Consider the following 56724-nt stretch of genomic DNA (forward strand, 5'->3'; position numbering starts at 1 on the left):
GGTGGTGCGGACGGCGCCGGCAGGCTGCGGGCGCGGGACCGCGGCCGGACGCTGCCGGCGGCGACCCCCGCGATGATCAGAGCGGCGCCGGCGAGCCGGACCGCGTCCACGTGCTCGCCCAGCAGCAGGGCCGCCGAGACGAGCCCGAACGGCGGGACGAGCAGCGAGTACATGGCGACCGTGCCGGCCTCGTACCGGCGGATCAGCCAGGCCCATCCGCCGAAGCAGAACAGCGTCGCGACGTAGGCGATGAACGCCAGCGAGCCCACCCCGGCGACCGAGAGGTCGCGCGCCGCCTCCGGCACGGCCCCGGGCCCTTCGAAGACCAGCGACAGGGCGAGCAGGGGGAGCGGCGGCACCAGCGACATCCACACCATGAACGCGAACGGGTCGACCGGCTTCTCGGTGGACTGGTTCATCCGCCGCATGGCGACGTTCGCCAGCCCCCAGCCGGCCGCGCCGCCGAGGCAGACCAGGAACGCCCCCAGCGGGCTCCCGCCCTCGCCCTGCGCGACGCCGAGCACGGTGATCCCGGCGAACGCCACGACCATCCCCGCGACCTGGCGGCCCCCGACGCGCTCGCCCAGCAGCAGGCCCGCGAACAGGGCGGTGAAGACGGCCTGCACCTGGAGCACGACCGACGCCAGGCCGGCCGGCATGCCCATGCTCATGCCGATGAACAGAAGGCCGAACTGCCCCACGCCGAGCGGGACGCCGACCAGGACGAACCAGCGCGCGGCGACCGGCGGGCGGCGGACGAGGAAGACCGCGGGCACCGCCGCGGCCGTGAACCGCAGGGCGGCCATCAGCAGGGGCGGGAAGTCGTCCAGGGCCACCTTGATGGGCACGAAGTTGAAGCCCCACAGCGCGGCGATCAGCGTGGCCAGCAGGACGTGGCGCGATCTCATCCCTCGATCGTGAGGAAACACTTGATTTAGGACAAGCGAGAACTTCTTGACACCTCGTTTTAGTATTGCTTCATGCTTGATCTGGAACGGCTGCGCGCCCTGCACTCGGTCGCGACGTACGGGTCGGTCAGCGCCGCCGCGGACGTCCTGCACGTCACCACGTCCGCCGTGTCCCAGCAGCTCGCGAAGCTGGAGCGCGAGACCGGGCAGAAGCTGCTGGAGCGCAACGGCCGCGGCGTCCGCCTCACCGACGCCGCCGAGCTGCTCGTCGCGCACGCCGAACGGATCCTGTCGCTCGTCGAGCAGGCGCAGGCCGACCTGGAGGCGCACCGCGGCTCCGTCGTCGGCCAGCTCACCGTCGCCTCGTTCCCGACCGCGATCCGCGGGCTGATGCCCGTCGCGCTGCGCGCCCTGCGCGCCGACCACCCCGATCTGCGCGTCCTGCTGCGCGAGGAGGACCCCATGCGCAGCATGCCGCTCGTCCTGCGCGGCGACTTCGACATGGCCGTCGTCCAGGACTGGAACAACGAGCCGCTCCCGATCCCCGAGGGCCTGTGCAAGGGCGTCATCTGCGACGACGTCGCGGACGTGGCGCTGCCCGCGGGCCACGAGCTGGCCGGGCGCGACACGATCGACCTCAAGGAGCTCGCCGGGGACCCGTGGATCAGCTCCTCGCCCGACAGCATCTGCTGCGACTGGCTCCTGCGCACGCTGCGCGCCGTGGACAGCGAACCCCGGATCGACCACCAGGCCTACGAGTTCGCCACCCAGCTGTCCCTGGTCGCCGCCGGGCTCGGCAACGTCATCCTGCCCCGCCTCGGCCGCTGCGACGTCCCGCCGGGCGTCGCGATCGTCCCGCTCTCGGCCCCCCTGTCGCGCCGCGTCTACGCCGTCTGGCGCGAGGAGGCGGCCCGCCGGCCCGCGATCCGCGCCGCCGTGACCGCCCTGCGCGCCGCCGTGCCGGCCGGTTGCGGGGAGGAGGCGTCAGCGCGGGTAATCTGACGACGCCATGACTGACACGACGATCGTTCACCTCCTGCGGCACGGCGAGGTGCACAACCCCGAGGGCGTCCTCTACGGGCGGCTGCCCGGTTACCGCCTCAGCGAGGACGGCGTCCTCATGGCGAAGGCCGCCTCCCGGTGGTTCGCCGACAGGGACGTGACCGCGCTGTTCTCCTCGCCGATGCAGCGGGCGCTGGAGACGGCCGCGCCGCTCGCCGACGCGCTCGGCCTGCCCGTCACGGTGGACGACCGCCTGATCGAGGCCGGCAACCACTTCGAGGGGCTCACGTTCGGGGTGGGGACCGGCTCGCTGCGCCGCCCCGAGCACTGGCGCCACCTCGTCAACCCGTTCCGCCCGTCCTGGGGCGAGCCGTACAAGCTGCTCGCCGCCCGGATGCGCGCCGCTGTCATCCGGGCCCGGGAGGCGGCGCGCGGCCACGAGGCCGTCTGCGTCAGCCACCAGCTGCCGATCTGGATCCTGCGGCTGTCGGCCGAGCGCCGCCGGCTCTGGCACCACCCGGCCCGCCGGGAGTGCTCGCTCGCCAGCCTCACCAGCCTGACGTTCGAGGGCAGCCGGCTCGTGGAGGTCGCCTACTCCGAGCCCGCCGCCGGGATCGCGAAGGGCCCCAGTGTCGCGGGCGCCTGACCGCACCGCTAAGTTCGTACTACATCCTGTAGTACTCCACGTCTTGTACTGAACGCCTTGTAGTACCACCGAGGAGGGGCACGTGAACCCCCGCCGCATCTCGCCCTCGCGCGCTCCCTTCCGCGCGGGCGCCGCCGTCGCGCTCTGCGGCCTGCTCGCGGGCTGCGCCGGCACCGGCGCCGCGGACGGCGGCCCCGACGGCGGCGACAACCGCTTCATCTCGGGCGACGGCAACGTGACCGAGTACCAGGCGGCGCAGCGCAAGAGCCTCGCGAGCGTCACCGGGGAACGGCTCGACGGCGGATCCTTCAGGCTGGCCGACCTCAGGGGCAAGGTCGTCGTCGTCAACTTCTGGGCGTCGTGGTGCGCGCCCTGCCGGGGCGAGGCGCCGTCCCTCCAGCACGTCTACGACGGGAAGAAGGCGCAGGGCGTGGAGTTCCTCGGCGTCAACTTCAAGGACTCCAAGCCCAACGCGCAGGCGTTCGAGCGCAAGTTCAAGGTCACCTACCCGAGCCTCTTCGACGCCGACGGCCGCGTCACGCTCGCGTTCCGCGAGGTCCCGCCGAGCGCGATCCCGAGCACCCTCGTCCTGGACCGGCAGGGCCGCGTCGCCGCGCGCATCATCGGCGCGACCACGTTCACCAAGCTGGACCCCCTGGTCGGCAAGGTCCTCGCGGAGAAGTGAGCTCCCTGGACGAGACGGTCGTGAGCGGGTCGTTGGTGGCGGCGGCGCCGCTGGCGGCCCTCGCCGGGCTCGTCTCGTTCGCCTCCCCGTGCGTCCTGCCGCTGGTCCCCGGCTACCTGTCGTACGTGACGGGCATGACCGGCGCCGACCTCGCCGAGCAGCGGCGGGGGCGGCTCCTCGCCGGGGTCCTGCTGTTCGTCGCCGGGTTCAGCGTCGTCTTCGTCAGCTACGGCGCGGTCTTCGGCGGGCTCGGACGGTGGCTGCTGGAGTACCAGGACACGATCACCCGCGTCCTCGGCGTCATCACGATCGTGTTCGGCCTGGCGTTCATGGGCTTCGTCCCCGGGCTCCAGCGGACGGTGAAGTCGGGGCGCCTCCCGGCGGCCGGGCTCGCCGGGGCGCCGCTGCTCGGCGTCCTGTTCGGGCTGGGCTGGACGCCGTGCATCGGCCCGACGCTCGGCGCGGTGCAGGGCCTGGCGATCACCGAGGCCAGCGCCGGGCGCGGGGCGCTGCTGTCGCTGGCGTACTGCGCGGGCCTCGGCCTGCCGTTCGTGGCCACCGCGATCGCCTACCGTAGGGCGCTCGGCGCGTTCGGCGCCGTGAAGCGCCACTACCCCCTGGTCATGCGGATCGGCGGGGGGATGCTCGTCCTCATCGGGGTGCTGCTCGTGAGCGGCCTGTGGGGTGACCTGACCATCGAGCTGAGGTCGTGGATCAGCGGCTTCGAACCGGTGATTTGAGATGACTGACACCAACACGGACCACGCCGGCGCCGGCCCCGCCGAGGACCAGGCCGCCGGGGACGCCGGCACCGACGCGCCCGCCGCGCGGCAGGCCCCGCAGGAGGTGCCGCGCCCCTCCGGCATCGGCCCGTTCGGCTGGCTGCGGTGGGGCTGGCGGCAGCTCACCACCATGCGGACCGCGCTGATCCTGCTGTTCCTGGTGGCGCTCGGCGCGGTGCCGGGCTCGATCCTGCCGCAGCGGGGCCAGGCGCCCGAGAAGGTCGCCGCCTACCTGGAGAAGCACGAGAGCCTCGGGCCGTGGCTCGACAGGTTCTCCATGTTCGACGTGTTCGCGGCCCCCTGGTTCGCGGCCATCTACATCCTGCTGTTCGTCTCGCTCGCCGGCTGCGTCGTGCCGCGCGCCGTCAAGCACTACCGGTCGATGCGGGCGCGCCCGCCGGCGGCCCCCCGGAACCTGGCGAGGCTGCCGCAGTCGGCGACGTACGAGACCGACGCCTCCCCGGAGGACGTCCTCGCCGAGGCCCGCACGGCGCTGCGCTCCCGCCGCTTCCGCGTGGACGCGTCCGACGGCGCCGCGGCCGCCGAGAAGGGCTACCTGGGCGAGACGGGCAACCTGCTCTTCCACCTCGCGCTGCTGGCGCTGCTGTTCGCGCTCGGCCTCGGCAACCTGTTCGGCTACCGCGGCAACGTCCTGCTGACCGAGGGCAAGACGTTCGCCAACTCGCTCGGTCTCTACGACCAGTTCCAGCCCGGACGCGCGTTCAGCGGCGGCGAGCTCGCCCCGTTCACGATCACGCTGGACGACTTCAAGGCGGAGTACGAGGCCAAGGGCGCCAAGCGGGGCCAGGCCACGTCGTTCAACGCCAAGATCCGCTACCGGTCGAGTCCGGACGCCCCGAACAAGCCCTACGACCTCCAGATCAACCATCCGCTCAAGGTCGGCGGCGCGAAGGTGTACCTGCTCGGCCACGGGTACGCGCCGGTGTTCACCGTCCGGGACGCCAAGGGGAACGTCGCCTTCCAGGACTCGGTGCCGTTCCTGGAGATGGAGCCGCGGAACCTGACGTCCGAGGGCGTCGTCAAGGTCCCCGACGCCGAGCCCGACCAGCTCGCCTTCTACGCCATCCTGTGGCCGACCGCGGTGGCGAGCGAGGACGGCCGGCAGATCGTCTCGGCGTTCCCGGCCCCGCTGCGCCCCGTCGTCACGATCACCGCCTTCAAGGGCGACCTCGGCCTGGACTCCGGCAGCCCGCAGTCGGTCTACAAGCTGGAGGGCATCGGCCGGACGATCCAGCCGATCAAGGGCGGCCAGAAGCTGCTGGAGCCCGGGGAGTCCTTCAAGCTGCCCGGCGACGCCGGCACGGTCACCTTCGACGGGCTCAGGGAGTGGACGAGCCTGTCGGTCAACCGCGACCCCGGCCGCATCCCCGCGCTGATCGCCGCCATCCTCGCCGTGCTCGGCGTGGCGACCTCGTTCATGGTCCGCAGGCGCAGGGTGTGGGTCCGTGCGAGCGCCGGAGAGGGCGGGCGTACGGTGGTGGAGGTCGGCGGTCTCACGCTGGGGAACCCGACCTCGGAGTTCGACGACATCGTGGCCGCCCTGCGCGGTCCGCAGGACGGGCCCGCATCCGAGCCCGGCGAGACCCCCGCCGCCGACGGCCCCTCGGGTGCGGCGAACGAACCGAAGGAGTGACGAGGTGAGCAACGCCGACCTCGCGAACCTGAGCGACAAGCTCATGCTGACCACCGTGGTGATGTACATCATCGCGCTGGTCGCCTACGCCGCCGACATGGGCTTCGGCCGCCGCCGCGCGGTCGCGGCCGTCCCGGCGAAGAGCGGGGCGAAGGTGCTCGTGGGCGCCGCCGGTGCCGAGGACGACGCCTCGGGAACGGGCGCCGCCCCGGACACGGCCGCCGCCTCGGCGGACGAGGGGGCCGAGCGTTCCCGGGTCGACTGGATCCGGCTCGCCGTCCTGCTGAACGTGCTCGGCTGGGGCGCGCAGCTCGGCGTCCTCGTGACCCGCGGGCTCGCCGCGAACCGCTGGCCGTGGGGGAACATGTACGAGTTCCTCACCGCCATCTCGTTCGCGGCCGTCACCGCGTTCATGGTCGTGATGTTCCGCTACAAGGCGCGGTTCCTCGGCGCGTTCGTCATGGCCGCCGCGGTCGTCGCCCTCGGCGTCGCCAACATCTGGCTGTACGACTCGGTGGGGCCGGTCAGCCCGGCGCTGAACTCCTACTGGATCGCCATCCACGTGACCGCCGCGATCATCGCGACCGGCGCGTTCACCGTCGCGGGCGCCGCGACGATCCTGTACCTGCTGAAGGAGCGGGCCGAGTCGCGCGGCGGGGCCGCGGCGGGCGGCGTGCTGTCGCGCATCCCGTCGGTGGAGGCCCTGGACCGCCTCTCGATGCGGGTCACGATGTTCGCGTTCCCGATCTGGACCGCCGCGATCATCATGGGCGCCATCTGGGCCGACCAGGCGTGGGGCCGCTACTGGGGCTGGGACCCCAAGGAGATCTGGTCCTTCGTCACCTGGATCATCTACGCGGCCTACCTGCACGCCCGCGCCACCGCCGGCTGGAAGGGCCGCAAGGCCGCGATCCTGTCGCTGGTCGCGTTCGCCGCGCTGCTGTTCAACTTCTTCGGCGTGAACTACATGTTCTCCGGCCTGCACTCCTACGCCTGACGCCCGGCGGAGCGCCGCGGCCGCGCAACTCCACGGGATGACGGAGAGTCGGGTTCCGGCTTACCCTTCCTCAGGGACCCGGTCCGGCGGCGGTCGCCGCCCGATACCCCCGCGGGTCCGGCTGACAGAGGAGCCCGATGCGCTTCAAAGGCGTCCACCGCAAGCCCCGGGAGACGTTCCGCGGCGGACGGTTCCGCGCGGACGCGGCCGGCGACGAGGTCCCCTACGCGCCGTCCCCGCCCGACTCGGGGCAGGTGCGGCCGCGCAGCAACCAGCCGCGCGACCGGTTCGGCCGGTTCCGCAAGGCGGGCCGCGACGACGACTACGCGCTCGGGCCCGATCGTCCGGAGGCGGATCCCGTCGACACGGCGGGCGGCCTGCGCGGGATGACCGGCCGGCTCGGGCGGCGCGGGCAGGGCCGGCCGCGTTCGGGCGACTACTCCTGGAGCGACTTCGAGCTGGAGGACGACCGGCCGCGCGTGGAGCCCCACCCGCCGGGCACGCCGCACGCCGCCGACGGCCGCCGCGACTGCGGCGTGCTGGAGGCCGTCCTGCACCGCCAGTGGGACGTCCGGGAGGGGCCGCCGCCGGACGCGGTCATCGGGGCGGTGGAGAGCCTGGCGTCGCTGCCGGAGGCGCTCAAGGAGAAGCTGGCGAGCGGCCTCGACGGCATCTACGTCGGCCCCGGCGGCGTCCCGCAGCTCGACGACATGGGCCACCTGCGCGACCGCCCGCTGCCGTCCGGCCGCGCCACCTGGGACATCTGCGCCGGCGCGTACGGCGACCGCAAGATCGTGGTGGGGGACCGGCCGTCCCCGACGCCCGACGTGATGCTGCACGAGGTGGGCCACGCGCTCGACGACATCGACGGCGACGACGGCGAGTGGACCTCCGACAGCCCCGCCTTCCGGCAGCTGTACGAGGAGTGCCTGCCGTACCTGGCGAGCGAGTTCCACAAGCAGCCGAACGCGCTCGGCCGCCGCGAGTTCTTCGCCGACGCGTTCGCCGCGATCTCCTCCCGGCAGCGTCCCGCCCTGGTGGATATGCTCGCCGGCAACATCCGCACGGCCCTTGAGGTCATGCTCTTCTTCAACCGCAGGTACGGGATCTAGGACACCGAGATGACAGGCCGCGCGACGACAGACGGCGAAGGTGATCGACGATGTACGTGATCCGGCTTCCCGACGGCACGCTCCGGGTCCCCCACAGCGTTCTCGCCGACGGCGGCGAGCCCGGGCCCGAGGCGAGCGAGGGACGGATCATCGCCGACGCCTACGTCGAGATCGGCCCGGACGATCCCGACTACGACCGGTTGCTGGGCGAGTCGCTCACCGAGGAGGAACTGGCGGAACGGCGGCGCCGCTGGCGTGACGAGGACGCGGACCTGCTCCGCCGGTTCGAGGAATGGAAGGCGGGCGGCACCGAGGAGTGAGTGCCGAGGAGTGAGCGCCGACAATGAGCGGCGCGGGGTGAGCGCGAAAAGGCGGGCATTGGAGAGCGGGCGCGAGTCCAAGCCCTGGAGGGCGGTGCTGGAGAAGTGAGCGGAGGCGGGGCGGGGAGCGCCCCGGCCGCCCGGCGAGGACTGCCTTCGGCCAAGGACTGCTTCGGCGGGCGGTCCGGGCGGCTCAGGACCGGGGTCCGGGCGAGGGGCCCAGGTCAGTGGGCCGAATGCTCGGCGACGGGCTCCTCGCCGCGCAGCAGCGCGTGCACCTCGGACTCGCGGAAGCGCCGGTGGCCTCCCGGAGTGCGGATGCTGCTGATCCGGCCCGCGGCGGCCCACCGGGTGACCGTCTTCGGGTCGACCCGGAAGAGGGCGGCGACCTCTCCTGGAGTCAGCAGGCGCTCGCTCGTGCTTTCCACGTTTTCTCTCCCCCTTTGTCCCGCTCTCGGCGCGGGTGGACTGTTTAACAGTGTGGCGGGTCAAGACCGATTTCTCCCTTGTTTTCGGAAAAGATCACCGACCGTAGTCCGCCGAACAGCGGCGATGACGGACGGTGATTCCGGCATGGGCCACAGTGATCACCCTGACCCCCGCTGACCTGCCCTGTCACGCGGTCGAGGCCCCCGCGACCAGCACGGAGAAGTAGTCTCCGGGCATGTCCGACCTCGTAACGCTGCCGGAGATCGAACGGGCCGCCGAGCGCATCGCGGGCGTCGCCGTCCGGACGCCGCTCGTCCCGTTCTCCCGCGACCCCGCCCCGTCCGCCGCCGGCGCGCCGGCGCTGCTGGTGAAGGCCGAGTCGCTGCAGCCGATCGGCGCCTTCAAGCTGCGCGGCGCCTACTCGGCCATCTCCTCCCTCGCCCCCGAGGAGCGCGAGCGCGGCGTCGTCACGCACTCCAGCGGAAACCACGCCCAGGCCGTCGCCTACGCGGCCCGCGCGCTCGGCGTCCGGGCGGTCCTGGTCATGCCGCACACCACCCCCGCCGTGAAGGTCGAGGCGTGCATCGCGCTCGGCGCCGAGGTCGTCCACGTCGAGCCGACCGCCCAGGCCCGATCCGAGACCGCCGGCAAGCTCGCCGCCGCGCACGGCTTCGCCCTGGTCCCGCCCTACGACGACGCGCGGATCATCGCCGGCCAGGGCACCGCCGGGCTGGAGATCGTCCAGGACCGCCCGGACGTGGACGTCGTGCTCGTCCCGGTCAGCGGCGGCGGCCTGATCGCCGGCGTGTCCGCCGCGGTCAAGGCGCTGCGCCCGGAGGCGAAGATCGTCGGCGTCGAGCCGGAGCTCGCCGCGGACGCCCGCGACTCGATGGCGGCGGGGCGCCCCGTCGAGTGGGCCGCGGAGGAGACGGGCCGCACCATCGCCGACGCGTTGCGCGTCCAGCGGGTCGGCGACCTGCCGTACGCGCACATGCGCGCCCACGTCGACGGGATCGTCACGGTCACCGAGGACGAGATCCGGCAGGCGATGCGGCGCCTCGCCCGCGAGGCCCGCCTCATCGCCGAGCCGGCGGGCGCCGTCGCCACCGCCGCCTACCTCTACCGCCGCGCGGAGCTTCCCGGGGGCCGCGCCTACGTCTCGATCCTCTCCGGGGGCAACGTCGACCCGGCCCTCCTGCTGGACGTGCTGGGCCGACCCCGGGGCGAGGGCGGTCAGGTCCGGGGATAACCTCGAAAGGCCATGCGTTCCGTCATCCTCTACACCCTGGCCCGGGCCGTGATCTTCGCGGTCACCGCGGGGGTGCTCGCGCTCTTCGGGGCCCGCGGGTTCCTGCTCCTGATGCTGGCGCTGCTGATCAGCGGCGTCGTCAGCTACGTGCTGCTGTCCGCGCAGCGCGATCGCATGTCCGCCGTCGTCGTGCGGGGGGTGCGCTCGCAGCGCGAGAGGTTCGACAGGTCGGTCGCCAAGGAGGACGCTCCGCGCACCCGCGCGGAGTGACCCCCGCCCCCGCGCGCAGGGGCTTGCGCGGCCTAGGCTGGGAGCATGACCCGCGCTTCACTCGACAAGCAGCCCGCCGACGTCGCGGCGATGTTCGACGGCACCGCCGAGCGGTACGACCTCATGAACTCGCTCATGACCGGCGGCCAGGACCGGCGGTGGCGGCGGGAGGTCGTCCGGGCGCTGGGGGCGCGGCCGGGTGAGCGGGTCCTCGACCTCGCGGCCGGCACGGGGACGTCGTCGGTGCCCTTCGCCGAGGCCGGGGCCGACACGGTCGCGTGCGACTTCTCGCTCGGCATGCTGCGCGTGGGCGTGCGGCGCCAGGCGGGCGTCACGGGCCTGCGCTTCGTCGCCGGGGACGCGCTGCGGCTGCCCTTCGCCGACGCCTCCTTCGACGCCGTCACCATCTCCTTCGGGCTCCGCAACGTCGCCGACACCGGCCTCGCGCTGCGCGAGCTCCGCCGGGTCGCCAAGCCCGGCGGGCGGCTGGTGATCTGCGAGGTGAGCCACCCCCCGAACGCGCTGCTGGCGCTCGGCCACAAGGCCCACCTGCGCTACGGCCTGCCGCTGCTGGCGCGGGTCAGCTCCAACCCCGACTCCTACCGCTACCTCGCCGAGTCGACGCTCGCCTGGCCCGACCAGGCGGGGCTGGCCCGGCTCATCCAGGACGCGGGCTGGGGCGAGGTGCGCTGGCGCGACCTCACCTTCGGGGTGGTCGCCCTGCACTATGCCGTCAACCCGTCCGTCAAGGCTGCTTGACAGACGGCGGCCGGTGGTTCGGACCGGTCCAAACTTGGACCGGCCCAGAAGTACCCACCAGTCGTGATAAAGGAATAGACTCCCCACCGGATCCTTGTGAAGTACTTCACAAGCGAACGAGCGAAGAGGACCATCGTGACCGACTCCACCCGACACGCGGATGCCATCGTCGTCGGGGCGGGCCCCGCCGGATCGTCGACCGCCTATTGGCTCGCGCAGGCCGGCCTGGACGTCTTCCTGCTGGAGAAGGCCACCTTCCCGCGCGACAAGATCTGCGGCGACGGCCTCACCCCGCGGGCCGTCCGCGCCCTCATCGGCATGGGCGTCGACATCAACGACCCCGGCTGGGGGCGCAACAAGGGCCTGCGCATCTACGGCGGCGGCGTCAAGGTCGAGCTGCCCTGGCCGGAGCTCGCGTCCTTCCCCGACTTCGGCCTCGTCCGCAAGCGCACCGACCTCGACCAGCTCCTCGCCGAGCACGCCGCCAAGGCCGGCGCCCAGCTGCTGCAGGGCTGCAACGTGACCGGCCCCATCGTCGACGACCGCACCGACCGCATCACCGGCGTCACCGCCGAGTACCAGGGCGAGGAGATCGAGTTCCACGCGCCCCTGGTCGTCGCCGCCGACGGCAACTCCACCCGGCTGTCGCTCGCCATGGGGCTGCGGCGCCGCGAGGACCGTCCGATGGGCGTCGCGGTCCGCCGCTACTTCCAGACCCCGCGCCACGACGACGACTACATGGAGGCGTGGCTGGAGCTGTGGGACGGCCAGCGCCTCCTGCCCGGCTACGGCTGGGTGTTCGGCGTCGGCGACGGCACGTCCAACGTCGGCCTCGGCCTGCTCAACACCAGCAAGGCGTTCCAGAGCGTCGACTACCGCGGCATGCTCAAGCGCTGGTGCGCGCAGATGCCGGAGGACTGGCAGTTCGACGAGGAGCACGCGACCTCCAAGATCCGCGGCGCGGCGCTGCCGATGGGCTTCAACCGGCAGCCGCACTACACCCGCGGGATGCTGCTCGTCGGCGACGCCGGCGGCATGATCAACCCGTTCAACGGCGAGGGCATCGACTACGCCCTGGAGTCCGGCCGGCTGGCCGCCGACATCATGGTGCAGGCGCTCGCCCGCCGCACTCCCGCGCAGCGCGAGCGGACCCTGTACGAGTACCCCCGCATCCTCAAGGACGAGCACGGCGGCTACTTCACCCTCGCCCGCGTGTTCGTCCAGGCGATCGGCGACCCGCGGGTCATGAAGTTCCTGACCGCGCACGGCCTGCCGCACCCCACGCTCATGCGCTTCACGCTGAAGCTCCTCGCGAACCTCACCGACCCCAAGGGCGGGGACGCGATGGACCGCGTCATCAACGCGATGCAGAAGGTGGCGCCGGCGGCATGAACGCGCGCGTGGATTTCAGGCTTCCGCAGGTGAGCGGACTAAAGTGCAGTACCCGACCCCCTGAGGGGAGCGCTATTGATCACCTTGGCTAGGGTGGCGGGTCGCAGGCGGCCCGTCCCGTACAACGTCGTACGTCCCGAGGAGAGGCTGTAGAGATATGGATCTCTATATTCCGATCATCGTGCTGGGGGTGCTCGCCTTCGCCTTCGCCGGCGGTTCGGTGGCGATGGCCGCGCTCACGGGACCCAAGCGCTGGAACCGCGCCCGGCTGGACGCCTACGAGTGCGGCATCGAGCCGACCCCGCAGCCGGTCGGCGGCGGGCGCTTCCCGATCAAGTACTACCTGACGGCGATGCTGTTCATCGTCTTCGACATTGAGATCATCTTCCTTTACCCCTGGGCGGTCGCGTTCGACCGGATGGGGCTCTTCGGCCTTGTCGAGATGGTTCTTTTCATCGTCACCGTCCTCGTCGCGTACGCCTACATCTGGCGGCGCGGCGGTCTGGAGTGGGACTGACATGGGTCTAGAGGAGAAACTCCCCAGCGGCTTCCTGCTGACCACGGTCGAGCAGGTCGCGGGGTGGGCGCGCAGCAGCTCGATGTGGCCGGCGACGTTCGGCCTGGCGTGCTGCGCGATCGAGATGATGGCGACCGGCGACCCCCGGCACGACTTCTCCCGGTGGGGGATGGAGCGCGCCTCGGCGACGCCGCGCCAGGCCGACCTGATGATCGTCGCGGGCCGGGTGAGTCAGAAGATGGCGCCGGTGCTGCGGCAGATCTACGACCAGATGACCGAGCCGAAGTGGGTCATCGCGATGGGCGTGTGCGCCTCCTCCGGCGGCATGTTCAACAACTACGCGATCGTGCAGGGCGTGGACCACATCGTCCCGGTGGACATCTACCTGCCCGGCTGCCCGCCGCGGCCGGAGATGCTGCTGGACGCGATCCTCAAGCTGCACGACAAGGTCCAGAACACCAAGCTCGGGCCGCAGCGCGCGAAGCAGATCGCCGAGCTGGAAGAGGCCAAGCGCCGGCGCCTTCCGCTGCTCGGTCAAGGAGCGTGACGTGAGTTCCGAGAATCCTGAGCAGCGGGCCGAGCAGAACGCCGACAAGCTTCCCGCGCAGGCCGAGGAGGAGCGCCGCGAGCAGCCGGTCGTCCGCAAGGGCATGTTCGGCGCGCGGACCACCGGCGACACCTCCGGCTACGGCGGGCTCGTCATCCGGCAGAGCCCGAAGGTGTCCGCGCAGCGCCCGTACGGCGGGCCCGGCGGCGCGGCGGAGGCGGGCGAGTTCGACGAGGTCGCCGACGAGCTGGAGCGCGCCTACCCGGACTTCGGGGACGCCGTCGAGCGCGTCGTCGTCGACCGCGGCGAGATCACGTTCTTCGTGAAGCGCGAGCACCTGCTGGAGGTCGCGCGGACCATGCGGGACGAGCCGTCCCTGCGCTTCGAGATGTGCTCGGGCGTGTCGGGCGTGCACTACCCGAAGGACGAGGGCGCCGAGCTGCACTCGGTCGTGCACCTGCTGTCGATCACGCACAACCGGCGTGTCCGGCTGGAAGTGACCTGCCCGGACGCCGACCCGCACGTCCCGTCGCTGGTGCCGGTCTACCCGACGAGCGACTGGCACGAGCGCGAGACCTACGACTTCTTCGGGATCGTCTACGACGGCCACCCGGCGCTCACGCGCATCGAGATGCCCGACGACTGGGTCGGCCATCCGCAGCGCAAGGACTACCCCCTCGGCGGTATTCCCGTCGAGTACCGCGGAGCGGAGATCCCCCCGCCCGACGAGCGGAGGTCGTACGTATGAGTTCCACGAAGTACACCGAGTACGACGCCTACGCCGCGGAGGAGGCGGCCGAGGGCAAGGTCTTCGACGTCAACGGCCAGGACTGGGACCAGGTCGTCTCCGGCGCGGAGGACCTCGGCGACGAGCGGCTCGTCGTCAACATGGGCCCCCAGCACCCGTCCACGCACGGGGTGCTCCGGCTCATCCTGACGCTCGACGGTGAGACGGTGAACGAGGCCCGGGTGGGCATCGGCTACCTGCACACCGGCATCGAGAAGAACATGGAGTTCCGCACCTGGACGCAGGGCACCACGTTCTGCACCCGGATGGACTACCTCGCGCCGATCTTCAACGAGACGGCGTACTGCATGAGCGTGGAGAAGCTGCTCGGCGTCACCGAGCAGATCCCGGAGCGGGCCCAGATCATCCGCGTGATGATGATGGAGCTCAACCGGATCTCCTCGCACCTGGTCGCGATCGCCACGTTCGGCCTGGAGCTCGGCGCGACGACGGTGATGCTGAACGGCTTCGTCGAGCGCGAGTACACCCTCGACCTGTTCGAGGAGATCACCGGCCTGCGGATGAACATGGCCTACGTCCGTCCGGGCGGGGTCGCGCAGGACCTGCCGAGCGGCGCCACCAGCAAGATCCGCGACTACCTGGACCGCATGCCGAAGCGGATCCAGGCGCTGCGCAAGCTGATGGACGCCAACCCGGTCTACCTGGCGCGCACCCAGAACGTCGCGTACCTGGACCTGACCGGCTGCATGGCGCTCGGCGTCACCGGCCCGGTGCTGCGCGCGACCGGGCTCCCGTGGGACCTGCGCAAGTCGCAGCCCTACTGCGGGTACGAGACCTACGACTTCGAGGTCGCGACGCAGGACACCTGCGACGTCTACGGCCGCTACCTCGTCCGGATGGACGAGATGGAGGAGTCGCTGAAGATCGTCGAGCAGTGCCTGGACCGGCTCCAGTCGGTCAAGGGCCCGGTGATGATCGAGGACAAGAAGATCGGCTGGCCGGCGCAGCTGGCGATCGGCGCGGACGGCATGGGCAACTCGCCCCGGCACATCGCGCACATCATGGGCACCTCGATGGAGGCACTGATCCATCACTTCAAGCTGGTGACGGAGGGCTTCCGCGTGCCCGCCGGCCAGGCGTACGCGCCCATCGAGTCGCCGCGCGGCGAGCTCGGCGCCCACGTGGTCAGCGACGGCGGCACCCGGCCGTACCGCGTCCACTTCCGCGAGCCGTCCTTCGTCAACCTGCAGGCCACCCCGGCGATGGCGGAGGGCGGCATGGTCGCCGACGTCATCGCGGCGGTCGCCAGCATCGACCCGGTCATGGGGGGAGTGGACCGATGACATACGGACCTGAGGTCCGCGAGCGGCTGGAGCGCGACGCCAAGGAGATCATCGGCCGGTACCCCCGGCCGCGCTCGGCGCTGCTGCCGATGCTGCACCTGGTGCAGTCGGTGGAGGGCCACGTCACCGAGGACGGGATCGAGTTCTGCGCGGAGCAGCTCGGCATCACCCCGGCCCAGGTGACCGGCGTCGCGACCTTCTACACGCAGTACAAGCACGCACCGGTCGGCGAGTACCACGTCGGCGTCTGCATCAACACGCTGTGCGCGGTCATGGGCGGCGACCAGATCTGGAACGAGCTGAGCGAGCACGCCGGGGTCGGCCACGACGAGGCCACCCCGGACGGCAAGGTCAGCTTGGAGCGGATCGAGTGCAACGCGGCCTGCGACTTCGCGCCGGTGATGATGGTCAACTGGGAGTTCTTCGACAACATGACTCCCGAGAAGGCCAAGCAGCTGGTCGACGACCTGCGCTCAGGTAAGCAAGTGCTTCCTTCGCGTGGCCCGGAGAGCCTGGCCACCTGGAAGGAGGCGTCCCGCGTGCTCGCCGGGTTCCCCGACGGGCGCGCCGGCGAGGGCGTCCAGGCCGGGCCCGAGTCGCTGCGCGGCCTGAAGCTGGCGCAGGAGCGCGGCTGGGAGGCGCCCCGCGCGGACGTCGACCGCGAGCGTCCGGAGGAGCCGGTGAAGCCCGAGGAGATGGGCTCGCCCCCGCAGGAGCCGGGCAAGCCCATGGGCGGCGCGGCCAAGCCGGGATCGCAGGAGGGGCGGAACAAGTGACCACGCTGACCCCCATCCTCACGAAGAACTGGGACCAGGCCGACTCGTTCACCCGCGCGGGCTACGAGCGCGACGGCGGCTACGAGGCGCTGCGCACGGCGTTCCGGATGGAGCCGGACGAGATCGTCCAGGCGGTCAAGGACTCCGGCCTGCGCGGCCGCGGCGGCGCTGGCTTCCCCACCGGGATGAAGTGGGGCTTCCTGCCGCCGTCCAGCCCGAACCCGCGCTACCTCGTCGTCAACGCCGACGAGTCCGAGCCGGGCACGTGCAAGGACATCCCGCTGATGATGGCCAACCCGCACGTGCTCGTCGAGGGCGTGATCATCAGCTCGTACGCGATCCGGTCGAACCTCGCGTTCATCTACGTGCGCGGCGAGGTGCTGCACGTCATCCGCCGCCTGCACCAGGCGGTGGCGGAGGCGTACGAGGCCGGCTACCTCGGCAAGGACATCCTCGGCTCCGGCTACGACCTGGACGTGGTCGTGCACAGCGGCGCCGGGGCCTACATCTGCGGCGAGGAGACGGCGCTGCTGGACTCCCTCGAAGGGTTCCGCGGTCAGCCCAGGCTCAAGCCCCCCTTCCCGGCGGTCGCGGGCCTCTACGGCGGGCCCACCGTCATCAACAACGTCGAGTCGATCTCCTCGGTTCCCTCGATCATCGCCAACGGGCCGGAATGGTTCGCCTCGATGGGCACCGAGAAGTCCCAGGGCTTCGGGATCTTCTCGCTGTCCGGGCACGTCACCCGGCCCGGGCAGTACGAGGCTCCGCTCGGCATCACGCTGCGGGAACTGCTCGACATGGCGGGCGGCGTCCGCGAGGGGCACCGGCTGAAGTTCTGGACCCCCGGCGGGTCGTCCACCCCGATCTTCACCGACGAGCACCTGGACGTGCCGCTGGACTTCGAGTCCGTCGGCGCCGCCGGGTCCATGCTCGGCACCCGGGCCCTGCAGATCTTCGACGAGACGACCTGCGTCGTCCGCGCCGTGCTGCGCTGGTCGGAGTTCTACGCGCACGAGTCGTGCGGCAAGTGCACGCCGTGCCGCGAGGGCACCTACTGGTACAAGCAGATGCTGAAGCGGCTGGAGGCGGGCCAGGGCTCCGAGGAGGACCTGGAGACCCTGCTGGACCTGTCCGACAACATCCTGGGCCGGTCGTTCTGCGCCCTGGGCGACGGCGCCACGAGCCCGGTCGTCTCGTCCATCAAGCTGTTCCGGGACGAGTACCTCCGGCACTTCGAGCTCGGGGCCTGCCCGTTCGACCCGGCCAAGTCGACCCTCTGGGGAGGTGCCAAGTGACCGTCACCGACGACAAGTCGGCGGTGGAGAAGCCGGTGGAGATGGTCTCCTGCACCATCGACGGCTTCGAGATCGAGGTGCCCAAGGGCACGCTGATCATCCGGGCCGCCGAGCTCCTCGGCATCCAGATCCCCCGGTTCTGCGACCATCCGCTGCTGGACCCGGTCGGGGCCTGCCGGCAGTGCCTGGTGGAGATCCCCGACGCCGGCAACGGCCGCGGCATGCCGAAGCCGCAGGCGTCGTGCACCACCACGGTGATGCCCGGGATGGTGGTCAAGACCCAGCTCACCTCGCCGGTCGCCGACAAGGCGCAGCACGGCGTGATGGAGCTGCTGCTGATCAACCACCCGCTGGACTGCCCGATCTGCGACAAGGGCGGCGAGTGCCCGCTGCAGAACCAGGCGATGTCCAACGGCCGCGGCGAGTCCCGGTTCGTGGAGGCCAAGCGGACCTTCCCCAAGCCGATCCCGCTGTCCAGCCAGGTGCTGCTCGACCGGGAGCGCTGCATCCAGTGCGCCCGCTGCACCCGGTTCTCCGACCAGATCGCCGGCGACGCGTTCATCGACCTGTTCGAGCGCGGCGCGAAGGAGCAGGTCGGGGCGGCGGACGGCAAGCCGTTCCAGTCCTACTTCTCCGGCAACACCGTGCAGATCTGCCCGGTGGGCGCGCTGACCGGCGCCGCGTACCGGTTCCGGTCCCGCCCGTTCGACCTGGTCTCGCAGCCGAGCGTCTGCGAGCACTGCGCGTCCGGCTGCGCGCTGCGCACCGACCACCGCCGCGGGAAGATCACGCGGCGGCTGGCGGGGGACGACCCGCAGGTCAACGAGGAGTGGAACTGCGACAAGGGCCGCTGGGCGTTCACCTACGGGACGCAGCCCGAGCGGCTCGCCCAGCCGCTCGTCCGCGGCGAGGACGGCGAGCTGGAGCCGGCGTCCTGGCCCGAGGCGCTCACCATCGCGGCGCGCGGCCTCGCGGCGGCGCGCGGCTCGGCCGGCGTCCTGACCGGCGGCCGCGTCACCCTTGAGGACGCCTACGCCTACGCCAAGTTCGCCCGGATCGCGCTCGGCACCAACGACGTCGACTTCCGGGCCCGGCCGCTGTCGGAGGAGGAGTCGCGGTTCCTCGCCTCGTCCGTCGCGGGCCACCCCATCGAGGTGACCTACGCCGACCTGGAGAAGGCGCCGGTCGTCCTGCTCGCCGGGTTCGAGCCCGAGGAGGAGTCGCCGATCGTCTTCCTGCGGCTCCGCAAGGCGTTCCGCAAGAACCGCCTGAAGGTGTTCGCGGCGGCCCCGTTCGCGACGCGCGGTCTGGCGAAGGTCGGCGGCACGCTGCTGCCGACGCTCCCCGGCGCGGAGGCCGAGGTCCTCGGCTCCCTCATCGGGGACGACGCCAGATCCGACATCCGCACGCTGCTGGAGACGCCCGGCGCCGTCATCCTCGTCGGCGAGCGGCTCGCCACCAGCCCGGGGGCGCTGACCTCGGCGACGCGGGTGGCGCAGGCGACCGGCGCCCGGCTGGCCTGGGTGCCGCGCCGGGCCGGGGAGCGCGGCGCGATCGAGGCCGGGGCGCTGCCCGGGCTGCTGCCGATCGGCCGTCCGGTCACCGACCCCGCCGCCCGCGCCGAGGTCGCCCGCACCTGCTCCGTCCCCGACGTGCCCGCCGACCCCGGCGAGGACACGGCCGGCATCATCGCGGCGGCGGCCGCCGGGCGGCGCGGCGCGCTGCTCGTCGGCGGCGTCGACCCCGACGACCTGCCCGACCCGGAGGCGATGCTGCGGGCGCTGGAGGCCACCCCGTTCGTGGTGAGCCTGGAGCAGCGGCCGAGCGCGGTCACCGACCGCGCCGACGTCGTCCTGCCGGTCGCGGCGGTCGCGGAGAAGTCCGGGACGTTCGTCGACTGGGAGGGCCGCGGCCGCCCGTTCGACGTCGTGCTCAAGTCCGCCGGGCGGATGTCCGACCTGCGGGTGCTGGACGCGCTGGCCGACGAGATGGACGTCCACCTGGGCCTGCCGGGCCCGGAGGCCGCCCGCCGCGAGATGGCCGGCCTCGGCGCCCACCGCGGCGAGCGCCCGGACGCGCCGAGCGTCGCTCAGGGCCTGGCGCCGCACCCCGAGCGGGGCGAGGCGCTGCTGGCGACCTGGCGGCTGCTCCTCGACCGGGGCCGGCTGCAGGACGGCGAGCCGTTCCTCGCCGGCACCGCCAAGCCCGCCGCCGCCCGGCTGTCGCCCGCGACGGCCGCGGAGATCGGCGCGACCGGCGCGGTGACGGTCTCGGGCCCGCGCGGCGAGGTCACGCTCCCGCTGGAGATCACCCCCGACCTGCCCGACCGGGTGGTGTGGCTGCCGACGAACTCGGCGGGCTGCGCCCTGCACCGGGACCTCGGCGCGGCCGCGGGAGGCGTCGTCAAGATCGCGGGCGCGGTGCCCGCGACCGCGACCGAGAACGCTGGAGGCATCGAATGAGCTCCCTGGCCGCGGCGCCGGCGCCCGACCCGCAGCTGCAGGACTTCGGGTCGGACCCGTGGTGGCTGATCGGCGGCAAGGTCCTCGCCATCTTCGTGTTCCTCGTCGTCACCGTGCTGATGACGATGTGGATCGAGCGGCGCGTCATCGGCCGGATGCAGCTGCGGGTCGGCCCCAACCGGGCCGGGCCCTTCGGCCTGCTCCAGGGCCTCGCCGACGGCGTCAAGCTGGCGCTGAAGGAGGACATCGTCCCCCGCCAGGTCGACAAGATCGTCTTCGTCCTGGCTCCGGTGATGGCCGCGGTGCCCGCGTTCATCTCCTTCATCGTCATCCCGTTCGGGCCGACGGTGTCGGTCTTCGGGCACCAGACGGCGCTGCAGGGCACCGACCTTCCGGTCGCGGTGCTGCTCGTCCTCGCGATGTCCTCGATGGCGATCTACGGCATCGTGCTGGCCGGCTGGTCCTCGATGTCGCCGTACTCGCTGCTCGGCGGGCTGCGCTCGTCCGCGCAGATGATCTCCTACGAGATCGCGATGGGCCTGTCGTTCGTGGCCGTGTTCATGTTCGCGGGCTCGATGTCCACCTCGGAGATCGTCGCGGCGCAGCACGACAAGTGGTTCGTGGTGCTGCTCGCGCCGTCGTTCGTCGTGTACGTCATCACGATGATGGGCGAGTCGAACCGCATCCCGTTCGACCTGCCCGAGGGCGAGGGCGAGCTGGTCGGCGGCTTCCACACCGAGTACTCGTCGCTGAAGTTCGCGATGTTCTTCCTCGCGGAGTACATCAACCTCGCGACGCTGTCGGCCCTGGCCACCACCTTGTTCCTCGGTGGCTGGCGCGCCCCCGCTCCGATCTCCACGGTGTGGGCGGGCGCCAACTCCGGCTGGTGGCCGGTCCTGTGGTTCCTGATCAAGATCTTCATGTTCATCTTCTTCTTCATCTGGCTGCGCGGCTCGCTGCCGCGCGTGCGCTACGACCAGCTGATGAAGCTCGGCTGGAAGGTGCTGATGCCCTTCTCGCTCGGCTGGATCCTGCTGGTCGCGACGATCCGCGCGCTGCGCAACGACGGCTACGAGATGCGGCAGCTGTTCATCGCCGCCGCCGTGGTCGCCGCGATCGTGCTGGTCGCCACGGTGATCTGGGAGATGGCGCGCGGCCGCGAGGACGACAAGGAGATCGTCCCGGGGGCGACGCCGGGGCCGCGCACCGACCCGGCGGCGGGCGGGTTCCCGGTGCCGCCGATGGACGCGCCCCACTACCACGGCCGCGCCCGCGAGCCGGTCCGGCCGGCCACGATCGAAACCCCCTCCGAGGAGGTCACCAGTGGGACTCACTGATTTCCTGAACCCGGTCAAGGGGTTCGGGGTCTCGTTCCACCAGATGTTCATGAAGAGCGAGACCGTTCAGTACCCCGAGGTGAAGAAGCCGACGGCTCCTCGCTTCCACGGGCGGCACCAGCTGAACCGGTGGCCGGACGGTCTGGAGAAGTGCATCGGCTGCGAGCTGTGCGCGTGGGCGTGCCCCGCGGACGCCATCTTCGTCGAGGGCGCCGACAACACGGCCGACGAGCGGTACTCGCCGGGCGAGCGCTACGGCCGCACCTACCAGATCAACTATCTGCGGTGCATCCTGTGCGGGCTGTGCATCGAGGCGTGCCCGACCCGGGCGCTCACGATGACCAACGAGTACGAGCTCGCCGACGACAGCCGCGAGAGCCTCATCTACACCAAGGAGATGCTGCTGGCGCCGCTGCGCGAGGGCATGGAGGCGCCCCCGCACGAGATGCGGCTCGGCGACACCGAGGAGGAGTACTACCGCCTCGGCCTCCAGGAGGGCGAGCCGTCGTCCGGGACGCCCTCCGCTCCGAAGATCCCTTCCGAGGACGGCGGGCGCGCGAGCGCCGACCAGGCCGTCGAGCGCGAGAAGGCGAAGGCGCGCAAGGGCGGTGAGGGCAAGTGACCGGCTCCGTCGCGAGCGCGCACGTGCTCGCCGCCGAGGTCGCCGACAAGCAGTCCGGGGAGCCGTTCTTCTTCTGGCTGCTGGCGATCGTCTCGGTGCTCGCCGCGCTCGGCATGATCTTCATGCGGAAGGCGGTGCACTCGGCGCTGCTGCTGGCGACCGTGATGCTCTGCCTGGCCGCGCTGTACGCGATCCAGAACGCGCCCTTCCTGGCGTTCGTTCAGGTGATCGTCTACACCGGCGCGGTGCTGATGCTGTTCCTGTTCGTGCTGATGCTCGTCGGGGTCAGTTCCACCGACTCGCTGGTGGAGACGATCCGGGGCCAGCGGTTCTGGGCGGTGATCGCCGCGGTCGGCTTCCTCGTCCTGCTCACGGTCGGGGTCGGCAACGCGGCGCTCGGCGGTTCGGCCGGGCTGACCCAGGCCAACTCCGAGGGCAACGTCGTCGGGCTGGCCCGGCTGCTGTTCTCCAAGTACGTGTTCGCGTTCGAGGCGACCAGCGCCCTGCTGATCACCGCGGCGCTGGGCGCGATGGTGCTGGCGCACCGGGAGCGCACCGAGCCGAAGCCGACGCAGAAGGACCTGTCGCGGCAGCGGTTCCTGTCCGGCTCCCACCCGGGCCCGCTGCCGGGTCCCGGCACCTACGCCCGGCACAACGCCGTCGACATGCCGGCGCTGCTGCCCGACGGGACGCCCTCGGAGCTGTCGGTCAACCCGGTCATCGCGGCCCGCACCGACACCGCGGAGCGGCACGCCGACCTGTACGGCGGCTCCGAGGAGGAGGCCCTCGAACGGGACGTGGCCGCGGTCAAGGCGGTCACCGAGGACGTCCGCGACTCGGACGCCGAGGAGCGCTCGGTCAAGTCGGGGACGCCGGCCGCCGGCGGCGGCGCGAGTGAAGGCGAGGCAGGAGAATGAGCCCGGGGCACTACCTGGCGCTCTCGGCGGTCCTGTTCACCATCGGAGCGCTCGGCGTCCTCGTGCGCCGCAACGCGATCGTGGTGTTCATGTGCGTCGAGCTGATGCTGAACGCGACGAACCTGGCGTTCGTCTCGTTCTCCCGAATGCACGGCAACCTGGACGGCCAGATCATCGCCTTCTTCGTGATGGTGGTGGCCGCGGCGGAGGTCGTGGTGGGTCTGGCGATCATCATGACCATCTTCCGGACCCGCAGGTCCTCGTCGGTCGACGACGCGAACCTGCTGAAGTACTGAGAGGCCAGGGATGAAAGCGGAAGGCATCCAGGCCGCGTCCTGGCTCCTCGTCGCGCTCCCGCTCGCGGGCGCCGCGATCCTCCTGCTGGGGGGACGGCGGACCGACAAGTGGGGCCACCTGCTCGGCGCGGCGATGTCGCTGGCGTCGTTCGCGGTGGGCGCCGCGATGTTCGCCCAGATGCTCGGGTACGACGCCGAGGCCCGGCGCCGCACCCTGCACCTGTGGGACTTCATCGACGTCGGCACGTTCAAGGTCGGCATGGACCTGCTGGTGGACCCGCTGTCCATCACCTTCGTCCTGCTGATCACCGGGGTGGGCTCGCTCATCCACATCTACTCCATCGGCTACATGGCCGGGGACCCCGACCGGCGCCGTTTCTTCGCCTACCTGAACCTGTTCCTGGCGTCGATGCTGGTGCTGGTCCTGGGCGGCAACTTCCTGATCCTGTTCCTGGGCTGGGAGGGCGTCGGTCTCGCCTCCTACCTGCTGATCGGGTTCTGGCAGCACAAGCCGACGGCCGCGACCGCCGCGAAGAAGGCGTTCGTCGTCAACCGGGTCGGCGACATGGGGCTGATCATCGCGATCGCGCTGATCTTCGCCTCGTTCGGCAGCATCGACTTCGGCGCGGTCCTCGGCACCGGCGCCGAGCACGTGGGGCTCGCCTCCAAGCTCGGCACCGGCACCGCGACGGCCATCGGGCTGCTGCTCCTGGTCGGCGCGTGCGGCAAGTCGGCGCAGCTCCCGCTGCAGTCGTGGCTGCTGGACGCGATGGAGGGCCCGACCCCGGTGTCGGCCCTCATCCACGCCGCCACGATGGTCACCGCGGGCGTCTACCTGATCGTCCGGTCCGGCCCGATCTTCGAGATGTCCGAGACCGCGCAGCTGGTGGTGACGATCGTCGGCGCGGCCACGCTGCTGGCCGGTGCGATCATCGGTTGCGGCAAGGACGACATCAAGAAGGCCCTCGCCGGATCGACGATGTCGCAGATCGGGTACATGGTGCTGGCCGCGGGCCTCGGCCCGGCGGGCTACGTCTTCGCCATCGCGCACCTCGTCGCCCACGGCTTCTTCAAGGCGGGCCTGTTCCTCGGCGCCGGGTCGGTCATGCACGGCATGAAGGACGACGTGAACATGCGCCACTACGGCGCGCTGCGCACGGTCATGGTGATCACCTACGCGACGTTCGGCCTCGGGTACCTCGCCATCATCGGGTTCCCCGGCCTGTCGGGCTGGTTCACCAAGGACGGCATCATCGAGGCCGCCTACGCCAAGGGCGGCACGTCCGGGATGATCCTCGGCTCCTGCGCGCTGATCGGCGCCGGGATCACCGCGTACTACATGTCCCGGGTCATGTTCATGACGTTCTTCGGCGAGAAGCGCTGGGAGGACGACGTCCACCCGCACGAGTCGCCGGCGGTCATGACCGTGCCGCTGATGCTGCTCGCGGTCGGGTCCGTCTTCGCGGGCGGGTTCCTGATCCTCGGCAGCTTCCCCGAGTTCCTCGAACCGGTCGTCGGGGCGCCCGAGCACGCGCACGAGTTCAAGTGGCTCACCGCGCCCGGCGCCGCCACCTTCGTCCTGATGATCGTCGGCGCCGGGATCGCCTGGATGCAGTACGGCGCCCGCAAGGTGCCGCGCGAGGCGCCCAAGGGCTCGTTCGTCACCGTCGCGGCCCGCAAGGACCTCTACGGCGACGCGCTCAACGAGTCGCTGCTGATGCGCCCCGGCCAGTGGCTGACCCGGCTCGCGGTCTGGTTCGACGGGCGCGGCGTCGACGGCGCCGTCAACGGGACGGCCGCCGGCGTCGGCGGCAGCTCCGGCCGGCTCCGGCGCGTCCAGACCGGCTTCGCCCGCTCCTACGCCCTCTCGATGCTGGGCGGCGCGGCCCTCGTGGTCGCGGCGCTCCTGGTGGTGAACGTGTCATGAGCGACTTTCCCTGGCTGAGCGTCCTCATCGCGCTGCCGCTGGTGGGCGCGGTGCTGCTCAGCGCCATCCCGCGCGAGCGGGAGACGCTGGTCAAGCAGTTCTCGCTCGGCGTCTCCCTCGTCGTCGCGGCCCTCACCGGGGTCATGGCGTCGGGCTTCGACGCGGGCGGCGCGCGGTTCCAGTTCACCGAGAAGTACTGGTGGATCAAGGAGTTCGGGGTCCACTGGGCGGTCGGCGTCGACGGCGTCGCGCTGGTGCTGATCGTGCTGTCGGTCGTCCTCGTCCCGCTCGTCATGCTGGCGTCGTGGAGCGAGGCCGACCGGTCCGGCGGCGTGGACGTCCCGGCGAAGCGGTCGGTGAAGACGTACTTCGCGCTGCTGCTGACGATGGAAGCGGCCATGATCGGCGTCTTCGCCGCGACGGACGTGTTCCTGTTCTACGTCTTCTTCGAGGCGATGCTCATCCCGGTGTACTTCATCATCGGGTACTACGGCGGCGCGCAGCGGTCCTACGCCGCGGTGAAGTTCCTGCTGTACTCGCTGTTCGGCGGGCTGCTGATGCTCGTCGCCGTCATCTGGCTGTACCCGCTGTCGAGCCGGTCGGTCGAGAGGGGCGGCCTCGGGCACGGCACGTTCATGTTCGACGAGCTGTCGAAGATGAACATCGACCCGACGACGGCCAAGTGGCTGTTCCTCGGCTTCTTCGTCGCGTTCGCGATCAAGGCGCCGATGGTGCCGGTGCACACCTGGCTGCCGGACGCGGCGCAGCAGTCCCCGGCCGGCGCGCTGGTGCTGATCGTCGGCGTCCTGGACAAGGTCGGCACCTACGGGATGCTCCGGTTCTGCCTGGAGCTGTTCCCCGGCGCCGCCAAGTGGGCGACCCCGGTCGTGCTGGGGTTCGCGGTGCTCAGCATCATCTACGGCGCGGTCCTCGCGATCGGCCAGGTCGACATGAAGCGCCTCATCGCCTACACGTCGGTGTCGCACTTCGGGTTCATCGTCCTCGGCATCTTCGCGATGACGTCGCAGGGCCAGTCCGGCGCGGCGCTCTACATGGTGAACCACGGGTTCTCCACCGGCGCGCTGTTCCTCGTCGTCGGCTTCATGATCGTCCGGCGGCGGTCGGCGCGGATCTCCGACTTCGGCGGGGTGCAGAAGGTCGCGCCCGTCCTCGCCGGGATGTTCCTGATCGCCGGCCTGTCCGCGCTGTCGCTGCCCGGCCTGTCCACGTTCGTCTCGGAGTTCCTCGTCATCGTCGGGACGTTCAGCCGGTACGAGTGGGCCGGCGCGCTCGCGGTCAGCGGCGTCGTGCTCGCGGCCGTCTACATCCTGTGGATGTACCAGCGGACCATGGGCGGCCCCAAGGTCCCCGCGGTCGAGGGCATGAAGGACCTGTCCGCCCGGGAGAAGTGGGCCGTCGCCCCGATCATCGCGATCATCGTGGCGATGGGCTTCTTCCCGCAGCCGGTGCTGCACGTGATCAACCCGTCGGTGGACCACACGCTGGCGCGGGTCGACCAGCACGACCCGGCGCCGGACATCACCGGTAACGTCGCCGAGAACGGAGCCCGTCCATGACCACCACCAGTCAGGTGAGCGCGGTCCTCGCGCAGGGGGGTGACATCCCCGCGCCGCACATCGAGTACGGGCAGATCGCCCCGCTGCTGCTGGTCCTCGGCGTCGCCGTCGCGGGCGTGCTCGTCGAGGCGTTCGTCGGCCGGACCGCGCGCTACTACGTGCAGGTGCCGCTGGCGTTCCTCGGCCTCGCGGGCGGGTTCGCCTGGACGATCCTGCTGGCGTGGCGCGACAACCCGCACCACGTCGCCGCCGAGGGCGCCCTGGGCGTGGACGGCCCCACCCTGTTCATCCAGGGCACCATCCTGGTGCTGGCCCTCGTCAGCCTCCTGCTCATCGCCGAGCGCGGCGACGGCAGGGCCGGCGGCCACTTCGCCGCGCAGGCCTCGGCCCTGCCCGGCAGCGAGGCCGAGCAGCGCACCACCGAGGCCGGGTTCACCCAGACCGAGGTGTTCCCGCTGATGATGTTCGCCGTCGGCGGCATGGTGATGTTCCCGGCGGCCAACGACCTGCTCACCATGTTCGTGGCGCTGGAGGTCATGTCGCTGCCGCTGTACCTGCTGTGCGGGCTCGCCCGCCGGCGGCGCCTCCTCTCCCAGGAGGCGGCGGTCAAGTACTTCCTGCTCGGCGCGTTCTCCTCGGCGTTCTTCCTGTACGGGGCGGCGCTGCTGTACGGGTACGCCGGGTCCGTCCGGCTGTCGGACATCTCCGCGCAGATCGGCAAGGACGCGGGCAGCGAGACCCTGCTCCTCGCGGGCGTCGCGCTGCTGTCGGTCGGGCTGCTGTTCAAGCTCGGCGGCGTCCCCTTCCACATGTGGAAGCCGGACGTCTACCAGGGCGCCCCCACGCCGATCACGGCGCTGATGGCGTCCTGCACCGTCGTCGCCGCGTTCGGCGGGATCCTGCGCGTCTACTACGTCGCGTTCGAGACGCTGAAGTGGGACTGGCGGCCCGTCCTGTGGGGTGTGGCCATTCTCACCATGATCGCCGGGTCGATCATCGCGATCACGCAGACCGACATCAAGCGGATGCTGGCCTACTCCTCGATCGCGCACGCGGGCTTCCTGCTCATGGGCGTGATCGCCAGCTCCCCGGACGGCCTGTCCAGCACGATGTTCTACCTGGTCGCCTACGGCTTCACCTCGATCGGCGCGTTCGCCGTCGTGACGATGGTGCGGGACGCGGGCGGCGAGGCCGGCCACCTGTCGCGGTGGGCGGGCCTCGGCAAGCGGTCCCCGGTGGTCGCGGGCGTGTTCGCCTTCTTCCTCCTGGGCTTCGCGGGCATCCCGCTGACCAGCGGCTTCACCGGCAAGTTCGCGGTGTTCAAGGCGGCCGTCGAGGGCGGCGCGACGCCCCTGGTGATCGTCGCCGTGATCTCCTCCGCGGTCGCCGCGTTCTTCTACGTCCGTGTGATCGTCGTCATGTTCTTCAGCGAGCCGGACGCCGAGGGTCCGGTCGTGGTGGCCGGCCCGGCGACCGCGGTCGCGGTCGCGCTCGGAGTGACGGCTACTGTGGTACTCGGCGTGATCCCGCAGCCCGTTCTGGACCTCGCGGGGCAGGCCACGACCCACATGTTCGTCCGGTAGGGAGTCTTGGGTGAGCAACCCATTCGCTGAGAAGTCCGGCGGGCCGGCCATCCAGGAGACCGGCCCGTTCGGGCTTCCCGTCGACGCCGCGCTCGCGTCCGACGCCAAGGACCGCCTCGCGGCCGTCGAGTCCCTTCTGCTCGACTGCGTCCGGGGCGAGGACCCGCTGCTCACCGAGGCCTCGCAGCACCTCGTCGAGGCGGGCGGCAAGCGCTTCCGGCCGATGCTGGTGCTGCTGGCCTCCCACTTCGGCGACCCGGCCGCGCCCGGCGTCGTCCCCGCCGCCGTCGTCGTCGAGCTCACCCACCTCGGCACCCTCTACCACGACGACGTCATGGACGAGGCCACCATCCGCCGCGGCCAGCAGTCCGCCAACTCCCGCTGGACGAACACCGTCGCCATCCTCACCGGCGACTACCTGTTCGCCCGCGCGTCCGACCTGCTCGCCGACCTCGGCCCCGAGGCCGTCCGCATCCAGGCCCGCGCCTTCGCCCGCCTGGTCCGCGGCCAGATCCAGGAGACCGTCGGCCCCGGCGAGGACGCCGACCCCCTCAAGCACTACCTCCAGGTCGTCGCCGACAAGACCGGCTCCCTGATCGCCGTCTCCGGCCAGTTCGGCGCCCTGCTCTCGGGCGCCCCCGCCCACGTCGTCGACACCGTCACCTCCGCCTGCGAGAAGATCGGCATCGCCTTCCAGCTGTCCGACGACATCCTCGACGTCGCCTCCGAGGCCGAGGAGTCCGGCAAGACCCCCGGCACCGACCTGCGCGAAGGCATCCGCACCCTCCCGACGCACCACGTCCTCGCCGGCATCGGCTCCGGCCCCGACGACGCCCGCCTCCGCGAGCTCCTCACCCAGGACCTCACCGACGACGCCCTCCACGCCGAGGCCCTCACACTCCTGCGCGCCCACCCCGCCATGGACCGCGCCCGCGCCGACCTGCGCCGCTGGGCCGAGGACGCCCGCAACGAACTCCTCACCCTCCCCGAGATCCCCGCCCGCGAAGCCCTCACCAACCTCTGCGACTACGTAATTACTCGTACTGGATAGCGTCTTTCTCCTCCTTCGGGCCCTGAAGGCCCTCCATCGTCGAAAAACGCGGGCGATCGCTGGCATCGCTCCGTCTCGCCTTGCGGCTCGCTGCGCGATCAGGTTCTCGCAAGCTCGAACCTGCCTTCGGACGCGATCGCGGCCCTTGAGGTTGTCGCGTGGTTGCGGTGGGGGCTGAGGTCGGCGCGGTGTCTATTGCGGTGCTCGCTGCCGTAGAGGTCGCCTGGTGGTTGCGGCGGTGGCCAGGGCTAGGGCGGCTAGGGTTCCGCCCAGCCACATGACGCCGGTTTCGCCTGTGGTGTCGGTCATCTGGCCGCCTGCCAGGGCTCCCAGGGAGATGGCGAGGTTGAAGGTGGCGACGAACAGTGCCGATGCCGGCTCGGCGGCGTGCGGGGGCACGGCCTGTAGCAGCCAGTTCTGCAGCGTCACCGACACTCCGCCGTAGGCGACCCCCCACAGGACCAGCAGCACGATCGCTGGAAGCGGGGATCGGCCTGCCAGCGGGAACAGCAGGACGGCCGGTGCGAGCAGGACGGTGATCCGGATCAGGGTGCGGCGCGGGGCGCGGGCGGCGGCCGTGCCCGCGGTGAAGTTGCCCGCGATGCCCGCCACGCCGTACACCAGCAGCAGTGTGCTGATCAGGTCCGGGTCCACGCCGGACACCCGCTCCAGCACGGGACGCACGTAGGTGTACGCCGCGAAGTGCCCGGTGACCAGGAGGAACGTCACCAGGAGTCCGGCCTGCGCGCGGGGCGCGCGAAGCACCTGCGGCATGGCGGCCAGACCCGCCGCGCCGGTTCCGGGCAGCGGCGGCAGCAGCGCGGCGAGCGCGGCGCAGGCGACCAGCGACAGCGTTCCGGCCGCGGCGAACGCCGCCCGCCAGCCCGCGAGGTCGCCGATCAGCGTGCCGGCCGGAACCCCCGCCACCGACGCCACCGCCACTCCGCCGAAGATCACCGAAGTGGCGGCGCCGGCGGAGCGCTCCGGCACCAGCCGTGCCGCCAGCCCGCCGGCGATCGCCCACACGCCGCCGATCGCCACGCCGACCAGGACCCGCGACGCCAGCAGCGCGGGCAGCCCGGGGGCGATCGCCGAGCCGAGGTCGGCCGCGGCCAGCAGGCCCGCCAGCACGGCCAGCACCGCCCGCCGGTCCAGCCGGGCGGTCGCCGCGGAGAGCGCGGGGGCGGACAGCGCCGCGACGAGGCCGGGCACGGTCATCGCCAGCCCGGCCGTGCCCGCGGACACGCCGAGGTCCGGGCCGATCGAGGTCAGCAGGCCGACCGGGAGCATCTCGCTGGTGACGACGAGGAACGTGGCCGTGGCGACCGCGAGCACCGCCGGCCACCCCCGGCGCGGCGGGGGAGAGGAGGGAACCGTCATGCCCCCGACCCTGGCGGGCGGGCCGAGGGGGAACAACGGCGAAGATCGCATCCTTGTATGAGCCAGACTCATCGATCGGGGGCGTCGCGTGCCGGAACTGGAGACCCGGGAGCTGGAGTGCTTCCTCGTCCTCAGCGAGGAGCTGCATTTCGGCCGGACCGCGGAGCGCCTCTACCTCTCCCAGAGCCGCGTCAGCCAGCTGGTGCGCGCCCTCGAACTGCGGGTCGGGGCCCGGCTCGTGGAGCGCACCAGCCGCCGCGTCCGGCTGACCCCGCTCGGAGCCGCCTTCCGGGACGAGCTGCGGCCCGCCTACGCGGCCCTCCTCGACGCCGTCGAAGGGGCCAGGAGCAGGGCGCGCGGTGTCGGCGGGGTGCTGCGGATCGGCTTCCTTGGGTCCCTGGACGAGGAGCTGGCGGGTCTGGTCCGCGCGTTCCAGAGCGGCCACCCCGGCTGCGAGGTGCGGACGGTCGAGATGCCGCTGGCCGACCCGTTCGGGCCGGTGCTGGGCGGCGACGTGGACGCCGCGATCGTCCTGACCCCGGTGCGTGAGCCCGGCCTCGCCGTCGGCCCGGTCTTCTCCGAGGCGCCGCTGCGCCTGGCCGTCCCGGCTCGCCACCCGCTCGCGGACCGCCCGTCGGTCCGCGCCGAGGACCTGGCCGGGCACCCGCTCGTCAGGATCGCCGGCCCGGCGCCGCGCTACTGGCGCGACGCGCAGTCCCCGCCGCTGACGCCCGGCGGCGCCGCGATCCCGTCCGGACCGGCCGTCAGCACGATCCAGGAGGCCCTCGCGATGGTCGCCGCCGGGCGCGGCGCGATGCCGCTGTGCGTCCCGACCGCCCGCCGCCACGTGCGGGGCGACGTCGTCTTCGTCCCGCTCACCGGCCTGCCCGATTCGGCGCTCGCGCTCGTCTGGCATCGGGACCGCGCCACCGCGCGGCTCCGCGCCTTCGCCGGGACCGTCGCCGCGGGCGTCCGCGGCTAGGCGTTCTGGGGTTCGGGCTCCTCCGTGAGGCCGCGGGTCTTCATGGCGTGCAGGACGAGGTCGATGAGGACCTCCTTGCAGGAGCCGAGGCTGCGGGCGTCGCAGAGCATGACGGGAACCTTCGGGCCCAGGTTGAGGGCCATCTGGATCTCCGCGAGGTCGTAGCGCTGGGCGCCCTCGAAGCAGTTCACGGCGACGATGAACGGGGTGCCGCGGCGCTCGAAGTAGTCGACGGACGGGAAGCAGTCCGACAGCCGGCGGGTGTCGGCGAGGACGACGGCGCCGAGCGCGCCGAGCGAGACCTCGTCCCACATGAACCAGAAGCGCTCCTGGCCGGGGGTGCCGAAAAGGTAGAGGACGTACTCGTCGCGCATCGTGATGCGGCCGAAGTCCATCGCGACCGTTGTGGTCGTCTTGCGCTCCACCCCGGAGATGTCGTCGACGCCCACGCTCTCGTCGGTGAGCAACTCCTCGGTGCGCAGGGGGCTGGTCTCCGAGACCGTGCCCACCATCGTGGTCTTGCCGACCCCGAAACCGCCCGCGATCACGATCTTGACCGCGGTGGGGAGCCGGCGGGCGCGCACGCCGCGCCTAGAGGGCCCGGAGACCATCGATCACCGCCTTGTAGAGCCTGATGTCGTGCATGTCCGCCTCCGGTTCGGGCTCCTGAAGGGAGACGAATCCCTTGTCGAGCAGGTCGCCGAGCATCACCCGGACGGTCGCCACGGGCAGATCGAGATGGCCGGTGATCTCGGCCACCGACATCACCGCCTGGCACAGCCGGATGATGGACAGGTGCTCGGGTCCGAGGCCGATCGCGCCCTCCGGCTCCGGTCCGACCGCCACCACCAGGGTGATGAGGTCGAACTTGCCGCGGGTCGGCTCGATCCGGCCGCTGGTCATCACGTAGGGCCGCACCATCGGACCGGCGTGCTCGTCCAGGAACCGGTCGTCGACCGGCGGGCGCGTCGCGGCCTCGTCCGCCCAGGGCTCCTGGGCGGGATCCTCGGGGGGCATCATGCCGGGCGCCCCTCCTGCGCGGACTCCGAACGCGACGGGGAGGTGAGGTGGTGGCCCATGGCGGTGACGAGCATCGCCATCTCGTACGCGGTGAGGCCGACGTCGACCTCCTCGGTGGCGAGGACGGCGAGGCACGCGCCCTTCCCGGCGACCGTGACCAGCAGGAACGCCGACGCCATCTCGACGATCGTCTGCCGGACGGGGCCGCCGCCGAAGCGGGTCCCGGCGCCCTTGGCGAGGCTCTGGATTCCGGCGGCGACGGCGGCGAGGTGCTCGCCGTCGTCCTGCGTCATGCCCTCGGACGACGCCATGAGCAGGCCGTCCGCCGACAGCACGACCGCGCTGCGGGCGTGCGGCAGGCGGTGGACGAGGTCGTCCAGCAGCCAGCCCAGGTCGGAGGAGGAACCGGTCTTCTGCGTCACTGATCTGCCTCGCCTTCCGCTGCGTTGGTGCCGAGGGCTTCCGCCGCGTCGACGCGGCCCCGCTGGGTGCCGCGCTGGTAGGAACCCATGATCCGCTGAATCTCCTCGGGGGAGCGGCCCGGGTCCTCCTGCTCGTCCTGCTCGTCGGCGACGGCGGGCTCGTCGGTGCGCAGGGGTTCGGCCAGGTTCGCCTGCGGCACACGGACGGGAAGACCGGACGGTGTTGTGGAGATGTCGGGCACGGGTGGCAGGTCCTCCGGCTCGATGGGGTCGGGACGTGCGCCGTCCGCGGGGTCGTCGTGCCGCGCGGGCGTGGGGGCCTCGGGCTCCGGTGCGGGGGCGCCGCCGGGGGGCCGCACGGGCAGCGGGTCCGCGGCCGGCGGGGGGACCGCCACGAGGGCGGGTGCGGGGTGCTGCGGGCCGGTGCCCGCCGGGGGGAGCGTCGTCGTGGGGGACGCGGAGCGGACGCCGGACGCGGCGAGCGCCGCGGCGGGGCGCCGCACCTCCAGGCCGTTCGTGGTGGTGGTGCCGGCCGGGACCTGCGCCGGGCCCTGCTCGACGATCAGGTCCCGGGGGATGACGACGACGGCCGTGGTGCCGCCGTAGGCGGACCGCTTCAGCGAGACCTGCAGGTTGTAGCGCTCGGCGAGCTTGCTGACCACGAACAGGCCGAGCTGGACCGAGCTCTGCAGGTTGAAGTCGGGCGGGTCGGCGATCCGCGCGTTGATCTCGGCGAGCTTCTCGTCGGTCATGCCGAGCCCGCGGTCCTCGATGTCGATGGCGAAGCCGCTGGCGACCAGGTGCCCGCCGACCTGCACGATGGTGTCGGGCGGGGAGAACGACACGGCGTTCTCGATCAGCTCGGCGAGCAGGTGGGTGACGTCGCCGACCGAGCGTCCGGCCAGCTCGACCGGGCCGAACGGCAGGACGGTGACGCGGGTGTAGTCCTCGACCTCGCCGACGGCGGCGCGGACGACGTCCACCATCGGGACGGCGTTGCGCCAGCCGCGGGCCGGGAGGGCGCCGGACAGCACGATGAGGTTCTCGGCGTTGCGCCGCATGCGGGTCGCGAGGTGGTCGAGCCGGAACAGCTCCTCCAGCTCCTTGGTCTCGATGTCGCGGCGGCGCTCCATCGCGTCCAGCATGGTGAGCTGCCGGTGCACCAGCGTCTGGGTGCGGCGGGCCAGGCTCAGCAGGACGTCCCGGATGCCGCGGCGCAGTTCCGCCTGCTCGACGGCGGTACGGATCGCGGTCTCCTGGACGGCGTTGAACGCGCGGCCCACCTGCCCGATCTCGTCGGTGCCGAACCGCAGCGGCGGCGCCTCGAGCTCGACGTCCACCTTCTCGCCGTGCCCGAGCCGCTCGACGACGCCGGGCAGCCGCTGCTCGGCCAGCTCCCACGCGGCGCCGCGCAGCCGTTCCAGCTGCCGGACGAGCGCGCGCGCCGTGGTGATCGACACGACGATGGACGCGATGACCGCGAGGAGGCCGAGGCCACCGGCGAGCAGCAGCCGGATGACGACCCAGGCGGCGATGGGAGTGGCGCGCTCCACCAGCCGGTCGCCGGCGTCCTGGATGGACTTGCGCATCTGGGCGAGCGCGGGCTCGGTCGCGTTGCGCCACTGCTCGGCGGTCATGCGGGGGTGCTGCGCCTTCGTCCGCTGGAGGAGCATGTCCTCCAGGGCGCTGACGGTGGTGAGGCGCTTGTTGGCGTTCAGCTCGTCCCAGGCCTGCCGGTCCGCGCCCTCGAGGTCGACCAGGGCGCGCTCGTAGTTGAGGCGCCGGGCGCCGACGGCCTTGGCGATGTCGATCTGGTCGACCGGGGTGATCCGGCCGGACGCGAGGACGCCGGCGACCAGCGCGTCCTCCTGGGACAGCAGCTCCCAGGACCGGTTGACGGCGATCTCCGCGCGCAGGTCGGAGGTGAACCCCTTGTCGTCGAGCGTCGTCGTCCCGTCGTACATGTGGAAGATCGACTCGATGGTGTCGGAGTAGGCGTCGATGATGTGCCGGCGGTCGAAGGCGCCGGCGTCGATCGAGCGGCGGTCGCCGTCGAGCCGGCCGAGCAGCCGGACCATCGCGTCGAGCCGCTGGTCCATCTCGTCGTCGGCGGCGCGGCGGACCGAGCCGCTGCGGGCCTTCTCGACGACGATGGCCCGCTCCTTGTCGGTGCGGGCGCGCTGGGCGGCGAGCAGGTCGGGCCGCCGCTGGCCGGACGCGAGCATGGTCACGGTGAGGCGGCGCTCCTGCTGGAGCTCGACGAGCAGCGGGTCGCTCGGGGCCACGACGCTGTCCAGCGTGCTCACGAAGAGCAGGTTCACGCCCTCGCGCAACGTCACCCAGGCGGCGAAGGCCCACAGCGCGGTCAGCGAGACCAGCAGGGCCGCAATCTTGGTCCGCAGCCGTGAGTTGCGGAAACGCATTATGATCGCCCCAACAATTGTCAAGGTGCCTGCAATGCGAGGTCTTGGGCCCGGCTGCGAGACACTGGTGGCGGTGAGAGCGGGTAGCGCTATGCCGGATGATCGGCAAGGCACCGGTGAACCTTACCAACGCCACCAAACCCACTCAAGGTGAATGGTTTCCGGCTCAGGCGTACAACCAGGTCACCCTCGGACAGGGTGGTGAAATTCACCGCACTGAAACACTCGTGTCACGATGTGCCACACGAAGGGCGCCCAGGACCGCCGCCCGCACGATGGTCGTTGGGCGATATAGGTCTTTATCGTGCCAGAGAGGCGGCTTGCCGGAGTCAACGTCGCCCGGACCGCCGGTCAGGCTCCCCGCAGTGCTCCGCAGGGCCGCCCTGAGGTAGGCGCAGCCCCGCCGGACCGCTCGCTCCGCCGCCTCCCGCACCGCCGGGTCGGGCGCGGCGCCGCCGGACGGGCGGGCCAGCGTCAGGATGTGCACGGCGTAGGCCGTCTCCTCGGCCGTCCCGCACCAGCGCCCCCAGGAACCGTCCGGGCGCTGCTCGCCCAGCACCCACGCGACGGACCGATTCACCGCGTCCGCCGATTCCGGGCCGCCGAACTCGGCCAGCGCCAGGGCGGCGCAAGCGGTCGCGTAGAGCGGCGAAGCGTGCCACCTGTCCTGCCAGCGGCCGTCGGACAACTGCTCGCCGACGAGCCAGGACGCCGCTTTTCGCGCGCTCGCCGCGTAACGGCCGGCCGGTCCTGCGCCGCCGCACTCCAGGTAATGGCCGAACGCCTCAAGCACGTGCGCGTTCGTCGTGACGGACCGTCCGTTCTCGCCGGGCCAGCTACAGAAATGCGTGCTCGTTTCGTACTTCCACAGCAGGTCGGGCGGGTGCGGTTCACCGAGAAGCGACAACGCGTACAGCACGCCGGAACTGGTGTCGGCGTCCGGGGGCAGGCCGGTGCCGCCCGGTGCGCCGTCCTCGCCGAGCGACGCCCGCATCTGGGCGATCAACTCCGGCGGGGCGGCCGGCGCGAGCCCGGTGCGGGCCAGCCAGCCCAGCACCCACCCGCGCTCGAAGTTGGTCACCGGGACGGCGACGGAAACGGGACCGCCGTGCTGCTCGGCGGCGGCCTCCAGATAGCGCCGCGCGGCCTCGTCACCAGGGCCGTCGCCGTCGGGACCGCCGAGCCACGCGGCGGTGGCCGCGGTGGAGGCGCCGACGGTCGCGAACCGCCCCGGCCCGCCCACCGCCGAGAGATCGCCGACGGCCCGCGCCGGTTCCGGCAGCGGCACGGGACGGATCGAACCGGCCCGCCGCGCCGACGCCCCCGCGACCTCCAGGGCGTGCTGGACCTTCAGCGGCACGGCGCCGCCGTTCTCCAGGTGGGCCTTGGCGGCGGCGACGAACGCCCCGTCCATCCCGGCGGGCGGGGCCAGCCGCCCGCCCGTCCACCAGGCGGCGAGGGCCGGGTCGTCGCGGAGCCGGTCGAGGTGCCCGTTGATCGCCTCGATGAGGGCCGGGGTGATGTGCTCGATGGCCGGCATGTCCGGGAAGTCGGCCGCGGCGGCGCCGGCGAGCCGCCGCGCGAGGGACCGCAGGGCGCGTCCGGCGCCGCGGACCACCTCGGCGACGGAGACGCCGGCGGGCCAGCGCCCGCCCTCCGGGGCGAGCACGGAGAGCAGCGCCTCGGTCGCGCTCAGGCTCGGGACGAGCGCGTAGCCCGGGTCGGGCGGCCCCCAGCCGCCGTCGGGCCGCTGCGTGTCGAGAAGGAACCGGATCCTTGCGGTATGTCCGGTCAGCCAGGGGGCGAGGCCCACCAGCCGCCCGGTCTCGTAGACCGACGGGGACGACCGCCCCCACGGGTGGCGGACGAGATCGTCCACCAGCGCGGCGGCGGCCGCGTAAAGATCGTCGGGGTCGGGATCGGCGGCCTCGGCCGTCTCCGGGCCCGCCTCCTCGACGGTCACAGCGACCCCCAGTAGTCGCTCAGCCCGTAGAAGCCCGTACTGAAGCCGATCTGCCGTTCGAGGTAGGCCACTGCCTCGGGGCAGTCGTCCCGCAGCGGCCCCACGCGCTCGCGGCAGCGGGCCACGATCTCGTCGATCCGCGCGGTGATCTGGGCACGTTCCACCCCGAGCATCTGCGCGTTCAGGTCGCCCCAGGTGACGTCCCGCTCGTAGGTGGCGAGGTCGTTGAGCAGCCGCAGCACCTGCTGGACGTCCCGGCTCGCGGCCTGCAGCTCGCCGATGTGGTCGAGGACGCCCTGGTCGGCGTGCACGATCCAGTGCGAGATGTTGACCCAGGCCGAGCCGTAGTTGTCGGCGTTGTCCAGGTACTCGTCGAACGTCGGCCACGAGGCCACGTCGACCGACTTCCACGTCAGCTCGCGGGCCCCGGCGTGCAGCAGCCGCGCGAGCTGCGCCAGCCAGTCGTCGCGCAGCGCCGCGAAGGCGGGCGCCCCGGCCGCCTCGTCCCGGATTTCGGCGAGGAACCGGGTGAGCCCGTCGCCCGGCGTCGGCGGCGCCCCCTCCGCGACGGCGAGGCAGCGCTGGTTGATGTCGTCCACCTCGTCCCGGGACGTCGCGACATGGTCCACCAGCCAGTCCAGGCCGAAGATCCACAGCGAGGTGCGCGCCGCCATCCGGATCCCGGACGCGGTGAGCCACGGCGACCCGAACGCGTTCGCGCAGGCGACGGCGTTGAACAGGGTCTCGTCGATCGGCTTGACGTCGAACAGGTCCGGATAGGTCTCCGCGCATTTCGCCAGGTCGCGGGCGCACTTCACGGCCTGCGCCATGACGGCGCCGTCGTGCCGCGCGCCCTGCAGGGCGTCGGGCGCCGCGGGGCCGCCGGGACGCGGAGGCGCCTTTTCCGCCGCCGTCACGCGTTCCGCCCGACCGGGGTCAGCGTCATCTCCATCGACTCCCGCGGCCGCAGCGTCGCGCCGATGCGCGGCATGGCGGGGATCGCGTCGGACAGGGCCGGGCGGAACCGGCTCAGGATGCTCGTCAGGATCATCCGCGCCTCGACGTCGAACACGTGCCGGCCGATGCACTGGTGCGGGCCCCCGCCGAAGGGGAAGTAGGCGTAGCGGTGCCGCCTGCGCGAGTTCTCCGGCGTGAACCGCTCCGGGTCGAACTCCAGCGGGCGCTCCCACACCGACGCCAGCCGGTGCGTGAGGAACGGGCTGATGAGCACCGGGTCGCCCGGCTCGATGTGCACGCCGCCGAGGATCGTCGGCGCGGTCGCCATGCGCGGGAACATCCAGCCCACCGGGTACAGGCGCAGCAGCTCCTGGACGACCTGCGACACGTACGGCAGCCTCGGAAGATGGTCCGGGCGGACGGGCTCGGCGCCCACCACTCCCTCGATCTCCTCGACCAGCCGGTCCAGGACCACCGGGTGGTCGTGCAGCAGCGGCCACAGCCAGGTCAGCGCCAGCGTCGTGGTCTCGGTGCTGGTCGCGAACATCGCGAGCAGGTTGTCGCGGATCCACTTGTCGTCCGGCGGGGCGCCGTCCTCGGTCCGGGCCTGGCAGAGCGCGGTGAAGATGTCGCTGCCGTCGCCCGGATCGTCCCGGTAGCGCGCCACCAGCTCGAACAGGACCTCGTCCATCACCTGCACGGCGTCCTTGAACGCCCGGTCGCCCGGCATCGGGAGCACGCGCGGCAGGAACGGCAGCAGGAAGCGGACCGAGATCGACGTCGCGATCTGGTCGAACGTCGGGATCAGCTGGTTGGCCTCGACCGGGGAGATCTTGTCGCCGAACAGGACCTTGATCACGGTCTCGTTGACGATCCGGCTCATCTCCGGCAGCACGTCGATCGGCCGTCCCGCGCGGGCGGGCTCCTCCAGCTTGCCGACGGCGTCGTTGATCGCATCCGCCATCAGCCCGGTGAGCCGGTTGACGTTGCGGGTGGTGAAGACCGGCTGCAGCACCCGCTTGCTGTGCTCCCACTCGGCGCCCTCGGACAGGATGCTGTCGCCCATCAGCTCGCGCAGCGGCCTCCAGAACACCCCGTCCCGCTGGAAGATCTCCGACTCGCGCCGCAGGACCTGCTGGATGTGGTCGGGATGGGTGACCAGGTAGGGGTGGGACGCACCGAGGTCGAGCCGGATGAGCCGGCCGTCCCCCTCCGTGCTGATCCGCTCCAGCTGGCGAAGTGGGTCGCGGACGAAGCCGGCGACCGTGCGGTAAAGGGGGAAGTTCTTCGCCTTCTGGACTGGGACGGCGCCGACGTCAACGGACATTTACCGACTGCCCCTCGATGTTGAGTTGGAGTACCAGTGCTCGCGGTTGGCCGTTCCGGGGGCATGGGGGCGCCCGGGACGCACGGCGCCCCTCGCGGTGGGATGCCGTGAATGAGTGATTCGGGCTTTGTGGGAAGGTTGCGGTGTTATGTAGCTTTCTGTGGGAGTATCACATGATCAATTAACAACGGCAAGGCTTCGCCCGGTAGAAATCTCAACCTTTCCGACGTGACCCTTATCACTTGCCCGCTGTGTTGTCTCATTGTCCGAGTCGGCCTTACAGGCATGCCGAAGAGGCCCGCGAAAAGGACTTTCGCCGGCGCGTGAGAACACGGAGAGTGACGCCCGCTAAATGGAGCCCTCTTCCGGTTTATACCGAATTACTTTGCCCCGTGGTCGATCGGGACCAGATCGGGCCACGCCACTCGCCCCGCCACTCTGACCTTGCCGGTCACTCTGCGTGATCCGCAGCGCACCACCACCGGGTAGCTGCCGGGCGCCGCGTCGCGCCTCACGACGGTCGAGTGGTCCACGGCCCGCCCGGCGAACGCTTCGGAAGTGGCGGCCACCGTGCCCCTGCATCCCGGCACCGAAAGCCGGATCCGCTCACCGGGCCGCGCGGCGGCGGGCTCCACCGAGACCGGACCGTCCCCGTGCGCCGTCGCCCGCCCCGTCGCCGGAGCCAGCATTCCCGCCGCGACGAGCGCTGTTCCCAACACGGTGACGCTGAGCAGACGCAACGACGACTCCCTCGCTCGGGGGTGTGACGTCCGGCACTTTAGCCCCTTGGCCCGGTTTGGGGCACCGCTTCCCTTCGTCCGGCGGCCACCCCGTCCCACGTGAGCGTCACCAGGGCGAGCCAGACCAGCAGGAACCCCGCCCACCGGCTCGGCGGCATCTCCTCGTGCTGCACGAAAAGCCCGATGGCGAACTGCAGCACCGGCGCCAGGTACTGCAGCATCCCGATGACGCTCAGCGGCAGCCTGACGGCCGCCGCGTTGAAGAGCATCAACGGCACGGCCGTCACGATCCCGGCCCCGGCCAGCAGCACCGCGTGCCCCGCCCCGTGATGCCCGAAGGTCGCCTCGCCCCGTCCCTCCAGCAGCAGCACGAACCCCAGCGCCGGCAGGAACGTCACCGCCGTCTCGACCGCCAGGCTCTCCGCCGAGGGCATGTCGGCGAACTTCTTCAGCAGCCCGTACACCGCGAATGCGGACGCCAGCACCAGCGCGATCCAGGGAGGCCGCCCGTAGCCGACGGTCAGCGCGACCACCGCGGCCATCCCCATCCCGACCGCCGCCCACTGCCACGGCCGCAGCCGCTCCCGGAAGATCACCACGCCGAACAGCACGCTGATCAGCGGGTTGATGAAGTACCCGAGCGCGGACTCGATCGTGTGCCCGGTGTTGACGGCGTAGATGTACGTTCCCCAGTTGACGCTGATCACCAGCGCCGCCAGCGTCAGCAGCACGCCCCGCCGCCATCCCAGCGTCCGCAGCCACCCCCGGCTCCGCCGCACGGCCAGCACCGCGACCACCGCGACCAGCGACCACATGATCCGGTGCGCGAGGATCTCGCCGGCCCCCGCCGGCTTCAGCAGCGGCCAGTAGAGCGGGAACAGCCCCCACAGCACGTACGCCGCGACCCCGCACACCACTCCCCGCTTCACCGAGGCAACATATCAGCAGGTAATTAACCAAAAGGAACAACGGTCCTGACGAGCGGAACCAGCAGCCTGACCCCCACCACGAGGTCCTCGACGAGCCCCACCACCAGCAGTACCTGCGCAAGAATCCGAACGGCTGCCGGTGTATTGCGATGCTCGTGGTGGTGCGCACCCTCATCTAGAGCTCCATGCCGATAGCGACTTCTCCGCCAGGCCGGGGCGTAGGGCGCACGGTGGCATTGTCGAACGGTTGCCGCCGCCTGCGCTCTAGAGGCGGGTGGCCGTCTGGATCAGTCCGGCGAGGGCCAGGGACCGGCTGTGCGGCGGCCAGGCGATCACGGTGGTGACGGTCGGCGCGTCCAGGATCGGCACGAAGGCCAGGTCGCGGCGGAGATGGCTCCGGGCGGTCTCCGGCAGTAGGGCCACCGCCCTGCCCAGCGCGATCAGCTGCAGGAGCTGGGCGTGGTCGTGCACCTCGGGTCCCGGGCCGTCGGGGTAGCCGCCGTCGAAGTGCGGCCAGCGTGGCAGCGGGAGGTCGGCGATGTCGGCCATGCGCAGGTCCGTACGGCCTTCGAGGGGATGGTCTTTCGGCAGGACCAGGATCTGGCCCTCGGTGCTCAGCTCCTCGGTGTCCAGGCCGGTCGTCGAGTCGAACGGCCTGTGCAGCAGTCCCACGTCGGCCCGGCCGTCGCGGAGCAGCCGCTCCTGCTCTCCGATCCCGCACAGCAGGACCTCGACGGCGACCGCGCCGGGCTCGGCGGCGTAGGCGTCCAGGAGTTTCGGCAGCAGCTCACCCGACGCCCCGGCCTTGGTGACGAGCACCAGTTTCGGCTCCGTGGCGGCGGCGCGGCGGGTGCGGCGGCCGGCGGCGTCGACCGCGTCGAGGGCAGCCCGGCCCTCTCTGAGCAGAACCTTTCCGGCCTCGGTGAGTCCGACCGTACGGCTGGTGCGCTCGAGAAGCCGAACGCCGAGGCGGCGTTCCAGCTGCTTGATCGCCCGCGAGAGGGGCGGCTGGGCGATCCCGAGGCGCTCGGCGGCGCGGCCGAAATGGAGTTCCTCGGCGACGGCGACGAAGTACCGCAACTCTCGCGTCTCCATGCTCTCACCGTACCGGGGGATCAATACCCGCGAGGTATCGAACGCTACCCAAGCGGTGTTGGAGTGCTCCCGGCCGTACGGCCAGGATTTCGGGTATGAGCGAACAGACGATCACACTGATCACCGGTGCCAACAAGGGAATCGGCTACGAGATCGCCGTCGGGCTCGGCGCCCTCGGCCACACCGTCGGCGTGGCGGCCAGGTCCCCGGAGCGGCTCTCGGCGGCCGTCGAGAAACTCCGCGCCGAGGGGGTCGACGCGTTCGCGGTACCTCTCGACGTGACCTCCGACGAGAGCGTCACCGCCGCGGCCTCCCTGCTCTCCGAGCGTTTCGGACGGCTCGATGTGCTGGTCAACAACGCCGGGGTGACCGGTGGGATGCCACAGACGCCCACGACCGTCGACCCCGCGACCATGCGAACGGTCGTGGAGACCAACGTGATCGGCGTCATCCGCGTCACCAACGCCATGCTGCCGCTGCTCAAGCGTTCCGCCGCACCGCGAATCGTGAACATGTCCAGCAGCGTCGGGTCTCTCACCCGCCAGAGTTCTCAGTCCGGCGTGGAGGCCGTAGGCCCGATCTCCGCCGCCTACGCGCCCTCCAAGACCTTCCTGAACGCCGTGACCCTCCAGTACGCCAAGGAACTGCACGACACCAACATCCTGATCAACGCCGCCTGCCCCGGCTACTGCGCGACCGATCTCAACGGCTTCCGCGGCATCCGCACCGCCCAACAAGGCGCCGCCATAGCCATCCACTTGGCCACCCTGCCCGACAACGGCCCGACCGGCTCCTTCTTCGAAGACGCCGGCGTGGTGCCCTGGTAACTCGTCGACCACACTGGCCCTCCATCACGCTGAGTTTCCTGAACACAGGCACCCGGGACTCTCGCCCTGGTCGTCGAAAACGGCATTTCAGTGGGCCAAGTATTTGAAACTGCTGCCGATCGGACAATTTCCTGGCTGGAGGATCCCCGCACCCTGTGCTGGTGGCGTGCCCGGGCTGCACTGCCATCACCCTGAGCTTCTCCTGTGCTGGTACTCGAGCCGTTGGAGGATCGTGCGGTCAAGCGGGTGGCCTGGATTGGTCATATGAACGTCCATGTCTGTTTGACTTAGGTGATCTTGGGATAGGTAGGTCTCGAAGCTTGCCAGTAGATGGCGGCGAGATCTTGGGGGTCTGCCGCCAGACTGCCCCGGGAGTTTGCATGGCTGGACATCGAGTTCTTCGCGTCACTGCTTGGACCGCCGCCTTCTCCGGCCTGCTGCTCGTGCCCTCCGCCGCCACCGCGGCGGCCCCGGAATGGGAGAAGGTGCCCACTCCGACTCTCGACGGTCTCGGGGTGGTGACTGAGATAGCGGCGGCCGGGCCGCGGGCCGCGTGGGCGGCCGGGATCGAGGACGCGTCGTCGAGTGGAAAACCCGTCATGCTCGCCTGGAATGGTCGGCAGTGGCAGCGCCAGGAGCTGCCGCCGGGCACGGGCCAGGTCGTCGACCTCGCCACCGCCGGACCGCGGAACGCCTGGGGCATCTACCTGAACGAGCGCGGCTCGCCGGCACTGCATTGGAACGGCACCGCTTGGCGCAGGGTCGGTTACCCGGCCGGGGTCGGGCCCACCATGCCGTCACCCCTGCCCACGTATCTGCAGATCGTCTCGGCGGCGCCCGGCGGACCGGCCTGGTCGGTCGGATACGACTCGCAGGCGAAGAAGGCTGTCGCCTTGCGTTTCCAGAACGGACGATGGGTGCGCCAGAAGACTCCGGTGCCGATGGTCAGTGCCTCCACCGTCGCCGTCCGGTCGGCGAAGGACATCTGGATCGCCTGCACCTGCGAGATCCCGGGGGCCGGTCCCGCCGAGGCCATGCTGCATTGGAACGGCACCAAGTGGAGCACGATCCGGTACCCGTCCAAGGAGCAGACCTACATCGCGAAGATCGCACCCGTCTCGGCCACGAGCGTCTGGGCCTACCGTGCCAGCACCAGCTATGCGGCTCCCGAGCTCATGCACTGGGACGGCGAGCGCTGGACGTCGACGACGATCCCCGCGTCCCCGTTCGCCTATCACTTCCCCACGCTCGCCAGCGATGGTGACCAGGGCGCCTGGGTCTCGGTGAGCACGGTCGACGACGACAAGAGCTACCTGCACTACAGCGGCGGTAGCTGGACCACCGAAAGCGGCGCGGGACGCCCCGGCACCGCCGTCTGGATCCGTGACCTGGCCCGAGTGCCGGGAACGCGCTCGATCTGGTCGACCGGCCTGCCTAGTTCCCTCGCCGGCGCCCCTTTCATCGAGCGCAGACGCTGACCACGCGGCCGCCCGGGTCCAGGTCCCTCCAGTCCGCTCAGTCAGTATGATCGCGCGATGTCGCTCGCAGCGCGGTGGATCCGGCCGCTGATGGTGGTCACGGCGGTCGGTTTCGCGGGCGCGGCCTACGCGATCCGGGCCGCGCTGGACGGGCCCGTCGAGCAGTACTCAGGCGCCGCGCTGTCCGCCGCCATCGTCTACACGATAGTGATCTTCATAAGGCCGTCGATCTCCCCACTGGCTGCCGGCGCTGCTGCGATCGCCTATTGCTGGCTCATCGAGTTCGCACAGCTCACGCCTGTACCGGAGGCGCTTTCCCAACGCGGCTGGATCGTGCGCCAGCTGCTAGGAGGCCGGTTCGACCCGGTTGATGTCGCCTGGTATCCCGTCGGCGTTGTTCTTTTGGTCGCCGCGCACTGGTTTTTTCGGGCCCGCGCACATTCTCGAGCAGAGCCGACGTCCGTCGAGCTTTAGCCGAGCCTTTCGTTCCGGCGGGGTGGTTGCGGCAATTCCGTGTCGGCTGTCGCTCGGTCTGGACGCGCTGCTCGGCCCTGAGCGGCGAGGCGTCGCAAGGACGGCCCTTGCCGCTGCGTTGTCACAGCAGCGCGCGCTCGGACGGTCGCAAGAGAAAAGCGTTTCAGAGCGCGTGCAAAGGAGACTCCCTTATGAGCCCCGTCACTGGCCGGCAGCTTGCCCGCAGGGCAGGTATCGCGGCTTTCTGCCTCGGGCTGTTGTGCTTCGCGGGCGGCATCTCAAGCCTGATCGTCAACGGCGCCAGCGGCGGCATTCGCGCGTGATCTGTGGCTGATCTACCTGCGCGCTGTGCTTGGGGCCGATTCCGAGCGGGTCAGGACGGATGCCATGCTCATTGCTGGTCCGCAGAGAACACGCGCAGGAGGGAGGCAGGTCGATGACCTCGGCGAAGGTGCTCTACGTGGTCGTGTGCGGGGCTGGTGCGGCGTCCGATCTGGAGGCTTTCGTGCGGCTGGCCCAAGGCGCGGGCTGGCATGTCCGGGTGATCGCGACCCCCATGGGGGCCAAGTTCCTGGACATGGACCGGCTCGCGGCCCTGACCGGCGGCCCGGTGCGGACCGACTTCCGGCAGCCGCACGAGACGTCGAACGGGCTGCCTCTCGCGGACGCGATCGTGGTGGCTCCGGCCACGTTCAACACGATCAACAAATGGGCGCTCGGCATCACGGACACGGTCGCGGTCGGCATGCTGTGCGAGCACCTCGGCATGGGCGTGCCGATACTCGCGGTCCCGCAGGTCAAGGCGGAACTGGCCACCCACGTGGCCTTCGGGCGGAACCTGGACGCCCTCCGCTCGATGGGCGCCCACATCCTTTTCGCCCCGGCCGCCCCTTCACATGCGCGCATGCCGAGTTGGCAGGACATCCTCACCGAGTTGAACGGCATCCTCGACGGCTGAGCTGCCTATGTCCGCAGGGATTGGTCAGTCGCCAGTGGGGGAGTCGATCACGATGGCCTCGCCATCGCGCAGCGTGTGGTGGGCGATGCCCTGGGAGCGTTAGTGGTCAGCGACAGCTCCTAGGATCTCGGTCTCGGGATGTCCGGGGGAGTCGATGTGCGGCACCACGACGTAGTCGAGGACGGCCAGGCCGTCGAAGCGGGCCGGTGCGCCATAGGCGCTGTGCACAGCCTGGGGACTGTCGCATCGCTCCAGCCCGTGTAGGTCTGGGGCCAGGACGCAGGCGCCGGCGCTGTAACCCGCATAGACGACGGCGTCCTGTTGCAGGAGCTCGGTTATGGCGCGGTCGGCGCCACTCTTCGCCAGAGCGTGACGGAGGACGAACACGTTGCCTCCGCGGACCCAGAGGAGAGGGAAACCTCGGAGCGCGGCAGCGACGCGGCTTGGGTCCTGGTCGAAGTACGTCCGCAGATCGACTTCGACAGGTCGGAGGCCGAGGGCGGTGAGAGCGTGGATCTCGTGCTCGACCGCGGCTCGGCGCTCGGTGCCGGGCAGGGCGTCGACGGCGTTTGCGATCACCGCCGTCCGGGCCCCGGCGGGACTCTCCAGCAGTCGCAGCATCCGTTCCGGATGCTGTCCGGTCCGCCAGGAGGACAGATACATGCGCACCCGAGAACCCTAGGACGCCCCTACCCGGGCGAGCGTCCTGCGCGTCTCCTCTCTTAGGGGAGATGCCTGGGCGCCGAGGTTGGGTGAGAATGTCCAGCCGGACCTCTGGAGGGATGATGGCGGAAGACTTGCCGGCATGGGTCCGGCTCTCCGATTCGGATCAGGATGGGGCCTGGCGTGCCTTCGAGGAGTTGACGTCGTTTCGTCCCTCTGGCCGGCCGGATCCGCGGAGGGGCATCCTGGAGCCTTCCCCGTCGGTGACGTGGGATCTTGCCCGGGAACGTCCTACTCTCTCAGAGTGGCACTGGTACCTCGCCGTTGAGCCTGGCGACGTCAACGTCCTGTTCCATGAAGCCTTCAAGGCTTGCGTCGATCGGGACGAGTGGCTCTACGTCATGGACTGGCCGCACCCTTGCTACCGCTTCTGGCCGCACCGCCTGAGCGAGCCGGAGGACTACAACTCCTGGGTCGTCCCCGTCTTTCCTGACGACGACTACTACATCTTCCTGTCGCAGGATCTCTCGTTCGGGACGTTCGGACATCCGTGGGAGGCCAGCCTCTGCGCCTACGGCGAACGACTCTTGGAGGCTGTCGAGGCGCGGAACACCGGCGTCCTGAGCAGCGTCCTCCGTCGCAATGGGCTCTGAGGAGTCGGCGCCGGGGGTCAGCGCAGCGCCATTCCCCACGCGTAGCGGCTGAAGCCATCATGCGCCGCAAGGCGTCGACGTCGGTTGCCGTGCTCATCGGCTTCTTTCTCTGCAGACGACAGAGCGTCGCCTGGACTGTGACCCTCCGGTGGGTGCTTTCGAACCCTATAGCGAGGTTCTCGGTACCCGGCGGGTCACGACAGCGGGTTAGGGATGCTGGTGAGTCGCTGGAGCCTGGATTGCGGCTCCTTGGCAGTGTGGGTATTGGACAGGTCGTGTGTGGCGGTTTGTGTTCTTTTGGGGACGCTGAGTCGTCGAGGTTGGGCAAATCCTCGGGCGTGAACCGACCACATGCGGTTGGTGGTGCACTAGTCTTTGCGACCTAGGCGCTTTGAAAGGTTGCACTCTGCCTTCTGGCAGAGAAGTGGAAGGTGTAGGGCATGCCGGACAGTCCGACTGTTCACCAGCGACGCCTTCGGGTAGAGCTCCGCAGGGCCCGTGAGGCCGCCGAGCTGACGCAGGAGCAGGCGGCGAAGGCCCTGGAATGGTCACTTTCGAAAATCATCCGCATTGAAGGCGGGATGGTCCGGGTCGCGGTGAGCGACGTCCGCGTCATGTTGCAGCAGTATGGAGTGCCGGCGGAACGGTACGACGAGTTTCTGGGGCTGGCGCGCGCGGCCCGTGAAACGGCCTGGTGGAGCGCTTATCGCAGGGTCCTCAGCCCGCAGATGGCGGAGCTCATCGGCTTCGAGTCGGCCGCCGGCGCCTGCCGCGAGTTCGATCCTCTGCTCGTTCCGGGCCTCCTGCAGATCAGCGCCTATGCCAAGGAGATCCTCTCGAACCTGCGCGGCGAGGACGCTCCCGAGCAGATCAGCGAACTGGTCGAGGTGCGCCTGCGCAGGCAGGAGATCTTCGAGGGGGACGCGCCCCCCAGGTTCTACTTCGTCATCGACGAGGCGGCGATCCGTCGGCTGGTCGGAGGCGCCGCGGTGATGCGCGCCCAGTTGTCGCACCTGCTGGAGATGGCGAAGCGGCCCAACGTGACCATCGAGATCGTTCCGCTCGACCGGGGCGCCCATCCGGGGCTGAGCGGGCCGTTCAAGCTCCTTGAGTTCGTCGAAGCCGAAGACGACGACGTGCTGTATCTGGAAGGCGCGCAGGGTGAACTGATCGGTCGCGACTATCGCGAGGACATCGTCCGCTATCGCGAGAAGTTCGAGGTGCTGCGCCGTATTTCGCTTGGTCCGGAAGGCTCGGCCGTGCTGCTCAACACGGTCGCGGAATCGCTCTGAGGCTCCTCGACGCCGGCAGCGGCGCGGGGCGAGTGATCCACCTATGGCTTGATCTTCGGTGAACACTTACACTCTCACATTGACAGAGCACGACACAGGACTGTGGTGTGCCTGGGATCGTGCGCCGAAGGGCATGGCCGAGCGTGAGGACGTTCGCCCGAACAGAAGGTCGCCGTTCGCATCCTGATTGGCCTGCGAGGACGCCTCCAAGGTTGTGCCCCGGAATTCTGACAGCCGCGCCGTGAAGGCCGGCGGTTGGAAGGGGCCAGTGTGGACAGGACGAAACGATCGCGGGTGGTCTGGAGAAAGAGCAGTCGCAGCGGTGGAGGCAACTGCGTCGAGATCGCTTGTGACGGGGAATCCGTTCTGATGCGGGATTCCACGGATCGCCTGAGCGCCGTCCTGACGATTTCGAGCGTGGAGTGGCTGCTTCTTCGGCGCTCCATACGCAGGCGGTACGGCGACGGGACGGACTGATCGTCATGCGGCGGGCGCCGGGAGGGGGAGTTCTCGCGGCTGCAGCCTGTCGTCGTGGATGTAGCCGCTGTACGGCTTCTCCTTGATCACTACTTCCAGCCGGGAGAAGTCCGTGGGCTTCAGGGCGCAGAAGCCGCTGCCCACGACGTCCTTGTACAGGGTGTCGGACACCACCAGGGCGAGGTCGCGGTCCTGGTGCTCGGTGAGGTGCTCGCGCAGCGGCGCGGAGTCCAGTAACCGGGAGACCACGACGGGGGCGTCGCCGGCCGGGCCGAGCGGCCCGTCGATCACGGTGCCGTGGTGGAGGGCGAGCCGCATGCGCAGGCGGGTGGCCCGCCCCCTGTTGAGCTCGGCGAGCGCGCATTCGAGGTCGGACGTGAAGGCGCCCACGACGTGGGGGATGTCGACGTCGGCGGGCATGACGACGAGTTCCCCGTCCCCGCCGGGCTGGCGGTACCAGTCGTTGGTGCGCAGGCCGGTCCTTCTCGCGCAGCCGTTGAGCAGCCTGCGGAGGTCCTTCTGGGCGGCGAGTTGCCGCTGCGCGTCCAGGTGACTGTACTTCTCCAGGTCCACGGCGAGGAGCAGGCGGTACACGAGCCGCGTTCCGCCGGTGGACCAGGGTCGTCGAAGCATCATCTGCCGTCCTCGAAACCGCCGTCGGTTCGATTCTGCCCGATGCGTGATGCTCTGTGCAGAGAAACATAGGTCGGTTAGCAACATGGCACTTTGCCGGTAGCTTCCCGCCCGGACCGCCTCTCCGGGTACTCGACCGCTGACCTGCGTTGATGCACGTGCCGTGCAGCATGGTGATCTGGCTACTGGCGCAAAGTAACCTATCGAACCGCCAGGTGGCAGTCTGCCGACTCTCGTTGGGGCGACCAAGGCGAGGGTGACGCCCGCGCACGAGGCGTACGCGATGCGCTTGTGGGGTCGGTGGGACGTGGCGGCGGCGCCCAAACCGCTCGCGCCGACCGGGGCCGCCACGGCGAGGGCGTGGCGGCCTCGAACGGACCGTCGTCGAGCGGGAGAGGCTCCCTGCGAGGCTCTCCCGGTGGGGTCAGTACGGCAGGAGGCGGCCCGAAGGGGTCCGCAGGTCGGGTGGGCTCGGTTGACGTGGGGGCCTGGGGCGCTTGACGAGCTGCTGCCGTGCCATGGTGATCATCTCCCCCCGCCGGGCTGCCTTTAAAACCCGGGGATCGGGCCGTTGCCTCGTATGACGCGGTCGCGCCGGTCGAGGTTCGCCGAGCTTATGCCACCTGAACTGCAGGTTCGACCGATTTTCGGGGGGTTGTGATCCACGGTTCGCGTCCGGAGGAACGCGGAGCGTGGGCGGATCAGGAGACGATGTCGCGTGTCCGGAAGCGGCGGAAGGCCAGCGCGAGCAGGACGGCGGCGTAGGAGAGGGAGAGGGCGGCGCCCTTGGCCATGCCCGCCCACTGGATCTCGGGCTGAAGCGCGTCCATCCAGGAGTACATCCAGTGCGTCGGGAGGAAGTCGCGCCAGGAGCCGAGGGCGGTGACGGCGTCCAGGATGTTGCTGACGATGACGAGCCCGACCGCGCCGCCGACCGCGCCGAGGGGGGAGTCGGTCGTCACCGAGAGCAGGAACGCCAGGGCGGCGACGACGAGCTGCGCCACGAGGGAGTAGCCGATGATGATCGCCATGCGGCCGAGGGCGGTGCTCACCGGGACGGTGCCGCCGGTCGGGAGTTCGACGTCGCCCCAGCCGAATCCGGCCGTCCCCGCGACCAGCGACATCAGCGGCAGGCTGACGACCGCGACGACCGCGTAGGAGAGGGCGACGATCAGTTTCTGGCGCAGCAGCCGGGCGCGGGGCACGGGCGCGGCGAGCAGGTAGCGCAGGGACGACCAGCCCGCCTCGCTCGCCACCGTGTCGCCGCAGAACAGGGCGACCGCGACCACCAGCAGGAAACCGGTGGAGACGAACAGGGCGAAGAGGGCGAAGTTCAGCGCGGACGACGTGGCGACGTCGACCAGGCTGGGGACGCCGTCCGGCCCCGGATCCCCGCCGATCTTGAACGCGGCGACCAGCACCCACGGCAGCACGAGCAGGAACGCGAAGGCGACCAGCGTGCGGCGGCGCCGGAACTGGCGGACGGCCTCGACCCGCAGCGGAAGGGTGCGCCGGGCGTGGTAGGCGGTCATGAACCCTCCCCGATGATCTCCAGGAACGCGTCCTCCAGGCGGCGGCCGGATCCGGTGATCTCGGCGACCGGGCCGGCGGCGACGCGGCGGCCGCCCGCCATGACGACGGCGTGCGTGCAGGTCTGCTCGACCTCGGCGAGCAGGTGGCTGGAGACGATGACCGTCCGCCCGGCCGCCGCGTACCGGACGAGCACCTCCCGCATCTCGCGGATCTGGGGCGGGTCGAGGCCGTTGGTGGGCTCGTCCAGGACGAGGAGGTCCGGCAGGCCGAGCATGGCCTGCGCGATGGCGAGACGCTGCCGCATCCCCTGCGAGTACGTGCGGACGGCCCGGTCGAGCGCCGAACCCAGGTTGGCTATCTGCAACGCCTCGTCCAGGTGGGCCTCGTCCAAGGGACGCCCGGTGGCGCGCCAGTAGAGGTCCAGGTTGTCGCGACCGGAGAGGTGGGGCAGGAACCCAGGCCCCTCCACGAAGGAACCAAGGCGGGACAGCACGGGTGCGCCCGGGTACACGCGGTGCCCGAAGATGCGGATCGAGCCGGAGTCTGGGTGGATGAGGCCCATCAGCATGCGCAGTGTCGTCGTCTTTCCCGCGCCGTTCGGCCCCAGGAGTCCGAGCACCTGCCCCTTCTCCACCCGGAACGACAGGTCGGAGACGGCGAGGTGCCCGTTCTTGTACGCCTTCGTCAGCCCCGCTATCTCCAGGGGCACGTCGCTGTCCGTTTCGGCGCCGCGCCTACGGCGTCCAGGGAGAAGTATGGCGAGCGCCAGAGCGACGGCAGCGACAGGCAGAGCCCACACCCAGACGGGCAGAGGCGCCGGGGCGGCCTTCAACGACGGGACGGACGGGACGGTCAGCGGCGACACCACCTGCACCTTGTACGACGACGGCTTCGCGGGCGTCGCGAACCCCATGTCGGTGGTGGCGACGACCAGGCGGAGCCGGTGCCCGCGGTCGAAGCGGTAGTCCATCGCCGGGAGCGTCACCGTGACCTCGCCGCCGGACACCCGGAACGGCGCGGCCAGCCGTCGCGCCGGAGCGGCGCCTCCGCCCGGCGAGACGTCGTAGAGCTTCGCGAACAGGGGACCGTCGCCGGTGACCTTCAGGCGCACGGTCGCGGCGCCCGTCAGCCACAGCGGACGGTCCAGCGGGCGCGTCTCGAAGGTGGCGGTCTGCCCGGGCATGTCCGATGGCAGCTGCCCGCCCAGCGAGCCTCCCAGCGACCCGCCCAGGGATCCGAGCGCTCCCAGCCCCGGCAGGGCCGAGATCGAGGCGGGCGACCCGCCCGCCGGATTGAAGATCGTCTGCTCGGCCCCGGCCAGCGGCAGGCGCGACGCGTCACCCGAAAGCCCCGGATACCGCGGCGTCGACGCCTCGTCGACGACGACCGCCTGGGTGGAGGAGTCGAGCCCGCCTGCCCGCGTCACGGTGAAACCGTCCGGGGAGGGCGCGGACGACCGCATGAGGCGGGCGTCGAAGAAGTCGCGCACGAGCCCCTCGACCCGTTCGGTCTCCGGGTCGCCGCCGTCGTGCCCGCCCTGGAACCACACCACCGACACCGGCGCGCCGTTCCGCGCGATCGCCTGCGCGTTGGCGTCGGCCTGGTCGAGTGGGAACAGCGAGTCGGACTGGCCCTGGACGAGCAGCGTCGGCACCCGGATCCGGTCGGCGACGGATGCGGGGCTCGACCGGTGCAGCATCGTGATCGCCGACTCGGTGGCACGGCCCTTCTCCGCCACCTCCTGGTACATCTCGCACACGGACGGCAGGAAACGCCCGCACGCCGTCCGGTTCGCGCTGTCCGTGAAGAACAGCCCCGCCCACAGCTTCTTGAAGACGCCGTCCGTCGGCTTGGCGCCAGAGGCGGCGTCGGGGAAGAGCGCGTCGGGGAGGCTGTTCCAGGTGATCTGCGGTGCGATGGCGTCGACCCGCCGGTCGTAGGCGGCGGTCATCAGCGCGATCGCGCCGCCGTAGGACTGGCCCGCCATCCCGACGCGCGGGTCGCCGGGGCCGTCGAGCCGGACCTCCGGCCGCCGGGCCAGCCAGTCGATCAGCTGCCGGGCGTCCTTCACCTCGTAGTCGGGCGAGTTGAGGGCGATCTCGCCGGTCGAGCGCCCGAACCCGCGCGCCGACCAGGCCAGCACCGCGTACCCGGCGCGGGAGAGGTCGCGGGCCTCGCCGGCGACGTCCCGCTTGCTGCCGCCGAAGCCGTGGCCCAGCAGGACCGCAGGGCCCCTGGCCCGTCCGACCGGCTTGTAGAACGTCGTGTCGAGCGTGACGCGCTGGTCGTCGTTCGGCCCGTCGACGACGGTGACGCGCTGCTCGGACGCCTGGACGCGGGCCTCGCCGCCGGCCGTCGCGCCCCAGGCCGCAGCCCCGCCGGCGAGCGCCACGGCGACCGCCGCCGACGCCCAGCGCGCGGGCCGTCCCGTCCTGTCCCACCGCGCCCTGACAGCGCCCGCCCGCCCCATGAGCAGAACCCTATGCGCGCCTCGCGGCCGTCCGCTCCGCCCTGAAGGCGATCCCGCCTGCACCCGCCGGGGTACGCGGCCCCGGGGTGCTACGTCTCGCGGTGGACGGAGGGGGCGAGGGCCGCGGTGAACATGGCGGTGAGGCGGTCGGTGAGGTCGGCGGGGTCGGCGGCGCGCAGGTCGCCGAGGCCGACCAGGCGCCGCACCGGCCCGCCGCCCATGATGATCGTGGACGCGAGCAGCGCCCGCGCCCGCGCGTCGGGCCCCTGGAGCTGCGCCACCATCGGCTCGACGATCACGTCCTCCAGGTAGCGGAGCAGGATCTCCTTGACCTCGGGGTGGCCCGCCGACCGGTCCAGCATCCGGGACATGGCGGTGACCGAGCGCTGGTCGACCTGCCGGACGAAGTGCTCGGCGAGCCGGCGCGGCAGCCCCCCGGGGTCGCCCGCGATGACGCCGCGGATCACCGACTCCCCGGCCAGGACCTCGCCGAACAGCGCCGCCTTGGAGCCGAAGTACCGGTGGACCAGCGCCGTGTTCGCCTCGGCGTGCCCGGCGATCATGCGGACGGTGACGCCGTCGTAGCCGTGCTCGCCGAACAGGTCGCGGGCGGCGTCCAGGATGCGGCGCCGGGTGGCCTCCCGGTCGCGCTTGCGCCCCCGCGCCGCCGCGCCCGCGGCCTGTTTTCCGATCTGTTCCCCGACCTGCATTCCGCCAGCCCCCGGTCGCCGTTACAGTCGGTGTCCATTATGTCCTGAGTTGCAAGTAAACATGCGTCTACATAAGATACATGCAAAACACAGGTAATTCATCTGAGTTGTGGGGGCAATGTGGCTCAGGCGAGCGTGGCGTCGCACGGCCCGGCGGCGCCAGAGCAAGCGAGACCGCAGTACACGCACCGACAGATCCTGGAGATCCTCGCCGGTCTGATGATGGCGATGCTGACGTCGATGATCTCGACGTCGGTGGTCGCCACGGCGCTGCCGACGATCGTCGGCGACCTCGGCGGCCAGGACAAGCTGTCCTGGGTGGCGAGCGCGTCCCTGCTGACCATGACCGCGTCCACGCCCCTTTGGGGCAAGCTGTCGGACATCGCCGGCCGCAAGCTCATGTTCCAGACCGCCCTGGTCATCTTCGTGGCCGCCTCGGTGGGGGCGGGGCTGTCGCAGAACATCGGCCAGCTGATCGCCGCCCGCGCGTTCCAGGGCCTCGGCGTCGGCGGCCTGTCGGCGCTGGCCCAGGTCATCCTCGGGGACGTCGTCGAGCCCCGGCAGCGCGGCCGCTACGCCGGGTTCATGGGGGCGGTGTTCGGCGTCTCGACGGTCGCGGGGCCGCTGCTCGGCGGGTTCATCGTCGACGCCGACAGCCTCGGCTGGCGCTGGTGCTTCTACGTGTGCGTGCCGCTCGCCATCGTCGCCTTCCTCGTCATCCAGAAGGTGCTCAAGCTGCCGAAGGTGCGGCGCGACACCCGCATCGACGTGTTCGGGGCGTTCACCATCACCGGCAGCGCCGCCGTGCTGATGCTGGTGCTGTCCATGGGCGGGATCGAGTTCGAGTGGAACTCCCGGTGGACCTACGCCCTGCTCGGCGTCGCCGCCCTGCTGCTCGTCCTCGCGGTCGTCGCCGAACGCGTCGCGCGTGACCCGATCCTGCCGCCCCGGCTGTTCCGCAACCCCACCTTCCTGCTGACCTCGTTCGTCTCCGTCTGCGTCGGCATGGCGATGTTCGGCGTGATGATCTACATGCCGCAGTACCTGCAGATCGTCAAGGGGATGAGCCCCACGACGTCCGGCCTGATGACGCTGCCGCTGGTCGTCGGGATGCTGATCACCTCCACCGGCTCCGGCCAGGTCGTCACCCGGACGGGCCGCTACAAGATCTTCCCGGTGGTCGGGCTGCTGTGCGTCGCCGGCGGGCTGTACCTGCTGTCGCTGCTGCACACCGACTCGCCCAAGGTCATCGTCGGCGCCGACCTCGCCGTCCTCGGCGTCGGCATGGGCCTCAGCCTGCAGATCCTCATCCTGGCCGCGCAGAACGCCGCCGCGCCCGCCGACCTCGCCTCGACGACGTCCGGCGTCTCGTTCTTCCGCAACCTCGGCGGCGCGATGGGCGTGGCCGCGTTCGGCGCGATCCTCACCAACCGGGTCGCGGAGGAGATCACCAGCGGCTTCCGCGCGGCGGGCATCCCCGTGCCGGCCGGCGGCGGCGCGACCGACCTCGGCTCCCCGGAGGAGATCAGCAAGCTTGATCCGCAGATCAGGGGCATCATCCAGGACGCCTTCACCGACTCGCTGCAGAGCGTCTTCCTCGTCGGCATCCCCATCGCCCTGGTGGGCTTCCTCGCGATGCTGGCGCTGAAGGAGCTCCCCCTGCGCGGCTCGGCGCACCGCGGCAAGGACGCGCCGCCGTCCGAGGCGCCCGCGACCGACGTCCCGGCGGAGAGCGGCGTCGTGCGCCCGCCGTCCGCGGTGGTGCGGACCGGGGCGGTCGGCGCGGTCGGCGCCGGCAGGCACGCACGCGACAACGGCTACCCGGACGACGGCCGCTTCGCCACCGTCGCCGCGGCCCCGCCCGCCCAGGCGTCGGAGACCCCGGCCGCCGCGGAGCTGGCGGCCCAGGCGAAGCTCCTCGCCCAGCAGATCGAGCAGGACGCCAACGGCGGCGGCGTCCCCGTCCGCGGCGTGGTGCGGACCCGCGAAGGCGAGCCCGTCCCGTCCGCCGCCCTCACCCTCATCGGTGTCGACGGCCACCAGCTCGCCCGCGCGATCACGCGGGAGGACGGGCGGTACGCGCTGCCGACGCCGGGCCCCGGCAGCTACGTGCTG

At 71.1% G+C, this 56724-nt stretch carries 55 protein-coding genes (1 of these 55 only partly in view); 37 read left to right on the forward strand and 18 right to left on the reverse strand.

The window, feature by feature from the left end; genetic code table 11:
• Positions 1–908 (reverse strand): EamA family transporter (locus ABD944_RS18750; protein WP_345178183.1); only part of this gene is annotated, 908 nt, incomplete at its 3' end.
• Positions 909–980: 72 nt separating this feature from the next.
• Between ABD944_RS18750 and ABD944_RS18755 the strand changes: the two genes are divergently transcribed.
• From ABD944_RS18755 to ABD944_RS18790, 8 genes are all read left to right on the forward strand, one after another.
• On the forward strand, positions 981–1910 hold the full coding sequence (locus ABD944_RS18755) for a LysR family transcriptional regulator (protein ID WP_345178184.1): 930 nt from the start codon (positions 981–983) through the stop codon (positions 1908–1910).
• Between the two features lie 7 nt (positions 1911–1917).
• Positions 1918–2556 (forward strand): histidine phosphatase family protein, encoded by a 639-nt coding sequence (locus ABD944_RS18760; protein ID WP_345178185.1) that lies wholly within the window; start codon positions 1918–1920, stop codon positions 2554–2556.
• A gap of 82 nt (positions 2557–2638) precedes the next feature.
• Positions 2639–3241 (forward strand): TlpA family protein disulfide reductase, encoded by a 603-nt coding sequence (locus ABD944_RS18765; RefSeq protein WP_345178187.1) that lies wholly within the window; start codon positions 2639–2641, stop codon positions 3239–3241.
• Positions 3238–3981: a cytochrome c biogenesis CcdA family protein gene (locus tag ABD944_RS18770; RefSeq protein ID WP_345178189.1), complete on the forward strand. Its 744-nt coding sequence runs from the start codon at positions 3238–3240 to the stop codon at positions 3979–3981. Before ABD944_RS18765 ends, ABD944_RS18770 begins: the two co-directional genes overlap by 4 nt.
• A 1-nt stretch (position 3982) precedes the next feature.
• Positions 3983–5677, forward strand: coding sequence for a cytochrome c biogenesis protein ResB (resB, locus tag ABD944_RS18775; protein ID WP_345178190.1), 1695 nt, complete (start codon positions 3983–3985; stop codon positions 5675–5677).
• Between the two features lie 4 nt (positions 5678–5681).
• Positions 5682–6674: a c-type cytochrome biogenesis protein CcsB gene (gene ccsB, locus ABD944_RS18780; RefSeq protein WP_345178192.1), complete on the forward strand. Its 993-nt coding sequence runs from the start codon at positions 5682–5684 to the stop codon at positions 6672–6674.
• Between the two features lie 137 nt (positions 6675–6811).
• Positions 6812–7786 (forward strand): hypothetical protein, encoded by a 975-nt coding sequence (locus ABD944_RS18785; RefSeq protein ID WP_345178195.1) that lies wholly within the window; start codon positions 6812–6814, stop codon positions 7784–7786.
• Positions 7787–7836: 50 nt separating this feature from the next.
• Positions 7837–8106 carry a hypothetical protein gene (locus ABD944_RS18790; protein ID WP_345178198.1) on the forward strand — a complete coding sequence of 90 codons (270 nt, stop codon included), beginning with the start codon at positions 7837–7839 and terminating at the stop codon, positions 8104–8106.
• Between the two features lie 224 nt (positions 8107–8330).
• Here the strand turns inward: ABD944_RS18790 and ABD944_RS18795 are convergent, their stop codons facing one another.
• Positions 8331–8534 carry a BldC family transcriptional regulator gene (locus ABD944_RS18795; RefSeq protein ID WP_141580358.1) on the reverse strand — a complete coding sequence of 68 codons (204 nt, stop codon included), beginning with the start codon at positions 8532–8534 and terminating at the stop codon, positions 8331–8333.
• 236 nt (positions 8535–8770) lie between these two features.
• Here ABD944_RS18795 and ABD944_RS18800 point away from each other — a divergent pair, with 236 nt between their 5' ends.
• The 19 genes from ABD944_RS18800 to ABD944_RS18890 all read left to right on the forward strand — a co-directional run bounded on the left by ABD944_RS18800 (position 8771) and on the right by ABD944_RS18890 (position 29203).
• Positions 8771–9784 carry a threonine ammonia-lyase gene (locus ABD944_RS18800; protein ID WP_345178203.1) on the forward strand — a complete coding sequence of 338 codons (1014 nt, stop codon included), beginning with the start codon at positions 8771–8773 and terminating at the stop codon, positions 9782–9784.
• Between the two features lie 12 nt (positions 9785–9796).
• Positions 9797–10054 (forward strand): DUF4229 domain-containing protein, encoded by a 258-nt coding sequence (locus ABD944_RS18805; protein WP_345178206.1) that lies wholly within the window; start codon positions 9797–9799, stop codon positions 10052–10054.
• Between the two features lie 45 nt (positions 10055–10099).
• Positions 10100–10813 (forward strand): demethylmenaquinone methyltransferase, encoded by a 714-nt coding sequence (locus ABD944_RS18810; protein ID WP_345178209.1) that lies wholly within the window; start codon positions 10100–10102, stop codon positions 10811–10813.
• A 135-nt stretch (positions 10814–10948) separates the two neighbouring features.
• Entirely contained in the window at positions 10949–12205 is a 1257-nt protein-coding gene (locus tag ABD944_RS18815; RefSeq protein WP_345178210.1) for a geranylgeranyl reductase family protein, read from the forward strand.
• 157 nt (positions 12206–12362) lie between these two features.
• A complete protein-coding gene (locus ABD944_RS18820) occupies positions 12363–12722 on the forward strand; it encodes an NADH-quinone oxidoreductase subunit A (protein ID WP_089315506.1) in 360 nt (119 codons plus the stop codon).
• 1 nt (position 12723) lies between these two features.
• Positions 12724–13269 (forward strand): NuoB/complex I 20 kDa subunit family protein, encoded by a 546-nt coding sequence (locus tag ABD944_RS18825; protein ID WP_185028681.1) that lies wholly within the window; start codon positions 12724–12726, stop codon positions 13267–13269.
• A 1-nt stretch (position 13270) separates the two neighbouring features.
• The gene (locus tag ABD944_RS18830; protein ID WP_345178214.1) at positions 13271–14017 is read left to right on the forward strand and encodes an NADH-quinone oxidoreductase subunit C; all 747 of its coding nucleotides are present in this window, start codon (positions 13271–13273) and stop codon (positions 14015–14017) included.
• Complete coding sequence (locus tag ABD944_RS18835) at positions 14014–15360, forward strand: NADH-quinone oxidoreductase subunit D (protein ID WP_345178215.1); 1347 nt, start codon at positions 14014–14016, stop codon at positions 15358–15360. The genes ABD944_RS18830 and ABD944_RS18835 overlap by 4 nt, the downstream gene beginning before the upstream one ends.
• Positions 15357–16136, forward strand: coding sequence for an NADH-quinone oxidoreductase subunit NuoE (nuoE, locus tag ABD944_RS18840; RefSeq protein WP_345178217.1), 780 nt, complete (start codon positions 15357–15359; stop codon positions 16134–16136). Before ABD944_RS18835 ends, nuoE begins: the two co-directional genes overlap by 4 nt.
• Positions 16133–17431, forward strand: coding sequence for an NADH-quinone oxidoreductase subunit NuoF (gene nuoF, locus ABD944_RS18845; RefSeq protein ID WP_345178218.1), 1299 nt, complete (start codon positions 16133–16135; stop codon positions 17429–17431). Before nuoE ends, nuoF begins: the two co-directional genes overlap by 4 nt.
• Positions 17428–19893: an NADH-quinone oxidoreductase subunit G gene (locus ABD944_RS18850; protein WP_345178221.1), complete on the forward strand. Its 2466-nt coding sequence runs from the start codon at positions 17428–17430 to the stop codon at positions 19891–19893. Before nuoF ends, ABD944_RS18850 begins: the two co-directional genes overlap by 4 nt.
• Positions 19890–21230, forward strand: coding sequence for an NADH-quinone oxidoreductase subunit NuoH (gene nuoH, locus ABD944_RS18855; RefSeq protein ID WP_345178222.1), 1341 nt, complete (start codon positions 19890–19892; stop codon positions 21228–21230). Before ABD944_RS18850 ends, nuoH begins: the two co-directional genes overlap by 4 nt.
• On the forward strand, positions 21217–21852 hold the full coding sequence (gene nuoI, locus ABD944_RS18860) for an NADH-quinone oxidoreductase subunit NuoI (RefSeq protein WP_425550307.1): 636 nt from the start codon (positions 21217–21219) through the stop codon (positions 21850–21852). The genes nuoH and nuoI overlap by 14 nt, the downstream gene beginning before the upstream one ends.
• On the forward strand, positions 21849–22769 hold the full coding sequence (locus tag ABD944_RS18865; RefSeq protein ID WP_345178224.1) for an NADH-quinone oxidoreductase subunit J: 921 nt from the start codon (positions 21849–21851) through the stop codon (positions 22767–22769). The genes nuoI and ABD944_RS18865 overlap by 4 nt, the downstream gene beginning before the upstream one ends.
• Positions 22766–23065 carry an NADH-quinone oxidoreductase subunit NuoK gene (gene nuoK, locus ABD944_RS18870; protein ID WP_185028663.1) on the forward strand — a complete coding sequence of 100 codons (300 nt, stop codon included), beginning with the start codon at positions 22766–22768 and terminating at the stop codon, positions 23063–23065. The genes ABD944_RS18865 and nuoK overlap by 4 nt, the downstream gene beginning before the upstream one ends.
• Positions 23066–23075: 10 nt before the next feature.
• Positions 23076–24992 carry an NADH-quinone oxidoreductase subunit L gene (nuoL, locus tag ABD944_RS18875; RefSeq protein WP_345178226.1) on the forward strand — a complete coding sequence of 639 codons (1917 nt, stop codon included), beginning with the start codon at positions 23076–23078 and terminating at the stop codon, positions 24990–24992.
• Complete coding sequence (locus ABD944_RS18880) at positions 24989–26569, forward strand: NADH-quinone oxidoreductase subunit M (protein ID WP_345178227.1); 1581 nt, start codon at positions 24989–24991, stop codon at positions 26567–26569. Before nuoL ends, ABD944_RS18880 begins: the two co-directional genes overlap by 4 nt.
• The gene (gene nuoN / locus ABD944_RS18885) at positions 26566–28152 is read left to right on the forward strand and encodes an NADH-quinone oxidoreductase subunit NuoN (protein ID WP_345178229.1); all 1587 of its coding nucleotides are present in this window, start codon (positions 26566–26568) and stop codon (positions 28150–28152) included. The genes ABD944_RS18880 and nuoN overlap by 4 nt, the downstream gene beginning before the upstream one ends.
• A 49-nt stretch (positions 28153–28201) precedes the next feature.
• Positions 28202–29203: a polyprenyl synthetase family protein gene (locus ABD944_RS18890; protein WP_345178465.1), complete on the forward strand. Its 1002-nt coding sequence runs from the start codon at positions 28202–28204 to the stop codon at positions 29201–29203.
• A gap of 192 nt (positions 29204–29395) precedes the next feature.
• On the opposite strand, the gene ABD944_RS18895 is transcribed toward ABD944_RS18890, so the two are convergent.
• Positions 29396–30583 (reverse strand): MFS transporter, encoded by a 1188-nt coding sequence (locus tag ABD944_RS18895; protein ID WP_345178230.1) that lies wholly within the window; start codon positions 30581–30583, stop codon positions 29396–29398.
• Positions 30584–30671: 88 nt separating this feature from the next.
• On the opposite strand from ABD944_RS18895, the gene ABD944_RS18900 reads away from it, so the two are divergent.
• Positions 30672–31565 carry a LysR family transcriptional regulator gene (locus tag ABD944_RS18900; protein ID WP_345178232.1) on the forward strand — a complete coding sequence of 298 codons (894 nt, stop codon included), beginning with the start codon at positions 30672–30674 and terminating at the stop codon, positions 31563–31565.
• On the opposite strand, the gene ABD944_RS18905 is transcribed toward ABD944_RS18900, so the two are convergent.
• From ABD944_RS18905 to ABD944_RS18950, 10 genes are all read right to left on the reverse strand, one after another.
• On the reverse strand, positions 31562–32176 hold the full coding sequence (locus ABD944_RS18905) for a GTP-binding protein (protein WP_345178233.1): 615 nt from the start codon (positions 32174–32176) through the stop codon (positions 31562–31564). The genes ABD944_RS18900 and ABD944_RS18905 overlap by 4 nt on opposite strands.
• Positions 32157–32585 carry a DUF742 domain-containing protein gene (locus tag ABD944_RS18910; RefSeq protein ID WP_345178235.1) on the reverse strand — a complete coding sequence of 143 codons (429 nt, stop codon included), beginning with the start codon at positions 32583–32585 and terminating at the stop codon, positions 32157–32159. The genes ABD944_RS18905 and ABD944_RS18910 overlap by 20 nt, the downstream gene beginning before the upstream one ends.
• Positions 32582–33007, reverse strand: coding sequence for a roadblock/LC7 domain-containing protein (locus tag ABD944_RS18915; protein ID WP_345178237.1), 426 nt, complete (start codon positions 33005–33007; stop codon positions 32582–32584). Before ABD944_RS18915 ends, ABD944_RS18910 begins: the two co-directional genes overlap by 4 nt.
• The gene (locus ABD944_RS18920; protein WP_345178239.1) at positions 33004–35430 is read right to left on the reverse strand and encodes a sensor histidine kinase; all 2427 of its coding nucleotides are present in this window, start codon (positions 35428–35430) and stop codon (positions 33004–33006) included. The genes ABD944_RS18915 and ABD944_RS18920 overlap by 4 nt, the downstream gene beginning before the upstream one ends.
• A gap of 208 nt (positions 35431–35638) precedes the next feature.
• Positions 35639–37393 carry a prenyltransferase/squalene oxidase repeat-containing protein gene (locus tag ABD944_RS18925; protein WP_345178241.1) on the reverse strand — a complete coding sequence of 585 codons (1755 nt, stop codon included), beginning with the start codon at positions 37391–37393 and terminating at the stop codon, positions 35639–35641.
• Positions 37390–38310 carry a terpene synthase family protein gene (locus ABD944_RS18930; RefSeq protein WP_345178243.1) on the reverse strand — a complete coding sequence of 307 codons (921 nt, stop codon included), beginning with the start codon at positions 38308–38310 and terminating at the stop codon, positions 37390–37392. The genes ABD944_RS18925 and ABD944_RS18930 overlap by 4 nt, the downstream gene beginning before the upstream one ends.
• Positions 38307–39677 (reverse strand): cytochrome P450, encoded by a 1371-nt coding sequence (locus ABD944_RS18935; RefSeq protein WP_345178245.1) that lies wholly within the window; start codon positions 39675–39677, stop codon positions 38307–38309. Before ABD944_RS18935 ends, ABD944_RS18930 begins: the two co-directional genes overlap by 4 nt.
• 380 nt (positions 39678–40057) lie before the next feature.
• Positions 40058–40417, reverse strand: a complete 360-nt coding sequence (locus ABD944_RS18940) for a hypothetical protein (RefSeq protein ID WP_345178246.1) — start codon at positions 40415–40417, stop codon at positions 40058–40060.
• Between the two features lie 38 nt (positions 40418–40455).
• Positions 40456–41346 carry an EamA family transporter RarD gene (rarD, locus tag ABD944_RS18945; RefSeq protein WP_345178248.1) on the reverse strand — a complete coding sequence of 297 codons (891 nt, stop codon included), beginning with the start codon at positions 41344–41346 and terminating at the stop codon, positions 40456–40458.
• A gap of 264 nt (positions 41347–41610) precedes the next feature.
• Positions 41611–42441, reverse strand: a complete 831-nt coding sequence (locus tag ABD944_RS18950) for a LysR family transcriptional regulator (RefSeq protein WP_345178250.1) — start codon at positions 42439–42441, stop codon at positions 41611–41613.
• 95 nt (positions 42442–42536) lie between these two features.
• On the opposite strand from ABD944_RS18950, the gene ABD944_RS18955 reads away from it, so the two are divergent.
• From ABD944_RS18955 to ABD944_RS18975, 5 genes are all read left to right on the forward strand, one after another.
• Positions 42537–43268: an SDR family oxidoreductase gene (locus ABD944_RS18955; RefSeq protein ID WP_345178252.1), complete on the forward strand. Its 732-nt coding sequence runs from the start codon at positions 42537–42539 to the stop codon at positions 43266–43268.
• A gap of 380 nt (positions 43269–43648) precedes the next feature.
• Complete coding sequence (locus ABD944_RS18960) at positions 43649–44746, forward strand: hypothetical protein (protein WP_345178254.1); 1098 nt, start codon at positions 43649–43651, stop codon at positions 44744–44746.
• A gap of 57 nt (positions 44747–44803) precedes the next feature.
• The gene (locus ABD944_RS18965; RefSeq protein ID WP_345178257.1) at positions 44804–45220 is read left to right on the forward strand and encodes a DUF2809 domain-containing protein; all 417 of its coding nucleotides are present in this window, start codon (positions 44804–44806) and stop codon (positions 45218–45220) included.
• Positions 45221–45411: 191 nt separating this feature from the next.
• On the forward strand, positions 45412–45543 hold the full coding sequence (locus ABD944_RS18970) for a hypothetical protein (RefSeq protein WP_345178258.1): 132 nt from the start codon (positions 45412–45414) through the stop codon (positions 45541–45543).
• Between the two features lie 113 nt (positions 45544–45656).
• Entirely contained in the window at positions 45657–46178 is a 522-nt protein-coding gene (locus ABD944_RS18975; RefSeq protein WP_345178260.1) for a flavoprotein, read from the forward strand.
• A gap of 99 nt (positions 46179–46277) precedes the next feature.
• Here the strand turns inward: ABD944_RS18975 and ABD944_RS18980 are convergent, their stop codons facing one another.
• Complete coding sequence (locus tag ABD944_RS18980) at positions 46278–46841, reverse strand: Type 1 glutamine amidotransferase-like domain-containing protein (protein WP_345178467.1); 564 nt, start codon at positions 46839–46841, stop codon at positions 46278–46280.
• Between the two features lie 95 nt (positions 46842–46936).
• On the opposite strand from ABD944_RS18980, the gene ABD944_RS18985 reads away from it, so the two are divergent.
• The 3 genes from ABD944_RS18985 to ABD944_RS42445 all read left to right on the forward strand — a co-directional run bounded on the left by ABD944_RS18985 (position 46937) and on the right by ABD944_RS42445 (position 49263).
• Positions 46937–47494, forward strand: a complete 558-nt coding sequence (locus ABD944_RS18985) for a DUF2716 domain-containing protein (RefSeq protein WP_345178261.1) — start codon at positions 46937–46939, stop codon at positions 47492–47494.
• A gap of 440 nt (positions 47495–47934) precedes the next feature.
• Entirely contained in the window at positions 47935–48786 is an 852-nt protein-coding gene (locus ABD944_RS18990; RefSeq protein ID WP_345178264.1) for a helix-turn-helix domain-containing protein, read from the forward strand.
• A gap of 294 nt (positions 48787–49080) precedes the next feature.
• Positions 49081–49263, forward strand: coding sequence for a DUF397 domain-containing protein (locus tag ABD944_RS42445; protein ID WP_425550310.1), 183 nt, complete (start codon positions 49081–49083; stop codon positions 49261–49263).
• A gap of 3 nt (positions 49264–49266) precedes the next feature.
• Here the strand turns inward: ABD944_RS42445 and ABD944_RS18995 are convergent, their stop codons facing one another.
• From ABD944_RS18995 to ABD944_RS19010, 4 genes are all read right to left on the reverse strand, one after another.
• Positions 49267–49899 (reverse strand): nucleotidyl cyclase domain-containing protein, encoded by a 633-nt coding sequence (locus tag ABD944_RS18995; RefSeq protein WP_345178265.1) that lies wholly within the window; start codon positions 49897–49899, stop codon positions 49267–49269.
• Positions 49900–50597: 698 nt separating this feature from the next.
• Positions 50598–51428 carry an ABC transporter permease gene (locus ABD944_RS19000; protein ID WP_345178267.1) on the reverse strand — a complete coding sequence of 277 codons (831 nt, stop codon included), beginning with the start codon at positions 51426–51428 and terminating at the stop codon, positions 50598–50600.
• Positions 51425–53899, reverse strand: a complete 2475-nt coding sequence (locus ABD944_RS19005) for an alpha/beta fold hydrolase (RefSeq protein ID WP_345178270.1) — start codon at positions 53897–53899, stop codon at positions 51425–51427. The genes ABD944_RS19000 and ABD944_RS19005 overlap by 4 nt, the downstream gene beginning before the upstream one ends.
• A gap of 89 nt (positions 53900–53988) precedes the next feature.
• Positions 53989–54609: a TetR/AcrR family transcriptional regulator gene (locus ABD944_RS19010; protein WP_345178271.1), complete on the reverse strand. Its 621-nt coding sequence runs from the start codon at positions 54607–54609 to the stop codon at positions 53989–53991.
• A 120-nt stretch (positions 54610–54729) separates the two neighbouring features.
• Between ABD944_RS19010 and ABD944_RS19015 the strand changes: the two genes are divergently transcribed.
• On the forward strand, positions 54730–56724 hold the 5' portion of the coding sequence (locus ABD944_RS19015) for an MFS transporter (protein ID WP_378188753.1). Its footprint extends 597 nt past the window's final position; 1995 of the gene's 2592 nt are visible here — the first part of the coding sequence; its start codon is at positions 54730–54732; its stop codon lies off the right edge, out of view.

Source organism: Actinomadura verrucosospora (assembly GCF_039540335.1).
Classification (GTDB): domain Bacteria; phylum Actinomycetota; class Actinomycetes; order Streptosporangiales; family Streptosporangiaceae; genus Spirillospora; species Spirillospora verrucosospora.

Bases quoted from the DNA above. Each gene is read 5' to 3' on its own strand.
- ABD944_RS18790 (WP_345178198.1), top strand. From the start codon at position 7,837: ATGTACGTGATCCGGCTTCCCGACGGCACGCTCCGGGTCCCCCACAGC.
- ABD944_RS18955 (WP_345178252.1), top strand. From the start codon at position 42,537: ATGAGCGAACAGACGATCACACTGATCACCGGTGCCAACAAGGGAATC.
- ABD944_RS18935 (WP_345178245.1), bottom strand. From the start codon at position 39,677: ATGTCCGTTGACGTCGGCGCCGTCCCAGTCCAGAAGGCGAAGAACTTC.
- ABD944_RS18950 (WP_345178250.1), bottom strand. From the start codon at position 42,441: ATGGAGACGCGAGAGTTGCGGTACTTCGTCGCCGTCGCCGAGGAACTC.
- ABD944_RS18825 (WP_185028681.1), top strand. From the start codon at position 12,724: ATGGGTCTAGAGGAGAAACTCCCCAGCGGCTTCCTGCTGACCACGGTC.
- ABD944_RS18760 (WP_345178185.1), top strand. From the start codon at position 1,918: ATGACTGACACGACGATCGTTCACCTCCTGCGGCACGGCGAGGTGCAC.
- ABD944_RS18980 (WP_345178467.1), bottom strand. From the start codon at position 46,841: ATGTATCTGTCCTCCTGGCGGACCGGACAGCATCCGGAACGGATGCTG.
- nuoL (WP_345178226.1), top strand. From the start codon at position 23,076: ATGAAAGCGGAAGGCATCCAGGCCGCGTCCTGGCTCCTCGTCGCGCTC.
- nuoE (WP_345178217.1), top strand. From the start codon at position 15,357: ATGACATACGGACCTGAGGTCCGCGAGCGGCTGGAGCGCGACGCCAAG.
- ABD944_RS18800 (WP_345178203.1), top strand. From the start codon at position 8,771: ATGTCCGACCTCGTAACGCTGCCGGAGATCGAACGGGCCGCCGAGCGC.
- nuoH (WP_345178222.1), top strand. From the start codon at position 19,890: ATGAGCTCCCTGGCCGCGGCGCCGGCGCCCGACCCGCAGCTGCAGGAC.
- ABD944_RS18895 (WP_345178230.1), bottom strand. From the start codon at position 30,583: ATGACGGTTCCCTCCTCTCCCCCGCCGCGCCGGGGGTGGCCGGCGGTG.
- ABD944_RS19005 (WP_345178270.1), bottom strand. From the start codon at position 53,899: ATGGGGCGGGCGGGCGCTGTCAGGGCGCGGTGGGACAGGACGGGACGG.
- ABD944_RS18785 (WP_345178195.1), top strand. From the start codon at position 6,812: ATGCGCTTCAAAGGCGTCCACCGCAAGCCCCGGGAGACGTTCCGCGGC.
- ABD944_RS18970 (WP_345178258.1), top strand. From the start codon at position 45,412: ATGAGCCCCGTCACTGGCCGGCAGCTTGCCCGCAGGGCAGGTATCGCG.
- ABD944_RS18995 (WP_345178265.1), bottom strand. From the start codon at position 49,899: ATGATGCTTCGACGACCCTGGTCCACCGGCGGAACGCGGCTCGTGTAC.
- ABD944_RS18985 (WP_345178261.1), top strand. From the start codon at position 46,937: ATGTCCAGCCGGACCTCTGGAGGGATGATGGCGGAAGACTTGCCGGCA.
- ABD944_RS18965 (WP_345178257.1), top strand. From the start codon at position 44,804: ATGTCGCTCGCAGCGCGGTGGATCCGGCCGCTGATGGTGGTCACGGCG.
- ABD944_RS18990 (WP_345178264.1), top strand. From the start codon at position 47,935: ATGCCGGACAGTCCGACTGTTCACCAGCGACGCCTTCGGGTAGAGCTC.
- ABD944_RS18755 (WP_345178184.1), top strand. From the start codon at position 981: ATGCTTGATCTGGAACGGCTGCGCGCCCTGCACTCGGTCGCGACGTAC.
- nuoN (WP_345178229.1), top strand. From the start codon at position 26,566: ATGACCACCACCAGTCAGGTGAGCGCGGTCCTCGCGCAGGGGGGTGAC.
- ABD944_RS18810 (WP_345178209.1), top strand. From the start codon at position 10,100: ATGACCCGCGCTTCACTCGACAAGCAGCCCGCCGACGTCGCGGCGATG.
- ABD944_RS18820 (WP_089315506.1), top strand. From the start codon at position 12,363: ATGGATCTCTATATTCCGATCATCGTGCTGGGGGTGCTCGCCTTCGCC.
- ABD944_RS19010 (WP_345178271.1), bottom strand. From the start codon at position 54,609: ATGCAGGTCGGGGAACAGATCGGAAAACAGGCCGCGGGCGCGGCGGCG.
- ABD944_RS18835 (WP_345178215.1), top strand. From the start codon at position 14,014: ATGAGTTCCACGAAGTACACCGAGTACGACGCCTACGCCGCGGAGGAG.
- ABD944_RS18805 (WP_345178206.1), top strand. From the start codon at position 9,797: ATGCGTTCCGTCATCCTCTACACCCTGGCCCGGGCCGTGATCTTCGCG.
- ABD944_RS18880 (WP_345178227.1), top strand. From the start codon at position 24,989: ATGAGCGACTTTCCCTGGCTGAGCGTCCTCATCGCGCTGCCGCTGGTG.
- resB (WP_345178190.1), top strand. From the start codon at position 3,983: ATGACTGACACCAACACGGACCACGCCGGCGCCGGCCCCGCCGAGGAC.
- ABD944_RS18905 (WP_345178233.1), bottom strand. From the start codon at position 32,176: ATGGTCTCCGGGCCCTCTAGGCGCGGCGTGCGCGCCCGCCGGCTCCCC.
- ABD944_RS19000 (WP_345178267.1), bottom strand. From the start codon at position 51,428: ATGACCGCCTACCACGCCCGGCGCACCCTTCCGCTGCGGGTCGAGGCC.
- ABD944_RS18920 (WP_345178239.1), bottom strand. From the start codon at position 35,430: ATGCGTTTCCGCAACTCACGGCTGCGGACCAAGATTGCGGCCCTGCTG.
- nuoK (WP_185028663.1), top strand. From the start codon at position 22,766: ATGAGCCCGGGGCACTACCTGGCGCTCTCGGCGGTCCTGTTCACCATC.
- ABD944_RS18910 (WP_345178235.1), bottom strand. From the start codon at position 32,585: ATGATGCCCCCCGAGGATCCCGCCCAGGAGCCCTGGGCGGACGAGGCC.
- ABD944_RS18960 (WP_345178254.1), top strand. From the start codon at position 43,649: ATGGCTGGACATCGAGTTCTTCGCGTCACTGCTTGGACCGCCGCCTTC.
- ABD944_RS18975 (WP_345178260.1), top strand. From the start codon at position 45,657: ATGACCTCGGCGAAGGTGCTCTACGTGGTCGTGTGCGGGGCTGGTGCG.